Annotated in this window: 52 protein-coding genes and 2 pseudogenes (2 of these 54 cut by a window edge); 26 read left to right on the top strand and 28 right to left on the bottom strand. The window is 62.8% G+C overall.

Annotated elements, in window-relative coordinates; all coding sequences use genetic code 11:
• The 3 genes from JN279_RS37710 to JN279_RS37700 all read right to left on the bottom strand — a co-directional run.
• Positions 1 to 215: the start of a response regulator transcription factor gene (locus JN279_RS37710; RefSeq protein ID WP_096453453.1), read on the bottom strand. It extends 460 nt beyond the left edge of the window; the window shows 215 of its 675 coding nt (coding positions 1-215); its start codon is at positions 213 to 215; its stop codon lies beyond the left edge, outside the window.
• A 43-nt stretch (positions 216 to 258) separates the two neighbouring features.
• Positions 259 to 651 (bottom strand): hypothetical protein, encoded by a 393-nt coding sequence (locus JN279_RS37705; protein WP_096458502.1) that lies wholly within the window; start codon positions 649 to 651, stop codon positions 259 to 261.
• A 185-nt stretch (positions 652 to 836) separates the two neighbouring features.
• Positions 837 to 1,454 (bottom strand): outer membrane protein, encoded by a 618-nt coding sequence (locus tag JN279_RS37700; protein WP_096458505.1) that lies wholly within the window; start codon positions 1,452 to 1,454, stop codon positions 837 to 839.
• A gap of 476 nt (positions 1,455 to 1,930) precedes the next feature.
• Here JN279_RS37700 and JN279_RS37695 point away from each other — a divergent pair, with 476 nt between their 5' ends.
• A complete protein-coding gene (locus tag JN279_RS37695; RefSeq protein ID WP_095198509.1) occupies positions 1,931 to 2,194 on the top strand; it encodes a DUF6460 domain-containing protein in 264 nt (87 codons plus the stop codon).
• Between the two features lie 4 nt (positions 2,195 to 2,198).
• On the opposite strand, the gene JN279_RS37690 is transcribed toward JN279_RS37695, so the two are convergent.
• On the bottom strand, positions 2,199 to 3,101 hold the full coding sequence (locus JN279_RS37690) for a histone deacetylase family protein (protein WP_096453455.1): 903 nt from the start codon (positions 3,099 to 3,101) through the stop codon (positions 2,199 to 2,201).
• A gap of 132 nt (positions 3,102 to 3,233) precedes the next feature.
• On the opposite strand from JN279_RS37690, the gene JN279_RS37685 reads away from it, so the two are divergent.
• Entirely contained in the window at positions 3,234 to 4,574 is a 1,341-nt protein-coding gene (locus JN279_RS37685) for an MATE family efflux transporter (protein WP_096453457.1), read from the top strand.
• Here the strand turns inward: JN279_RS37685 and JN279_RS37680 are convergent.
• Entirely contained in the window at positions 4,567 to 5,646 is a 1,080-nt protein-coding gene (locus JN279_RS37680; RefSeq protein ID WP_202351668.1) for a quinone-dependent dihydroorotate dehydrogenase, read from the bottom strand. The two genes, JN279_RS37685 and JN279_RS37680, sit on opposite strands and share 8 nt — an antisense overlap.
• The gene (locus JN279_RS37675) at positions 5,643 to 5,993 is read right to left on the bottom strand and encodes a DUF952 domain-containing protein (RefSeq protein ID WP_096453461.1); all 351 of its coding nucleotides are present in this window, start codon (positions 5,991 to 5,993) and stop codon (positions 5,643 to 5,645) included. The genes JN279_RS37680 and JN279_RS37675 overlap by 4 nt, the downstream gene beginning before the upstream one ends.
• A gap of 107 nt (positions 5,994 to 6,100) precedes the next feature.
• Between JN279_RS37675 and JN279_RS37670 the strand changes: the two genes are divergently transcribed.
• Both JN279_RS37670 and JN279_RS37665 read left to right on the top strand, forming a co-directional pair.
• Entirely contained in the window at positions 6,101 to 6,535 is a 435-nt protein-coding gene (locus JN279_RS37670; protein WP_096458508.1) for a hypothetical protein, read from the top strand.
• Between the two features lie 182 nt (positions 6,536 to 6,717).
• Positions 6,718 to 7,377 (top strand): response regulator transcription factor, encoded by a 660-nt coding sequence (locus JN279_RS37665; protein ID WP_096453463.1) that lies wholly within the window; start codon positions 6,718 to 6,720, stop codon positions 7,375 to 7,377.
• Positions 7,378 to 7,394: 17 nt separating this feature from the next.
• On the opposite strand, the gene JN279_RS37660 is transcribed toward JN279_RS37665, so the two are convergent.
• Entirely contained in the window at positions 7,395 to 8,903 is a 1,509-nt protein-coding gene (locus JN279_RS37660; RefSeq protein ID WP_096453465.1) for an MFS transporter, read from the bottom strand.
• Positions 8,904 to 9,038: 135 nt separating this feature from the next.
• Here JN279_RS37660 and JN279_RS37655 point away from each other — a divergent pair, with 135 nt between their 5' ends.
• Complete coding sequence (locus JN279_RS37655; RefSeq protein ID WP_096453467.1) at positions 9,039 to 9,947, top strand: LysR family transcriptional regulator; 909 nt, start codon at positions 9,039 to 9,041, stop codon at positions 9,945 to 9,947.
• 42 nt (positions 9,948 to 9,989) lie between these two features.
• On the opposite strand, the gene JN279_RS37650 is transcribed toward JN279_RS37655, so the two are convergent.
• Together JN279_RS37650 and JN279_RS37645 are read right to left on the bottom strand one after the other, a co-directional pair.
• On the bottom strand, positions 9,990 to 11,261 hold the full coding sequence (locus tag JN279_RS37650) for an MDR family MFS transporter (RefSeq protein ID WP_244734339.1): 1,272 nt from the start codon (positions 11,259 to 11,261) through the stop codon (positions 9,990 to 9,992).
• Between the two features lie 140 nt (positions 11,262 to 11,401).
• A complete protein-coding gene (locus JN279_RS37645; protein WP_202351667.1) occupies positions 11,402 to 12,058 on the bottom strand; it encodes an O-methyltransferase in 657 nt (218 codons plus the stop codon).
• Positions 12,059 to 12,152: 94 nt separating this feature from the next.
• Here JN279_RS37645 and JN279_RS37640 point away from each other — a divergent pair, with 94 nt between their 5' ends.
• The gene (locus JN279_RS37640) at positions 12,153 to 12,788 is read left to right on the top strand and encodes a TetR family transcriptional regulator (protein WP_202353889.1); all 636 of its coding nucleotides are present in this window, start codon (positions 12,153 to 12,155) and stop codon (positions 12,786 to 12,788) included.
• Between the two features lie 32 nt (positions 12,789 to 12,820).
• Here JN279_RS37640 and JN279_RS37635 read toward each other — a convergent pair whose 3' ends face one another.
• Positions 12,821 to 16,330, bottom strand: coding sequence for a PAS domain-containing hybrid sensor histidine kinase/response regulator (locus tag JN279_RS37635; protein WP_202351666.1), 3,510 nt, complete (start codon positions 16,328 to 16,330; stop codon positions 12,821 to 12,823).
• Between the two features lie 262 nt (positions 16,331 to 16,592).
• Between JN279_RS37635 and mscL the strand changes: the two genes are divergently transcribed.
• Together mscL and JN279_RS37625 are read left to right on the top strand one after the other, a co-directional pair.
• Positions 16,593 to 17,012, top strand: a complete 420-nt coding sequence (gene mscL / locus JN279_RS37630) for a large conductance mechanosensitive channel protein MscL (protein WP_027047745.1) — start codon at positions 16,593 to 16,595, stop codon at positions 17,010 to 17,012.
• Positions 17,013 to 17,116: 104 nt separating this feature from the next.
• On the top strand, positions 17,117 to 18,283 hold the full coding sequence (locus JN279_RS37625) for a pyridoxal phosphate-dependent aminotransferase (protein ID WP_202351665.1): 1,167 nt from the start codon (positions 17,117 to 17,119) through the stop codon (positions 18,281 to 18,283).
• A 70-nt stretch (positions 18,284 to 18,353) separates the two neighbouring features.
• Here the strand turns inward: JN279_RS37625 and hemA are convergent, their stop codons facing one another.
• On the bottom strand, positions 18,354 to 19,631 hold the full coding sequence (gene hemA / locus JN279_RS37620) for a 5-aminolevulinate synthase (protein ID WP_202351664.1): 1,278 nt from the start codon (positions 19,629 to 19,631) through the stop codon (positions 18,354 to 18,356).
• A gap of 278 nt (positions 19,632 to 19,909) precedes the next feature.
• Between hemA and galE the strand changes: the two genes are divergently transcribed.
• The 3 genes from galE (at position 19,910) to JN279_RS37605 (ending at position 24,086) form a co-directional block, all read left to right on the top strand.
• Positions 19,910 to 20,905, top strand: coding sequence for a UDP-glucose 4-epimerase GalE (gene galE / locus JN279_RS37615; RefSeq protein ID WP_202351663.1), 996 nt, complete (start codon positions 19,910 to 19,912; stop codon positions 20,903 to 20,905).
• Positions 20,906 to 21,006: 101 nt separating this feature from the next.
• A complete protein-coding gene (locus JN279_RS37610) occupies positions 21,007 to 22,257 on the top strand; it encodes a D-amino acid dehydrogenase (protein ID WP_202351662.1) in 1,251 nt (416 codons plus the stop codon).
• A gap of 2 nt (positions 22,258 to 22,259) precedes the next feature.
• Positions 22,260 to 24,086, top strand: coding sequence for an alanine racemase (locus JN279_RS37605; RefSeq protein ID WP_202351661.1), 1,827 nt, complete (start codon positions 22,260 to 22,262; stop codon positions 24,084 to 24,086).
• Here the strand turns inward: JN279_RS37605 and JN279_RS37600 are convergent, their stop codons facing one another.
• The 7 genes from JN279_RS37600 to JN279_RS37570 all read right to left on the bottom strand — a co-directional run bounded on the left by JN279_RS37600 (position 24,087) and on the right by JN279_RS37570 (position 31,224).
• Positions 24,087 to 25,463, bottom strand: coding sequence for an FGGY-family carbohydrate kinase (locus JN279_RS37600; protein WP_202351660.1), 1,377 nt, complete (start codon positions 25,461 to 25,463; stop codon positions 24,087 to 24,089).
• Positions 25,460 to 25,777: an L-rhamnose mutarotase gene (rhaM, locus tag JN279_RS37595; protein ID WP_096453489.1), complete on the bottom strand. Its 318-nt coding sequence runs from the start codon at positions 25,775 to 25,777 to the stop codon at positions 25,460 to 25,462. Before rhaM ends, JN279_RS37600 begins: the two co-directional genes overlap by 4 nt.
• A complete protein-coding gene (locus tag JN279_RS37590) occupies positions 25,777 to 26,772 on the bottom strand; it encodes an ABC transporter permease (protein ID WP_096453491.1) in 996 nt (331 codons plus the stop codon). The genes rhaM and JN279_RS37590 overlap by 1 nt, the downstream gene beginning before the upstream one ends.
• Positions 26,769 to 27,746 carry an ABC transporter permease gene (locus JN279_RS37585; protein WP_096453493.1) on the bottom strand — a complete coding sequence of 326 codons (978 nt, stop codon included), beginning with the start codon at positions 27,744 to 27,746 and terminating at the stop codon, positions 26,769 to 26,771. Before JN279_RS37585 ends, JN279_RS37590 begins: the two co-directional genes overlap by 4 nt.
• Positions 27,743 to 29,284 (bottom strand): sugar ABC transporter ATP-binding protein, encoded by a 1,542-nt coding sequence (locus tag JN279_RS37580; RefSeq protein WP_096453495.1) that lies wholly within the window; start codon positions 29,282 to 29,284, stop codon positions 27,743 to 27,745. Before JN279_RS37580 ends, JN279_RS37585 begins: the two co-directional genes overlap by 4 nt.
• 85 nt (positions 29,285 to 29,369) lie before the next feature.
• Positions 29,370 to 30,365 (bottom strand): rhamnose ABC transporter substrate-binding protein, encoded by a 996-nt coding sequence (gene rhaS / locus JN279_RS37575; RefSeq protein ID WP_096453497.1) that lies wholly within the window; start codon positions 30,363 to 30,365, stop codon positions 29,370 to 29,372.
• 55 nt (positions 30,366 to 30,420) lie between these two features.
• Positions 30,421 to 31,224 carry a DeoR/GlpR family DNA-binding transcription regulator gene (locus JN279_RS37570; protein ID WP_096458511.1) on the bottom strand — a complete coding sequence of 268 codons (804 nt, stop codon included), beginning with the start codon at positions 31,222 to 31,224 and terminating at the stop codon, positions 30,421 to 30,423.
• A gap of 184 nt (positions 31,225 to 31,408) precedes the next feature.
• On the opposite strand from JN279_RS37570, the gene JN279_RS37565 reads away from it, so the two are divergent.
• From JN279_RS37565 to ggt, 3 genes are all read left to right on the top strand, one after another.
• Complete coding sequence (locus tag JN279_RS37565) at positions 31,409 to 33,511, top strand: bifunctional rhamnulose-1-phosphate aldolase/short-chain dehydrogenase (protein ID WP_096453499.1); 2,103 nt, start codon at positions 31,409 to 31,411, stop codon at positions 33,509 to 33,511.
• A gap of 95 nt (positions 33,512 to 33,606) precedes the next feature.
• Positions 33,607 to 34,899, top strand: a complete 1,293-nt coding sequence (gene rhaI / locus JN279_RS37560) for an L-rhamnose catabolism isomerase (protein WP_096453501.1) — start codon at positions 33,607 to 33,609, stop codon at positions 34,897 to 34,899.
• A gap of 99 nt (positions 34,900 to 34,998) precedes the next feature.
• Positions 34,999 to 36,738 (top strand): gamma-glutamyltransferase, encoded by a 1,740-nt coding sequence (gene ggt / locus JN279_RS37555; RefSeq protein ID WP_202351659.1) that lies wholly within the window; start codon positions 34,999 to 35,001, stop codon positions 36,736 to 36,738.
• A gap of 49 nt (positions 36,739 to 36,787) precedes the next feature.
• Here the strand turns inward: ggt and JN279_RS37550 are convergent, their stop codons facing one another.
• Positions 36,788 to 37,132, bottom strand: coding sequence for a hypothetical protein (locus JN279_RS37550; RefSeq protein WP_096453505.1), 345 nt, complete (start codon positions 37,130 to 37,132; stop codon positions 36,788 to 36,790).
• 510 nt (positions 37,133 to 37,642) lie between these two features.
• On the opposite strand from JN279_RS37550, the gene JN279_RS37545 reads away from it, so the two are divergent.
• From JN279_RS37545 to JN279_RS37535, 3 genes are read left to right on the top strand one after another with little or no spacing between them, the layout of a single operon-like run.
• A complete protein-coding gene (locus tag JN279_RS37545) occupies positions 37,643 to 38,467 on the top strand; it encodes an ABC transporter substrate-binding protein (protein ID WP_096458514.1) in 825 nt (274 codons plus the stop codon).
• Positions 38,460 to 40,508, top strand: a complete 2,049-nt coding sequence (gene fhuB, locus JN279_RS37540) for a Fe(3+)-hydroxamate ABC transporter permease FhuB (RefSeq protein ID WP_202351657.1) — start codon at positions 38,460 to 38,462, stop codon at positions 40,506 to 40,508. Before JN279_RS37545 ends, fhuB begins: the two co-directional genes overlap by 8 nt.
• Before the next feature lie 15 nt (positions 40,509 to 40,523).
• The gene (locus JN279_RS37535; RefSeq protein ID WP_202353888.1) at positions 40,524 to 41,429 is read left to right on the top strand and encodes an alpha/beta hydrolase; all 906 of its coding nucleotides are present in this window, start codon (positions 40,524 to 40,526) and stop codon (positions 41,427 to 41,429) included.
• Positions 41,430 to 41,450: 21 nt separating this feature from the next.
• Here JN279_RS37535 and JN279_RS37530 read toward each other — a convergent pair whose 3' ends face one another.
• Complete coding sequence (locus tag JN279_RS37530; RefSeq protein ID WP_202351656.1) at positions 41,451 to 41,870, bottom strand: hypothetical protein; 420 nt, start codon at positions 41,868 to 41,870, stop codon at positions 41,451 to 41,453.
• Between the two features lie 246 nt (positions 41,871 to 42,116).
• Here JN279_RS37530 and JN279_RS37525 point away from each other — a divergent pair.
• A pseudogene (locus JN279_RS37525) lies at positions 42,117 to 42,272 on the top strand (alpha/beta hydrolase); the annotation flags it as partial.
• Here JN279_RS37525 and JN279_RS37520 read toward each other — a convergent pair.
• Positions 42,269 to 43,378: a DUF4432 family protein gene (locus tag JN279_RS37520; RefSeq protein WP_202351655.1), complete on the bottom strand. Its 1,110-nt coding sequence runs from the start codon at positions 43,376 to 43,378 to the stop codon at positions 42,269 to 42,271. The pseudogene JN279_RS37525 and the gene JN279_RS37520 overlap by 4 nt on opposite strands.
• A 355-nt stretch (positions 43,379 to 43,733) precedes the next feature.
• Here JN279_RS37520 and JN279_RS37515 point away from each other — a divergent pair, with 355 nt between their 5' ends.
• On the top strand, positions 43,734 to 44,423 hold the full coding sequence (locus JN279_RS37515; protein ID WP_096453515.1) for a hypothetical protein: 690 nt from the start codon (positions 43,734 to 43,736) through the stop codon (positions 44,421 to 44,423).
• 89 nt (positions 44,424 to 44,512) lie between these two features.
• Here JN279_RS37515 and JN279_RS37510 read toward each other — a convergent pair whose 3' ends face one another.
• On the bottom strand, positions 44,513 to 44,953 hold the full coding sequence (locus JN279_RS37510; RefSeq protein WP_096453516.1) for a hypothetical protein: 441 nt from the start codon (positions 44,951 to 44,953) through the stop codon (positions 44,513 to 44,515).
• Between the two features lie 322 nt (positions 44,954 to 45,275).
• On the opposite strand from JN279_RS37510, the gene JN279_RS37505 reads away from it, so the two are divergent.
• From JN279_RS37505 to JN279_RS37475, 7 genes and pseudogenes are all read left to right on the top strand, one after another.
• Positions 45,276 to 45,998 carry a LuxR family transcriptional regulator gene (locus JN279_RS37505; RefSeq protein WP_096453519.1) on the top strand — a complete coding sequence of 241 codons (723 nt, stop codon included), beginning with the start codon at positions 45,276 to 45,278 and terminating at the stop codon, positions 45,996 to 45,998.
• 180 nt (positions 45,999 to 46,178) lie between these two features.
• Positions 46,179 to 46,835, top strand: coding sequence for an acyl-homoserine-lactone synthase (locus JN279_RS37500; protein WP_096453520.1), 657 nt, complete (start codon positions 46,179 to 46,181; stop codon positions 46,833 to 46,835).
• Between the two features lie 104 nt (positions 46,836 to 46,939).
• On the top strand, positions 46,940 to 47,557 hold the full coding sequence (locus tag JN279_RS37495) for a hypothetical protein (protein WP_096458517.1): 618 nt from the start codon (positions 46,940 to 46,942) through the stop codon (positions 47,555 to 47,557).
• Positions 47,558 to 48,145: 588 nt separating this feature from the next.
• Complete coding sequence (locus JN279_RS37490) at positions 48,146 to 48,544, top strand: hypothetical protein (protein ID WP_193363995.1); 399 nt, start codon at positions 48,146 to 48,148, stop codon at positions 48,542 to 48,544.
• A 335-nt stretch (positions 48,545 to 48,879) separates the two neighbouring features.
• Positions 48,880 to 49,122 (top strand): annotated as a pseudogene (locus JN279_RS37485) (GAF domain-containing protein); the annotation flags it as partial.
• Positions 49,123 to 49,722: 600 nt separating this feature from the next.
• Positions 49,723 to 50,832, top strand: a complete 1,110-nt coding sequence (gene hisC, locus JN279_RS37480; RefSeq protein ID WP_010913508.1) for a histidinol-phosphate transaminase — start codon at positions 49,723 to 49,725, stop codon at positions 50,830 to 50,832.
• Between the two features lie 126 nt (positions 50,833 to 50,958).
• Complete coding sequence (locus JN279_RS37475) at positions 50,959 to 51,981, top strand: LLM class flavin-dependent oxidoreductase (protein WP_096453534.1); 1,023 nt, start codon at positions 50,959 to 50,961, stop codon at positions 51,979 to 51,981.
• Between the two features lie 261 nt (positions 51,982 to 52,242).
• On the opposite strand, the gene JN279_RS37470 is transcribed toward JN279_RS37475, so the two are convergent.
• The 6 genes in view from JN279_RS37470 to thiC are tightly spaced (at most 1 nt apart) and all read right to left on the bottom strand, a layout consistent with a single transcriptional unit that may run on beyond the window.
• A complete protein-coding gene (locus JN279_RS37470) occupies positions 52,243 to 53,013 on the bottom strand; it encodes a hydroxymethylpyrimidine/phosphomethylpyrimidine kinase (RefSeq protein ID WP_010913510.1) in 771 nt (256 codons plus the stop codon).
• Positions 53,004 to 53,609 carry a thiamine phosphate synthase gene (locus JN279_RS37465; RefSeq protein WP_096453536.1) on the bottom strand — a complete coding sequence of 202 codons (606 nt, stop codon included), beginning with the start codon at positions 53,607 to 53,609 and terminating at the stop codon, positions 53,004 to 53,006. Before JN279_RS37465 ends, JN279_RS37470 begins: the two co-directional genes overlap by 10 nt.
• Positions 53,606 to 54,379 (bottom strand): thiazole synthase, encoded by a 774-nt coding sequence (locus JN279_RS37460; protein ID WP_202351654.1) that lies wholly within the window; start codon positions 54,377 to 54,379, stop codon positions 53,606 to 53,608. The genes JN279_RS37465 and JN279_RS37460 overlap by 4 nt, the downstream gene beginning before the upstream one ends.
• A gap of 1 nt (position 54,380) precedes the next feature.
• Positions 54,381 to 54,578: a sulfur carrier protein ThiS gene (gene thiS, locus JN279_RS37455; protein ID WP_202296417.1), complete on the bottom strand. Its 198-nt coding sequence runs from the start codon at positions 54,576 to 54,578 to the stop codon at positions 54,381 to 54,383.
• A complete protein-coding gene (gene thiO / locus JN279_RS37450) occupies positions 54,547 to 55,548 on the bottom strand; it encodes a glycine oxidase ThiO (protein ID WP_202324443.1) in 1,002 nt (333 codons plus the stop codon). The genes thiS and thiO overlap by 32 nt, the downstream gene beginning before the upstream one ends.
• Positions 55,545 to 56,981, bottom strand: the 3' portion of a protein-coding gene (thiC, locus tag JN279_RS37445) for a phosphomethylpyrimidine synthase ThiC (RefSeq protein ID WP_202351653.1). 399 nt of this gene lie beyond the right edge of the window; only the last 1,437 of its 1,836 coding nucleotides appear in the window; its start codon lies beyond the right edge, outside the window; the stop codon is at positions 55,545 to 55,547. Before thiC ends, thiO begins: the two co-directional genes overlap by 4 nt.

Raw genomic sequence — 56,981 nt, 5'->3', positions numbered from 1 at the left:
TCCAGATGCAAGGCACGCAGGCGCGGTATGAGGCTGAGGCCGTCGCCATCCGGCAGCCGGCGGTCCAGCACCACGGCGTCGTGATAGCCCAGACGCGCCACCGCCTCGGCATCGGCCAATGTCGCGGCATGGTCGACGATGATGTCCAGGCGCTCGAGCGCGGCCTTCAGCACGGAGGCCATTTCCGGTTCGTCCTCGATCAACAGGACGCGCATAAATATTCTCCTTTGTCCGCGGCCGGTCGGGGGCCGCGGCCATTCATTCGCATTCCAGCTTGGGCTGGCGGAAATTGGTGATGAACCAGCGGCCGCCGGAAGCGCGGGCGTAGAATGTGTAGAAGCATTCCTGACGCTCGATATAGCCGGGCGTCTCGGTCTCTTCATAGACGGTTCCGTGTTTTGTCTGGCGAACCTCGCCGCTCGATGTCCCGGAAACCGCTGACATCGACACCTTGCGCCACTGATAGGCGCGTTCGCCCTGGCCGAGATCGACGATCGCCGTTGGGGGACCATAATCCAGGACGACCGATTCGACCGGCTGTCCGACATAATTCTTCATGATGTCGGAGGCACAGCCCGCCAGCGCGAGCGCGATTGCGATGAAGACGATCTTCGGAGCCCGTATCAGGAGGCCGGCGCCACGCGTGGTCATATCGGAACAGATTCCCATCATGAAGATTACGCGGGACCTAGATCGCGAAGATTGCATCGACATTGCAACGGGCGCGGAAAGCAGGTCCGGTGCCGAAAAAAGCCGGCCATCCGGTGCCGGCGCGCATCGAAACACAGGGTTTACGCGATGACCCTGCGGCCACCGCGCAATCCAGTTCGCCCGTTCTAGAACCGGTAATTGATGCCGGCCTTCAGTTCATGGCTACCGATCGTCGTCTTGGAGGTGCCAAGAGCCGATGTCGTCTCGACGCCGGGGGTGCGGACATAGTCGTACTCGACCTTGGCGGACAGCCCGCCGGCAAAGCCCTGTTCGATGCCGGCGCCAAGGAGATAACCGACCTTCCATCCGTCGGCGTTGCTGACGTTGTCGCTCTTGTCGAATTTGGTCAGTGCAACACCGCCGGTTCCAAACAGCAGCGTCTGGTCGAAGCTCACGCCTGCCTTGGCCTTGGCGGCCCCGCGCCATTTCTCCTTGATCTTGCCGCCATGGACGTCGTGTTCGGCGCCGCCAAGATAGGAACCCTCAATCTCGGCGCCAAGAACGGCGGGACCCATTTGCTGGTTGTAGCCGGCCTGAACGCCGCCAGCGAAGCCGTTCCGATCAGCGAACGGATTGGGCATCTTCGTGAACGCCGTGCCGCCATGGACGCCGACATAGGCGCCGCTCCACTGGAAGGCGGGGGGATCATTGTAGGTCGGTGAAAGGTCGGCGGCCATCGCCGGCCCGAGAAGGCAGATGCCAAGGACACCGGCCGTCAGGACGATCTTTGCTTGAGAGGACACGAGCATTACTCCAACACAAACGCGCATCCGGCAAATCGGTACGCAGGTTAACTCCCGGGGAGCCTGACCGTTGGGGTGGTCGGGCTCCGATTTGGTGTCTTCCAGGGATGGCTGCACAGTCCTGAAACTGGCGTTCGCCAGCTGTGGTAGGGGGTCAGAGCGCCGCGCAACCAGTCACCTGAAAGACGCCGACTGTCTCGCAGGTGAAAATTGCACGCACATTGCGCAAAATTGAAAAATGACGATTTTGTGCTTTATTTTCAATAAATTAAAATGATCTTGTTTACCCATATTTAAGAATTCGGAACGTGTTCACCACTCGGTCAGATGCTCGAGCAATGCGGACCATGGCAGTCGGCAGGTAGCCGCGGCGTGTCAGGTTTCGCGCACAGACCGTGCTGGCTTGATGGATGGCCGTCAAGCACGTATCTCTGGGCCGTGCCCATGAGTCCGGGCATCTCAATTGGGAGACGGCCTTGTCCGCACTGACGCGCTTTCTCGGCGACTCGCCGCTCAGGGTGATCCTGAAGCTGCTGGTGGTGTCGTTCCTCGTCGGCCTTGTCATGAATGCCTTCGGCTGGTCGCCGATGGATGTGTTCTACAGCATCCAAAGGTTCTTCATCGACCTCTGGAACCTGGGCTTCCACGCCATCGACCGCTTCCTCGGCTATATCCTGCTCGGTGCCGCGATCGTCGTGCCGGCCTTCATCCTGCTCAGGATCGCCAACTATCGGAAGTGAACTGTCAGGTATAGCTGGAGGCGACCTCGAACAGGATGGCGTGCCGCTCCGCAAGGGCGGGCACGTCGGTGGAATAGCCGCCACCGATGACGCCGCAGACCGGAATACCAAGCGCACGAAAATGCCTGATGGCCATCTCATCGCGGGCGCGCAGGCCGTCATCGGAAAGCGCCAGCCTGCCGAGCCGGTCCTCGGCATGGACGTCGACACCCGCATTGTAGAAGACGATGTCCCAGCGCGCCCGTGCCGACAACTCCGGCAGGATGGCGGCCAGCCTTTCGAGATAGGCGGCATCGCCCGTGCCGTCGGGCAGCGCGATATCGAGGTCGGAGGCGATTTTGCGCACAGGGTAGTTGCGATCGCCGTGCATGGAGAAGGTGAACACGCGAGGCTTGTCGCGCAGAATATCCGCCGTGCCGTCGCCCTGATGCACGTCGAGATCGACGACCAGGATGTTTTGGGCGGCACCCTCTGCGAGCAACACCAGCGCGGCGACGGCGACGTCGTTGAAGGTGCAGAAGCCGGCACCTTGCGCGCGCCGCGCATGATGGCTGCCGCCGGCGGTGTTGCAGGCAATGCCGTGGCGCAAGGCAAGCCGCGCCGCCAGCACCGTGCCGCCGGCGGCAAGCTGCGCGCGCAGCGAAACGCGGGGGCCGACCGGAAAGCCGATCTCGCGTTCGATTTTTTCCGGCACCAAACAGCTGATGACCTGGTCGACATAGTCGCCCGCATGGGCAAGTTTCAGCCATGACGCCGGCGCGGGGTCCGCTGTGTTGAGCACCCCGGGACCGGCCAGGCCACGTGCGCGCAAGGCCTCCATCAGCAGCGGATACTTGCTCATCGGGAAGCGATGGTTGGTGGCGAAGCCGGCGTCGTAGTCGGGGTGGTGGACGATCTGCAGGGGCATGAACGGGATCCGGCGGCTTCGCGCCAGACCGGGATTTCGGTTGGCCGTCGCGGGAAGAGTGATTGCGCGGTGGCCGGAAAATGGGGCACATCGGCTCTTCGATCAAGCCGCAATCAGCAAGGCAGCAATCCTTTGGACAAGGGTGCAACCCCAGCCGACGCCAGATCTTTTATCGTCACCAACCGCTCGGTGCTCGCCATCGCGGTGCCGATGACGCTCGCCTATCTGACCACGCCGATGCTTGGCCTGGTCGACACGGCTGTTGTCGGACAGTTCGGCGACGCGGCTCTTCTCGGCGGCCTTGCGGCGGGCGCGCTTGTTTTCGACGTCGTCTTCACCAGCTTCAATTTCCTGCGTTCGGGCACCACCGGCCTCGTCGCCCAGGCTTTCGGGCGTGGCGACGCGCTCGAGGAACAGGCGGTGTTCTGGCGCGCCGTTCTGATCGCGGTCGTTGCCGGCATCGTGCTGGCGGCACTTTCGCCGCTGATCGCCATCGGCGGCCAGTGGTTCATGGGCGCTGAACCGCGCGTCAGCGAGGCGATGGGCGTCTACATCGGGATCAGGCTGCTTGCCGCACCGTTCTCGCTGATCAACTACGCCATTCTCGGCTATGTCCTGGGGCGTGGCGAGGGTGGGCTCGGCCTTGTGCTGCAACTGGTGTTGAACGGCATCAACATCGCGCTCTGCTTCCTGCTTGGCCTGGAACTTGGCTGGGGCGTTGCAGGCGTCGCTTGGGCAACCGTCACGGGCGAATTCCTGGCCATGCTGCTGGGTCTTGCCATCGTGGTCCGCCGCTTTCGCGCGAGCCCGCCCTTGCCGCGCCATCGGCTGCTCGACATGGCCGCCTTCCTGCGCATGCTGTCGCTCAACCGCGATATCATGATCCGCTCGTTCTCACTGCTTGCCGCCTTCGCGCTGTTCACCCGCCAGGGTGCGCAGTTCGGCACGGTGACGCTGGCTGCCAATGCGGTGTTGATGAACTTCTTCCTCGTCGCCGGCTATTTCCTCGACGGTTTTGCCACCGCCGCCGAACAGCTCGCCGGCCGTGCCGTCGGCGCGCGTGCCGAGCAGCCTTTCCGGCAGGCGGTGCGGTTGACCCTGTTCTGGGGTTTCGGACTGGCCGGCGCCGCGACCCTTGTGCTGCTCTCGGCCGGCGCCAATCTGGTCGCCACCGTCACGACATCGCAGGAGGTCCGCTCGGTCGCCGACATCTATCTGCCCTGGGCGGCGTTCACCGCGCTGAGCGGCGTGCTGGCGTTCCAGATGGACGGCGTCTTCATCGGCGCGACCTGGTCGCGCGACATGCGCAACATGATGTTGCTGTCCTTCATGGTCTTTGCCGTCGCTTTGCTGACGCTCGCGCCCGCCTTCGGCAATCACGGCCTGTGGGCGGCGCTGCACGTGTTCCTGCTGGCGCGCGGCCTCAGCCTGCTGGCGATCCTGCAGCTAAGGGTGCGCACGGCGTTCAGCTGAGTGGCTTGGACGCCCATCGATCGAGATGGCTGTCGCGCAGTTCGCGAATGGACTTCAGCCGCTCGGTTTCGGCAAATTGCGCCATCGCGGCGACGATCCGACCCGGAAGCGCCGGCCCGGCATAGATCATGCTGGTGTAGAGCTGCACCAGATCGGCCCCGGCGCGGATCTTCTCCAGTGCCGCATCGGCAGAATCGACGCCGCCGACCCCGACGATGGCGATATCCGAGCCAAGCAGCTTGCGCATCTTCGCCAGCACGATGGTCGAGCGTTCGAACAGCGGTTTTCCCGAAAGCCCACCGGTCTCGCCGGCGGCGCCAGTGCTGCGCAATGCCGGCCGCGAAATGGTGGTGTTGGAGACGATGATGCCGTCGATCCGTTTTTCAACGACCTCGGCGGCGATGTCCTCCAGTTCGGCTTCGACCAGATCCGGCGCAATCTTCAGGAAGACCGGCGGCTGGGCTGCGGCTGACGCGCGCGCGGCCATGACACGCGACAAAAGTTCGCCGAGCTGCTCGCGCGCCTGCATGTTGCGCAGGCCGGGCGTGTTGGGCGAGGAGATGTTGACCGTCAAATAGTTGGCATAGGCGGCAAAGCGCGCGACCCCGCGCTCATAGTCACTGACGCGATCGGTGCTGTCCTTGTTGGCGCCGATGTTGACGCCGACAATGCCGGGACGTCCCTGGCGCGCGGCAAGGCGCTTTTCGGCCGCTGCGTGGCCCTCATTGTTGAAGCCCAGCCGGTTGATCACTGCTTCGTCCGCCGTCAGTCGGAAAATGCGCGGCTTCGGATTGCCGGCCTGCGGCAGCGGCGTGACGGTGCCGACCTCGGCAAAGCCGAAGCCGAGGCCAAGCAGCGCGTCGGGCACCTCGGCGTTCTTGTCGTAGCCGGCCGCCATGCCGAGCGGGTTGGGGAAATCGAGGCCGCAAAGGCTGACCTTCAGCCTGATGTCGCGCACCGCCCGCGCGCCGACCGGCAATCCGCAACGCAGTGCGGCGATCGACATCCCATGCGCGGTTTCCGGATCGAATGTGAAAAGCAGTTTTTGGCCAAGCCGGTCGAACAGACTCATTCGGCCTCCAGCGGCGGGAACTGGTGCGCGCCGTCGGCGCCAAGCGGCAGCGGCTTGACCCACTTGACGGTGTTCAACTCCAGCACGTCGTAGAGATGCGGAAACAGTGCGCCGCCGCGCGAAACCTCGTATTTCAGGGCAGGCCCCAGGCTGGCCTCGTCGATGGCCACCAGCAGCAGGTCCGTCTGGCCGGCAAAATGCTTTGCCGCGGTTTCCCGGACCTGCGCTGCCGTGGAGAAATGGATGAAGCCGTCGGCGACGTCGATCGGCGCGCCGGTAAAGCGGCCGCCGGCTTCGGCCTCGCGCCAAAGCGCTTGCGGGGTTATCTTGTAGATAATCTGAGACATGGTTGCGCTATAGTCCGAACCAGTCGTGCGGGGAAGGCCACGCCAAGGGTCTTCCCCATTTCCGGCGCAAACATGCGATATTTCAGGCTTTGGCCATGGAGGACAACATGCGTCTGCAACACATCTTGATCCCCGCCGCGCTGGTTTCACTGGTCGCGGCCTCCGCCTCTTCGGAAGAAACCGACCGCTATCGACTGGAAAAATCCGCCAACGGCTATGTCCGCATGGACACGCAGACCGGCGCAATGTCGATCTGCGAGGAACGTTCGGGCCAGCTCGTCTGCAAGGTGGCGGCCGACGAACGCGCCGCTTTCCAGGACGAAATCGACCGCCTGCAAACCTCGATGAAGGCGATGGACGAGCGCGTCACCAAGCTTGAGAATTCGCTGTCCGCCCGGCTCGAATCGAAACTGCCGAGCGAGGAGGATTTCAACAAGACGATGAGCTACATGGAGCGCTTCCTGAAGGGCTTCATGGGCATCGTCAAGGATATGGACAAGGACAACGGTGGCGGCGCCCAGCTCAATTCGGAGAAGACCTGAGCTTCCTACAGCGCCGCGCGTCCTTTTGGACGCGCAAAGGACGCTGTAGTACTTTGATCTTGCGAAGTAGGGAAAACGCGGCGCGCTGGTTTTGCCGCTTGAAAACAGCGCGCCGCCCCTCATAATCGTCCGACTGGTCCCGAAAAGCTCAAAAATCATCGACGGGATTCGGGGAGGAACATTTGCCGCCAGGCTATTCTTTCGTCATCGCCGACGATCATCCGCTGTTTCGCGGTGCTCTGCGCGAAGCGCTTGCCGGCATCGGCAATGTCGCTGTCATTCACGAGGCTGGTGATTTCGAAAGCGCAAAGGCATTGGTCGTGGCCAATGAGGATGTCGATCTGGTACTGCTCGATTTGTCGATGCCGGGCGCCAGCGGCCTCTCCGGCCTGATTTCGCTGCGCGGTATCCATCCTGCGGTGCCGCTTATCGTGGTCTCGGCGCATGACGATCCGGCGACCATCAGGCGCGCGCTCGATCTTGGCGCCTCCGGCTTCATCTCCAAATCGGCCAGCATGGAGGAGATCCGCAACGCCGTGCAATCGGTGCTGGCCGGCGACATCGCCGCGCCCGTCGGTGTCGATCTCGGCGTCGAGCGCGATCCAGAGATATCGGACCTGATCAAGCGCCTGCAGGCGCTGACGCCGCAGCAGACCCGCGTGCTCGGTATGCTGGCCGAGGGTCTGCTCAACAAGCAGATCGCCTATGAGCTCGGCGTTTCCGAGGCGACCATCAAGGCGCACGTTTCTGCCATCCTGCAGAAGCTTGGCGTCGACAGCCGCACCCAGGCGGTGATCCTTTTGTCCAAGATCGGCAGCGACCCGTTGCAGACCAACAGCTGAGTGCCTGCGTCGTCCGCTCAATCGGAACACTCAACCTCTTTTCGCACAGGCCGGGCGTTGAAGCTCGCGAAGCTGATGGCGGCCATGATCCAGACGCCGATGCCGCCATAGAGCATCACCCAGCCAAAGCCGTTGCGCAAGGCATTGTGGACGACGGAATCGGCAAGATCGGTATTGGGGTTTCCTGCCGCGATGCCGTCGGCGAACAGACGCAGCTGGTTGGCGTCGAGGTCGGGCAGTGCAACGCTCAGATGCGCCAGCACGCCACTCGCCAGGATGAAGCCCATCACCGCTATGTTCACCGCCAGTGAAACCATGCGGGCGCTCATGTCGATGCCGGACGCCATGCCCGCCCGGTCGCTTGAAACGGAGCCCGTTGTCGTGTTGGTGACGGGCGTATTGGTGATGCCAAGACCGGTTCCAGCGATCAGGCAGCCGGGCAGCATCGTCAGCCAGTCTGGCCGCGCGGCGGCGCTGCCGAACTTCATCAGGATGAAACCGACGCCGATGATGACGAGCCCGGCCGGAATGATGACGCCGGGCTGGTAGCGCAGCGAAAGCCGCTCCGCCAAGGGCGGCATGGCGAGTGTCGGCAGCGTGTAGGCGAGCAGGGCAAGGCCGGTGGCGACGCTGTCATAGCCGAGCCCGGCATGGAACCAGATCGGCAGGTAGATCATGAACGGCCAATAGGAGAGGTTCATCGCCGCCGAGCCGACGATCGCGCCGGAAAACGGCCGGATCCGGAAGACCGAGAAGTCGAACATCGGCCGCTGGCTGATCCGCTCGGTGATGAGGAAGGCGATGAAGCTCGCAATCGAGATGCCGAGGATCGCCAGCGCCGCCGGACTGGCGAAACCGAGATCCGGTCCCTGCGTGATGTAGAAGACGAGACAGAAGACTGATGGCGACAGCGTCACGATGCCCGCCAGGTCGAGCTTGCCCGCCTGTGGGTCCTTCGATTCATGGACGCCGGTCAAAGCCAGTACGAAGGCCACGGCCGCTGCCGGCACGTGGATGAGGAACACCCATTCCCAGCTCGAGACCGCGACGATGCCACCGCCGATGATGGGTCCGAAGCCGAGGCCAACACCGAAGATGACGCCCCACCAGCCCCAGGCGACGGCGCGCTCGCGCCCTTCCCTGAATTCGGAAGACAGCACGGCGAGCTGGCAGATCAGCATCGCGCCGCCGCTCAAACCTTGCAGGAACCGGGCGACGATCAAGGTCGATACGTCGTCCGCCAGGCCGCAGATCAGCGACGTCAGACCGAAGACGGCGATGGAAACCAGGAAGACGCGCTTGCGTCCGTAGCGGTCGGCGATGGTGCCGACCGCCATCAGCACGGTCGTGACCGCGATCGTGTATGCGTTCATCACCCATTGCAATTGCCTGAAGTCGGCATGCAGCTCTTGCTCCAATGTCGGCAGGATGGTGGGAACGCTTGAAATCTCCAGCCCGAACATCAGGCATGCCAGGCATGCGGCAGACAGAACGACGATGCCGCGACGGGTCAGGGCAGTGGGCATGATCAAACCTTTCGACTTCTTGGGCAGGACGAGTCGGTATGACGGCCGCCCCGCTCAACCCAGACTAGGTCAGGCTTGATCATTTTAGAATTGCATGGTTGGCTATTTCAGAGACAACAATATGAGATAACTGACATGACGCTGGACGTAGATGCGGTGAAAGCTTTCGTCGCCGTCGCCGAGTTGCGCAGTTTTACACGCGCGGCCGAGGCGCTTGGCAGCACGCAAGGCGCAATCAGCGTCAAGCTGAAGCGGCTGGAGGATCGGGTGGGGCAGAAGCTGATCGAGCGGACGCCGCGACTGGTGCGCCTTTCAGCGCGTGGTGCGGTGTTCCTCGAACCGGCGCGCGATCTGCTCGCCGCGCACGACCGTGCCGTCGCCAGCCTCGCCGCTGTTCGCCGCCACTTTCGGCTGGGCATTGCCACCCATGTCGGCGGTGCCGAAGTGCCGACCTTGCTGGCGCGCCTCAATGCGCATGATCCCGCCTTGACCATCGAGGTGCGGCTCGACGATACGCGCGAGTTGATCGCTGCGTTCGATCGTGGCGACCTCGATGCCGCGATCGTCCGGCGCGAGGACGACCGCCGCGACGGCGAGGTGCTGGCGCCCGAACATTTCGGCTGGTACGCCACGCCGGATTTCGTCTACCGCGCCGGCGAGCCACTGCGGCTGGCGGCCTCCGCGCCTTCCTGCAGCATCCGCGACGTCATCACCGGCACGCTCGATGCGGTTGGAATACCGTGGACGCAGGTTTTCCTCGGCTGCGGCTCCTTCGCCGTTGCCGAGGCCGTTTCCGCCGGCCTCGCCGCCGGGGCCTTCTCGTCTCGCCTGGTTCCGCCCGGCACCATCGAGGTCAGCCGCAAATTCGGCCTGCCGCCGCTGCCAGCGTCGGAGATTATGCTCTTGTCCACGCTCTCGGACGCTCAATCGCGCGATGCGTTGCGCACCCTTGCCATGGCGTTTCGCGAGCATCGTCCATCGCCGGCAGCCAACGGCGCGAAGCCCCGGTTCCGCAATTCGCAGATGGTGGACAGCTCCGTCTGAGGCTGTCGACCCGCGTCTGCGCGATGACGCCGAACGAGTGTCTCAGCGATAGTTTTCGACGGCTGAGCCCAGTTGCGGCGTGGCATCCTCCTCGGTCGGCCGCGAAGGGTTCCGCGCCCCGCCGATGGCCGCGCCAAGGCCGAGCGATGCGACGGCCACCAGCGGAATGCCGGCGATCCAGGGCAGGCGCGGTGCCAGCGCGTAAAGCGCCGTGCCGATCGACGGTCCTAGCGAGTCCTTGAGGTCGACCGCAACCGACGAAGCCGCCATGTAGGAGGCGCGTCGTGCGGGCGGCGCCAACGCATTGACGGCGGTAGGCACCAGCGGCCCGACCAGCATCTGCGCGATCGAGCACAGGCTGACGGCTCCGATCAGCGTCAGCATTGCAGGCGAGGCGGCCAGCAGCGCGAAGGCGAGTATCGTCGCGAGGCCGGCACCGACCGTCAGCCACAGCGCCGACCGTGCCTCGATCAACCGGCTGACCAACATCTGCAGGCCGACCGTCAACGCGGCGGCATAGGCGAACAGTGCGCCGACGCCGGATGGCGTCAACGTCCCGGCATCCTGCGCGTAGAGCGGGATCACCGCCTCGATCCAGTTGCCGGCGACCTCGAAGAGCACGACCCAGAGCAGCAGCTTCGCCAGCCGGCCGTTGCGGAACGCCGGCAGCAGCGCGGACAGGCCCTCCTCTTCATCGTCCTCACCGTCGTGGCGGTCATCACCGGTGCCGACGCCGATCGTCTCACTCAGGGCGAAGAGCATCACGATGCCACCCAGCACAAGCGTGGTACCGCCGGCAAGAAACACGCTGCGCAGCGACACGAGCGCTAGCAAGGCGCCGCAGGCCGGTCCAAGGATCTGCCCAGTGCTTGAACTCACGCGCGCCAGGCTGAACCAGCGCGGATGCGTCGATGGCGGGGTCACGTCGGCGATCGCGGCCAGAATCGTCGGATGAAGCACCGATTCGCACATGCCGGTCAGAAGCAGCACGATTGCGGTGACGGTGACGCCATGCACGAAGAACAGGGCCAGGAAGCCGGCCCCGACGCCGAGCGACGAGGCTATCAGCACCGGTCGCCGGCCGACCCGGTCGGCGATGCCGCCGATCAGTGGTGCCGCCAGCAACTCGCCGCCGGCATAGCAGCCGAACAGCAGGCCGATCGCGCCGACGGGAATGCCCGCCTCGCTGCTCGCCCAGAGCGGAAAGAAAGGCATCAGTGCGCCATCGGCGAAACCTGCACAGAAGAAGAGCAGAAGCCCCAACAGGGCTGGGCGAGGGGCAGCGCGAAAGGAGGAAAGAAGCGTGTAGATCATGGCGTCACCTGCGCATGGAGGCCCGACCGTCGTCGACGGTCTGGAAGATTGCGCGTTGGTTGACGTAAACGCCTACGGTCGCCAGCAGCGACAGGGAGGTTTGAGCCGCATGGTTGAAACCCATGCGGCGATGGAAGCGTTCAGCCGAGCCGCACGGACAGTTCGACGTCCTCGCCAAACGGCGTGGACATGTAGCCCGATGCCGGCGAGCGTACCCGCTCCAGATATTCAGGCGAGAAGTCGGCATTGTCGGCGATGACCAGCGCGCCGGGCCTGAGCCGGCTCTCGACCAGGCTAAGGATCTCCGGATAGATCGCCTTGGCGCCATCGAGCAGCAAAAGGTCGATCGTCTCAGGCAGGTCGGCGCTCAGCGTCTCAAGCGCGTCTCCCTCGCGGATCTCCACCAGGTCGATGAGGCCGCCCTCGGTCAGATTGGCCTTGGCCCGCATCACCTTGGACGGTTCGAATTCGGTGGTGATCAGGCGGCCGCCGCCATTGTCCCTGAGCGCCGCCGCAAGATAGAGCGCCGAGATGCCGAACGAGGTGCCGAACTCGATGATGATGCGCGCGCCGCTGCTGCGCGCCAGCATGTAGAGCAGCGTGCCGGTCTCCGGCGAGATCGCCAGCCAGAGGTCCTTCAGCCGTCCGTAGAAATCGACATATTCGGTCTTGCTGTTGAGCAGGCGCGCCCGCTCCTCATGCGAGAGCGCGGCCACCGCCGGACTGGTCGCCGCATTGGCTTCCTTGAACAGGCGGGCGAGCAGGGGGCCCAGCGGGGCGTTGGTCAGCGTCGTCATGAAAACTCTCCGGTAGAAAATGACTGCGTTCTTGTGTCGGGCTGAAAATACGAATAATCCTTCAGGTTTCCAATTCGCATTGCCGAGCCGAGACATGACCGGACGCCCAAGCCATTCGATTTCCTCACGAAAACAGCCCAAACAGGCTCGCGCCGCGGACCTTGTTGAGGCGATTTTGCAGGCTGCTGTTCAGGTTTTGGCGAGCGAAGGCGCGCAGCGTTTCACCACCACGCGCGTGGCCGAAAAGGCCGGCGTCAGCGTCGGCTCGCTCTATCAGTATTTCCCCAACAAGGCCGCACTTCTGTTCAGGCTGCAGAGCGATGAATGGCGGCAGACGGGCGGCCTGCTGCGCGCCATACTCGAGGATGATCGGAAACCGCCGCTCGAACGGCTGCGTGCCCTTGTCCACGCCTTCATCCGCTCCGAATGCGAAGAGGCCGAGGTGCGCGTGGCGCTCAACGACGCCGCACCACTCTATCGCGACGCACCGGAGGCGCACGAGGCGAGAGCCTCGGGAGAGCGCACCGTCCAGACCTTTCTGCGGGAGGCATTGCCCGAGGCCCCGGAGGCCGTCCGCGCCCTGGCCGGCGATCTGATCAAAACGACACTCAGTGCGGTGGGGAAGGATTTTTCGGAAAGCCCGCGAACACCGGCCGAGATCGAAACCTATGCCGATGCGATGGCCGACATGTTCTGCGCCTATTTGGGAAGCCTGGGCCACAGGGGCTAATGTCGCCGGCTCCGTCCGGCCCGCCCTTTGGCTTACTCTGCCGCCGATGCCAGCGGCCTGACCCTGGCCATCATCGAGCGCAACACCGCCGGTTTCAACGGCTTGTTGATCACCGGAATATCGAGCCCGCTTGCTGTCGCCCGCACTTCGTTGGAACGGTCTGCAGTGACCAGCACTGCCGGCAGGTCGTCGCCATGGATGGCGCGCAACCTGGCAATGATATCGAGACCGGTTTCGCCGTCGAGATGATAGTCGGCAAGCACGATGTCCGGTCGGTGTGGCTCGGCGTTCTCCAGATCGCGTGAGCCGGACACCGTGTCGACCTTGCATCCCCAGCCTTCGAGCAGCGACCTCATCCCGTCGAGGATGCGGGCGTCGTTGTCGATGCAGAGCACATGCAGTCCGGCAAGCGAGGCCGCGGCCCGGGCGGGAGCCTTGCTTTCGACCTCGCGTCGCGGCTCCTGCACCGCGGCGACGGGCAGGATGACGGAAAAGCGCGTACCTCTGCCCGGATTGGAGAAAATACGGATTTCGAGCCTGAGCACCCGGGCGATGCGGTCGACGATGGAGAGGCCAAGACCAAGACCTTCGGCCTCGCGCGCGCCTTCATCCAACCGGGTGAACTCATGGAAGACGGTGTTCAGCTTGTCGCCGGCAATGCCGATGCCGGTGTCGATCACCTGGATTTCCGCCAGTTCGCCGCGCCGCCTGACGCCGACCAGGATGCGGCCGCGCCGTGTGTATTTGGTGGCGTTGGAAACGAGATTCTGGATCAGGCGGCGCAGCAGATTGCGGTCGGTCACCACCGTCAGAGACGACGGCATGATCGTCAGGCCGAGCTTTTTCTCCGCCGCCATTGGCCGAAAATCATTGCCGATCTGGCGCAGCAATCCGTCGAGGTTGAAAGCGGTGTCGTCCGGCTTCATCGCGCCGGCATCGAGGCGCGAGATGTCGAGCACGGCGCCCAAAATGGTCTCGACCGATTCCAGCGAGGACTCGATGTTGACCGCGGCCTTGCCGGCCGGCCCTTTGCCGGCCTTCTCGATCAGCGACGAGCAATAGAGCCGGGCGGCGTTCAGCGGCTGCAGGATGTCGTGGCCGGCAGCGGCGAGGAAGCGCGTCTTGCCGAGATTGGCCTCCTCGGCCAGCATCTGCGCCTGCGCCAGTTCCTCGTTGACCCGGGTCAACTCCTCATTGACCCTAGTCAGTTCGATAGTGCGGGTCTTGACCCGCTGTTCCAGCGATTCATTGGCGCGCTTCAGCGCCAGATCCTGCTCGACACGCCCCGAAATGTCGGTATAGGTGGCGACGATACCGCCATCCGGCATCTCGTTGGAGCGCAGCTCCAGGATGCGGCCGCTGGTCTTCATCTCCATCTGCCAGGGGCTGACAAAGCTGGTCAGCCGGTTGAGCATCGTCACGCGCTGGTCGGCGGGGATGTCGCCGCGCTCGGCGAGATGGCGCAGGATCTGGTCGAGCGAGACGCCGACCTGGCCCATCTCGTCGGGCAGGTCGAACAGCGTCCGGTACTGGCGGTTCCAGCAGATCAGGCGGAAATCCCGGTCGAAGACGGTGATGCCTTGCTCCATCTGGTCGAGCGCGATCTGTAGCAGGTCGCGATTGTGCTGCAGCGCCTCGGTGGCGTCGTCGAGCAGGCGGAAGGCATCCCGGGATTCGCGGTCATGGCGCCGAAACAGCAGCGACAGGATCAGCCGCGCCGAGGAGGAGCCGACGGCGCTGGCCAAAAGCTGCTCCGAAAAGCGGATGACGTCCATGCTCGCCTGCTCCTTGCCGTGCAGCGAGGTGCCGTTGGTCTTCTCGAACGACTGGAAGGAGCGCTCGGTGCGCTCGACGCCGAGGTAGCGGCCGATCGTGTCCTTGAGGTCGTTGACGGTGATGGCGGTGCGGAAGCGGCGCAGGCTCGGCATCGGGCCGGCGTCGCGCGGCACGAAGATCGACGCCTGGATGCGTTCCAGCGGCACCGACGCGCGCGACAGCGAGCCGAGGACGAAAAACAGCGTGTTGATCGACAGGCTCCACAACACGCCATGGTTCAGCGGTTCGGCCACGGTGCCGAACAGCGCCTGCGGCCGCAGCGCCTCGAAACCGAACAGCCCGTGCACGAGGATGTCGGTATCGGGCGCGACAAACGACGGCAGGAGCAACGTGTAGCCCCAGACGAGGATGCCGGCGACCATGCCGAGTGCGGCACCCCTGCCGTTGGCGCCGCGCCAGATCAGCCCGCCGATCAGCGCCGGCGCGAACTGCGCGATGGCCGCGAAGGACATCAGGCCGATCGACGACAGCCGCGCTGAGTTGGTGCTCTCGCGATAGTAGAGGAAGGCGATGAATAACAGGATGAAGATCGCCCCACGCCGCACATTGAGGATCAGCGTCGACCAATCCTCGTTCTCCGAGGTCGAGGTCTTGAGCAGGCGGCGCACGAACAGCGGAATGACGAGGTCGTTGGAGATCATGATCGACAGCGCCACGCTTTCGACGATGACCATCGCTGTTGCCGCCGACAGCCCGCCGATGAAGGCCGCCATGGCGAGCACGTCGTGGCCGCTGAACAGCGGCAGCGACAGCACGTAGAGATCGCTGCTGGTCCCGGTGCCGACCAGCGACAGGCCGGCAAAGGCGATCGGCAGCACGAACAGGTTGATCGCCACGAGGTAGAGCGGAAACACCCAGGTCGCGGTGCGCAATTCGGCCTCGCCGCGGTTTTCGACGATGGTGACGTAGAACTGCCGCGGCAGCATGATGATGGCAAAGCCGCTCAAGCCCGTCAGCACCAGCCAGGTGGCGAGCGAGGTGTTGTAGCCCATCGCTTGGCGCACCTGCGCATTCTCAGCCAGCTTTGCGAACATGTCGCCCGGGCCGCCGAAGATCAGGAAGGTGACCATCAGGCCGATCGCCAGGAAGGCGGCGAGCTTGACCAAGGTTTCGACCGCCACCGCCAGCACCAGCCCGTCCTGGTGCTCGGTGGCGTCGGCATGACGGGTGCCGAACAGCACGGCAAACAGCGCCAGCAGCATGGCGACGACCAGCGATATGTCGCTGACGAACGGGTCGAAGGAAGGCGGCGACCCCGTATAGTGCTCCACCATCAGGCTGACCGAACCGGAGATCGCCTTCAGCTGCAGCGCGATATAAGGCACCGCGCCGATGGTGGCGATCAGCGTGGCGATCGCCGCGACCGTGAAACTTTTACCGTAGCGCGCGCCGAGAAAGTCGGCGATCGAGGTGATCTTCTCGTTCTTGGCCAGCCGCACGATGCGGTTGAGCAGCGGAAAACCGAATACGAACACCAGCACCGGGCCGGTATAAATGCCGAGGAATTCGAGACCGCGTTCGGAGGAGAGACCGACCGAGCCGAAGAAGGTCCAGGACGTGCAATAGATGGCCAGGCTGAGCGCATAGATGAAAGGCCGCGCTCGGCTCGACCCGGATGTCGCCGAGCGGCGGTCGCCCAGGCTGGCGATTGCGAACAGCAGCGTCACATAGGCGATCGCGATGATGACAATGAACAAGCCCTGCACGCCTGGATTTTCCTCCTTTGCCGTCTTTCTATCCGGCTTGTCCGAACGCAATCACAGCTTGGCGCTGGAGTCCATTGCGGCTTTGGCAGCATGGTTGTGGTGCAAGATTCAGGAGGGAGGCCGAGGTGCCGTGACGGAAGGACAAAGCGGTTGCTTTCTCCTTTTTGCCCATGTTGCAACCGCAGGTTTTTGTTATGTTGCCGCCGGGTCGATGCCGCAAGGACGGAACGGCAGCGCGACCGGTCATGACAAGGAGGGTCGAATGCTGAAAGAATTCCAGGAATTCATTTCCAAGGGCAATGTGATGGACTTGGCTGTCGGCGTCATCATCGGCGCTGCGTTCGGCAAGATCGTCACTTCGCTGGTCGACGATGTCATCATGCCTTTCATTGGCGCGCTCGGAGGGGTCGATTTCAACAACTACTTCATTGGCCTGTCGCACAATGTCACGGCCACCAACCTGGAAGATGCGCGCAAGCAAGGTGCGGTCTTTGCTTACGGCAGCTTCATCACCGTGGCGCTGAACTTCCTGATCATAGCCTTTGTCATTTTCCTGATGGTCAAGGGGGTGAACAACCTGCGCCGGCGGCTCGAGCGCGAGAAGCCTGCTGCCCCAGCCGCACCGCCGCCCGCCGATGTCGCGCTGCTCACCGAAATCCGCGATCTGCTTGCGAAGCGATAATTCAGCCAGCCATTGCTGGACCAAAACCCCGGTCGTTCGCGGCTGGGGTTTTCTGTTTTCGCATCTGGTAAAGAGCGGCAACCCAAGGGAAAACGGATTTGTCCATGAGCCTGATCGACAGCTTTCGCGCCGAAGCCCGCGCCGCGCCGGAAAGCGGCATTGTCGCCGTCGTCAACTACGGCCGCCTGCGCGAGGGTCTGATCCCGCTCTGGGCCGGTGAGGGCGACCTGCCGACGCCCGCCTTCATCACCGATGCCGCGTCGAAGGCGCTGGCCGGCGGCGAGACGTTCTACACCTGGCAGCGGGGCATCCCTGACCTCAGGCAGGCGCTTGCCCGCTATTACGCCAGGCATTTCGGCAAGACCTTTCCGGAGGAGCAATTCATCGTCACCGGATCCGGCATGCATGCCATCCAGCTGGCGCTGACCGCTCTCGCTGGTGCCGGCGACGAGGCGATCTATCTGTCGCCGGCCTGGCCGAATTTCGACGCTGCCGCCGCCCTGTCAGGGGCCGTTCCGGTCGCGGTCACGCTCGATCATTCCGGCAATGGCTGGTCCTGCGACGTCGAGAAGATTGCCGCGGCGATCACCCCGCGCACCAGGGCGCTGTTCATCAACACGCCGTCGAACCCGACCGGCTGGACCGCCGATCACGAGACCTTGCAGGCGATCCTCGACCTTGCTCGCGCCAAAAATCTCTGGATCATCGCCGACGAGATCTATTCGCTGTTCCACTATGGCCATGGCCGCGCGCCGTCCTTCCTCGACATTGCGACGGCGGAAGACCGCATCCTGTTCGTCAACTCCTTTTCCAAGAACTGGGCGATGACCGGCTGGCGCGTCGGCTGGATCAAGACGCATCCGAGCCTGCAGCAGGTGTTCGAGAACCTGATCCAGTATTCGAACTCGGGCGTTGCCCAGTTCATGCAGCGTGGCGCGATCGCCGCGCTCGACGAGGGCGATGGTTTCGTCGTCGAACAGGTGGAGCGGGCAAGGAAGGCGCGCGACCTAGTCTGCGGCATTCTCGGCGCCACCGGTCGCGCTGGGTTCACCGTGCCGCAGGGCGCCTTCTATCTGTTCGTCACCGTCGACGGCATTACCGATTCCCGTGCCGCCGCCTTTGACATCGTCGACAAGGCCAATGTCGGCCTGGCGCCGGGCACCGCCTTCGGTCCCGGCGGCGAAGCCTTCCTCAGGCTTTGCTTCCACCGCCGCCTCGACCAGGTCGAGGAAGCCGCGCACCGGCTGGCGAAGTGGATGAAGACGATTTGAGCCGCTGAAGTCCGAATTGAAACCGCGCCGGCGAGCCAGAAGGCCGTCGAAGTAGAATTTCAAAATGGCTTCAGCCGCCTGACTTGGGCACCAGCAGGGGGACGATCCGATCGCTCTTCGCCACGGCAGGCCGTCCTGCCGAGCCGTAGGGAATGCCGAGTGCATCCCAGGTCTCAACCAGCGCGTCCTGCAGTCCCGCGATCAGCGCGTCGGAATGGAACGGCGTCGGCGTGATGCGCAGGCGTTCGGTGCCGCGCGGCACGGTCGGGTAGTTGATCGGCTGGATGTAGATGCCATGTACGCCGAGCAGGCGGTCGCTGGCCATCTTGCAGAGTTCCGGATCGCCAACCAGCACCGGCACGATGTGGGTCGGAGAGTCCATCACCGGCAGGCCGGCCGTTGACAGGATCTGCTTGGTCCGCGCTGCCTGCTGCTGCTGGGCGTCACGCTCGGCCTGCGAGCGCTTGAGATGGCGGATCGAGGTGGTGGCCGCGGCGGCGATCGCCGGCGGCAGCGCCGTGGTGAAGATGAAGCCCGGCGCATAGGAGCGCACCGCGTCAATGACGGCACTGGTGCCGGTGATGTAGCCGCCCAGCGTGCCGAACGCCTTGGCGAGCGTGCCTTCGATGATGTCGATACGGTCGGCCAGGCCCTCGCGCTCGGTGATGCCGCCGCCGCGCGGTCCGTACATGCCCACCGCATGGACCTCGTCGATATAGGTCATGGCATTGTAGCGCTCGGCGAGTTCGACGATCTCCCGGATCGGCGCGATGTCGCCGTCCATCGAATAGACGCTTTCGAAGACGATCAGCTTGGCGCGCTCGCGTCCCGCCGCCTGCAGCAGGCTTTCCAGATGCGCGACGTCATTGTGCCGGAAGATCTTCTTCTCGGCGCCCGAGCGCCGCACGCCTTCGATCATCGAGGCGTGGTTCAGCTCGTCCGAGATGATCAGGCAATTGGGCAGAAGCCGAGCGATGGTCGAGATCGAGGCTTCGTTGGAGACGAAGCCGGAGGTGAAGACCAGGGCGGCGTCCTTGCCGTGCAGGTCGGCAAGCTCATGCTCAAGCTCGACCAGCGGGTTGGAGGTGCCGGAAATGTTGCGGGTGCCGCCGGCGCCAGACCCCATCTTGCCGGCCGCTTCCTGGAACGCGGCGATGACATCGGGGTGCTGGCCCATGCCGAGATAGTCGTTGGAGCACCAGACGGTGATTTCCTCGGCGCGGCCGTTGGAGCGCCATATGGCGCGCGGAAACTTGCCCGCGATACGCTCGAGGTCGGCGAAGACACGATAGCGCCGCTCCGCATGGAGCTGGTCGATCGCTTCTTCGAAGAACCGCTGGTAGTTCATGTCGGCTTCCCAATTTTGCGCGGGATCATAATCATTGGCCTATTGGTCGTCCACCGGGCCGTTTTGGTCAAAATGCCACGCCCCGCACCTGTTCCTAACGCTGGCCGATCGTGGCCTATTCCCATTCCACGACACGCTCTGTGGATCACTTTTGTTTCAGCATGATGCCACATTTGGTGAACGCCGGTTACCGAGGGTTCTAATGGCCATGCGGCAGGCTTTCCAGTAGAGCGGGGTTTGAGACAGTTTCCGATAAATCTTGAGATGCGAGGACGCTGATGACGGTTTTGGTGACAGGTGGTGCCGGCTATATCGGCAGCCACATGGTCTGGGAATTGCTGGATGCCGGCGAAAGCGTGGTCGTGCTCGACCGGCTTTCCACCGGCTTCGAATGGGCGGTGGCGCCGGAGGCAAAGCTGGTGGTCGGCGATGTCGCCGACAAGGAATTGGTCGGTTCGATCATCAGGGACAACCATGTCGATGCGATCATCCATTTCGCCGGTTCGATCGTGGTGCCGGAATCGGTCGCCGACCCGCTCGCCTATTACGAAAACAACACCTCGAAGACGCGCACGCTGATCGAAACCGCGGTGCGCGAGGGCGTGCCGCATTTCATCTTTTCCTCGACCGCCGCCGTCTATGGCGGCGCCGGGCTGGAGCCGGTGCGCGAGGATGCCCGCCTGGCACCGGAATCGCCCTATGGCCTGTCCAAGCTGATGAGCGAGTGGATGTTGCGCGATGCCGGCCTCGCGCACGATATCCGCTACACTGCGTTGCGCTATTTCAACGTCGCCGGCGCCGACCCCAAGGGCCGCACCGGCCAGTCGACCCCGGGCGCCACCCATCTGATCAAGGTCGCCTGCGAGACCGCGCTCGGCAAGCGCCCGTTCATGCAGGTGTTCGGCACCGACTACCCGACGCCGGACGGCACCTGCATGCGCGACTACATCCATGTCAGCGATCTGGCGGCGGCGCATCGCCTGGCCCTGCAACGGCTGCGCGCCGGGGGACAAAGCCTCGTCGCCAATTGCGGCTACAGCCATGGCTATTCGGTGCTCGAGGTGATCGACAGTGTGCGGCGCGCCTTCGGCCACGATTTCGAGGTGAAGATGGGTGACCGGCGTCCCGGTGACGCCGCTGCCGTGGTCGCCAATTCGGACCTTGCCCGGGAGGAACTCGGCTGGACGCCGCAACGTGACGACCTCGACCAGATCGTTGCTGATGCGCTTGCCTGGGAACGCATCCTGACCAGCAAGAACTCCGCGCGCGGCTGAGCCAAGACACCAAGGGCTCGCAAGCCGCGCGGTGACGCGCTATGGAAGCAGTCGCGACGCAGCGTGGAGGCGCTGCGCCACGACGAGCTTTGGGGGATGGCATGAAAATAACGGTGCTCGGGGCCGGCGTTGTCGGTACGGCGGCCGCCTATTACCTGGCGGCCGACGGTCACGAGGTCACCGTGATCGAGCGGCATCCAGCGCCGGCGCGTGGCACCAGCCAGTCCAATGCAGGCCTGGTTTCTCCGGGCGATGCCACCGCCTGGGCCTCTCCAGCGGCGCTGAAGACGTTCCTGCGCGCGCTCTGGAACCATGATCTCGGCATCAAGGTGCGGCTGCGCTTCGATCCCTATTTCCTCGCCTGGAGCCTGCGTTTCCTGCGCCAGTGCACGGTGGCCCGGCTGCGCGCCAACAGTGAGGTCAAATTGCGCCTGGCGCTCTATTCGCGCGAGTGCATCAACGCCATCTCCGCCGACACCGGCATCCACTATGACGAGCGCAAGAAAGGCATTCTCTATTTCTTCCGCTCGCAGCACAGCCTCGACACCGGCACCGACAATTACCGCTATCTGGCCGGGCATGGCCTGCCGATCGAGATCGTCGGCCGCGACCGGCTGGTCGAGCTGGAACCAGGCCTTGCCGGGGTTAAGGAGAAGATCGCCGGCGGCGTCTATTCGCCGATCGACCAGACCGGCGATTCCAGAATGTTCGTCGACAATCTCGCCGCCTATGCCAGCGAAAAGCTTGGCGTCAAATTCCTGTTCGACACCACGGTCGAAGGCCTCGATATCGACGGCGACCGCGTGCGCGCGGTGATGACCTCGGCTGGTCCGATTGCAGGCGACGCCGTGGTCATTTCGATGGGGCCGGAAAGCGGCCTGCTTGGCCGCCGTTACGGCATCGACCTGCCGGTCTATCCGGTGAAGGGCTACACCGCGACGATTCCGCTGGAGGACGAGAGCAAAGGGCCGACCATGGGCGGCGCCGACGAGGACCAGCTGATGGCCTATTCCAGGCTGGGTAACCGATTGCGGCTGGCGTCGACCGCCGAATTCACCGGCTTCGACCGAACCCACAAGCCCAGCGACTTCGCCACCATGTTCAGGACCGGAAAGGATCTGTTCCCCGGCGCCTTCGACGAGAAGAAAGCTGTACTGTGGGCAGGCCTGCGGCCAATGATGCCGAACTCGGTGCCGGTCATCGGCCAGGCGCGCTACAAAAACCTCTATCTCGACACCGGCCACGGCCATGTCGGCTGGACCATGGCTTGCGGCTCCGGAAAATTTCTGGCCGACCTCGTTGCCGGCCGCAAGCCCGAGATCGACCCGCAGGGGTTGGTCTACAGGGGATAAAAATGTCGGGACCGCAAGTCGCCATCGACCTTGGCCGCATCGAGCGCAACGCCCGCACCATCGTCGACCGCTGTGCGCTATCGGGTATCAAGGTGTTCGGTGTCACCAAAGGCACGTGCGGCATGCCGCAAGTGGCGCGCGCCATGCTGCGCGGCGGCGTTGTTGGCATTGCCGAATCGCGGTTCGAAAACATCCGCCGGCTGCGCGACAGCGGCATCAATGCGCCGATCATGCTGCTGCGCAGTCCACCCATGGCACGCATCGAGGAGGTGGTGCGCACCGTCGACATTAGCCTGCAGTCGGAACTCGCCACCATCCGCGAAATCTCGCGCATCGCCGAGCGCATGGGCCGCGTCCACGACATCATGCTGATGATCGACCTCGGCGACCTCCGCGAAGGCATCTGGCCGAGCGACCTGATCCCCACGGTCGAGCGGATCCTTGAGTTCAAGGGCGTGCGCATCGCCGGCATCGGCACCAATCTCGGCTGCTTCGGCGCCATCATGCCGACGCCGGAGAATCTCGGCCAGCTCGTCGCCCATGCCTACAAGACCGAGCGGCTGTCCGGCAAAAGCCTCGACTGGATCTCGGGCGGCGCCTCGTCATCTCTGACGCTGCTGCTCGAAGGCAAGCTGCCTGCCGGCATCAACAATCTCAGGGTCGGCGAAGCCATCCTGCAAGGCGGCGTCGAGACCTTCCGCGATGTGCCGTGGCCGCAACTCGAGCCGGATGCCTGCCGCCTGACCAGCGACATCATCGAGGTCAAGCTCAAGCCGTCGCGGCCGATCGGCGAGTCCGGCTACGACGCCTTCGGCAACCAGCCGGTCTTCCCCGACGAGGGCGACAGGCTGCGTGCCATCGCCAATATCGGCCGCGAGGACGTGCTGGTCGAAGGGCTGACGCCGATCGCCAAGGGGATAAGGGTGCTCGGTGCCTCCAGCGACCATCTGCTGCTCGATGTGCAGGACGCCGAACCGCGGCCCACTGTCGGCGACCGCGTCGCCTTCCGCATGAGCTATGGTGCCATGCTGCTGGCGATGACGTCGGAGTATGTCGAGAAGGCGCCGATGCATGACGTCGCCGACTTTTCCGGCCGCAAGATGGTGTCGATCTCGGCCGAACAGGAGGCCGCCGGCATCCTCGCTCGCGAGGGAACCGGCGCGCGGCTGGAGGCGATGAATTTCGACGTCGTCGAACTGGCGGACATCGAGCGGCCACCCTCCGGGCTGATCCGACTGAGTGTTGGCACCGACCGCCGTATCGCCCACAAGGCGCTGACCGCAACGGCGCGCGCAACGCACTCCTTCGGCCTGATCTGGATCGATTCCATCGCCGCCCTGATGCCCGAGGATGAGGACGGCATCGACCTGCCGGAGGGCTCGGTTCTGGCGCGAACGCTCGGTCTCGACCATAAGGCCGGCGCGCTGCAGCCGCAGCTGTCGCCGGAAAATGTCGTCATCGTCGGCCTGCGCCACGCCGATCCGGCCGAGGCGCGGGTGCTGAAGGATTCGCGGGTGTCCGCCTTCACCATGACCGACATCGACGCCATGGGCATGCGCGACCTGATGCACGAGGCGATCCGCATAGCCACATCGGGCACGCAAGGTTTTCATGTCAGCTATTCGCCGACGGCCACCGAATTCGCCGGCTGGGCGGCCGGCTCCGGCGGGCTGACGGTGCGCGAGACGCATCAGGCGATGGAGGCGATCGCGCTCTCCGGTGGCTTGCTGTCCATGGATGTTTCTGGCCTGGTCGCGGATCTGGAGCCTCGGATCGGCACCGACACGGTCAACTTTGTCATGTCTGCCTTCGGCAAGCGGATCCTGTGATCAGCCCCGTGCTTCGACCGCCGTGCGCCAGGCGCTGACATAGTCCGCCCAGGCCGGGTCGGTTGGCGGCTCTGTTCTTTCGCCCTTGCCGTGCGTCGTTACCTGATCCGATGCCAGCAATGCCGCGCCAATGCTGGTGCCGGTGGCGGCCTCCGATGCGATGACGCTGCGTGCGGTTGCTGCTGCCAGCATGCGGACGAACAGCCGGTTGCGGGCGAACGGTCCTTCGACGGTGGTTGGGCCGTCGGCGCCGATCAGCTCGAGGCAGGTCGCCGTCATCAGCGCCAGATAGAAGGAGATGGCGGCGAAGCGCTGGCCGTTGCTGATGCCATCGGCATTGAGCCATGTTGCGGCCTGGTGTGGGAACGGCCCTGACCCTTGCTGGGTCGAAGGCAGCAGCAACGTCTTTCGCCCCAGCACGGCACCGATATCGTCTTCGGTCCAGTTCTCCGGCTGCCCTTCCGTCAGCAGCGAAAACTCGCGTCCACCCATGAAACGGGCCGAGGGGACGGGGTCGCCCAGCGCATTGACATTGACCAGCGTATCGCGCGCCGGATCGAGGTCGACCATCTTGCCGCCCACGGCCATCGACACCACCCAGGTCCCGGTCGAAACGATCGAGAAGGGCGGTGTGTCGGAGAGAAGATGCGGCAGCAGCGAGGCGTTGGAATCGTGCAGGCCGCAGAGGACGGGCGTTTGCGGATCAAGCCCCGTCCGCCTGGCGATCTCCGGCAAGATCGGCCCGAGACAGTCATTCGCCGGCCGCATCGGCACCATCAGCCGGTCCCATCCCATTGCGTCCACCAGTGACGAATAGTCGTACCACCAAGGGTTCCACAGGTCAGTGTGGCAGCCGAGCGATGTTATCTCGTTGGCTGCGACGCCGGTCAGGCGCAGCGCCCAATATTGCGGATACATCAGCATCGCCGTGGCCCTGGCGAACTCCGCCGGAAAGCACTTCTGTTGCCAGAAGACCTGCGCGCCGAGATTGAGGCCGAGCGGCAGACGCGGCGTGCCGGTTTCAGTGAAGGGCGGACGGATCGCGTCATACTCCGCAGTCAACCTGTCGGGGCCGTCGAACTCATAGTCGAGGACAGGCAAAACGAGTTCACCCGAAGCGTCGACCAGCGCGCCCGTCGCGCCGTGGGTGGTGATCGAAATGGCGTCGATGCGCTGTTCGCCGTTGAGGCTGGCCAGGCTGTCTAGGATGAACGTCCACAGCGCCTCGACATCGTGATGCGGGTAGGGCGCCCGGCGCAGCGGCGCATTGGCCATGCGGCGCAGCGCCACCTCGCTCAGCGTAACGAGATCGACCAGCGCCACCTTGGCGTTGGTCTTGCCGATGTCGATGACGGCGATGTGGCGCAGAGCACTCATGCCATATGGAACATTGTTTCCAGGGGCACTGCCACCGGCTCGTTGTCCGGCTTCGTCTCCATGAGGTCGGCCATATGGGCCCACCAGCGCTGCATCACCGGATGCCTGGGCAGGTCGGCCATGCCATGGTCGTCGCGCCGCCACAGCACGCCGAACAGGATGTTGGTTTCCTCATCGAGATGGATGGAATAATCCGAAACGCCGGCCTGCTTGAGCAGCGCGACCAGCGCCGGCCAGATCTCGTCGTGGCGCTTCTTGTACTCGGCCCTCATGCCGGGCTTGAGCTTCATCTTGAACGCGTATTTCTCCGGCATCACCTGTTACCACGCAGCCGCCGCCAGACGATCGGCAGGGCGATGACGATGATCAGCAGCAGGCCAATGAAGATCGACATGACGATGCCGGGCACGTTGAGCAGGCCGAGCCCGAAGGTCACCAGCCCCATGATGAAGGCGGCGAGCACGACGCCGACAATGCTGCCGGCGCCGCCCAGAATGCTGACGCCGCCGAGCACCACCATGGTGATGACTTCGAGCTCATAACCCTGCGCGATCGACGGCCTTGTCGAACCGAGCCGCGACGTGATCAGCACCGAGGCGATGCCCGACATCAGCCCGGTCAGGCAGAACAGGATGAATTTGATGCGGCCGACGCGCACGCCGGAAAACTGCGCCGCGACCGGATTGTTGCCGATGGCAAAGACGCGGCGGCCGAAACTCGTCCGGTGCAGCAGGAACCAGTAGACGATTGCTGCGATGAGGAAGAGCACCAGTTCGAACGACACCACCCACCAGACATAACCCTGGCCGAAGAAGGCAAAGCTTTCCGGATAGCCCTTGTAGGCCTGGTCGCCGAGGATGATGAAGGCGATACCGCGAAACAGGCTCATCGTGCCGATGGTGACGACGATCGACGGCAGCCCAAGCCTTGTCACCAAGAGCCCGTTGAAGGCGCCGCAGCCGAGCCCGACGACGATGCCGATCGCCACCAGCACCGGCGTGCCGGCGCCGGCCTGCACCGCCATGCCCATCATCGTCGAGGTGAGTGCGATGATGGCGGCGACCGAGAGGTCGATCTCGCCCGAAATGATCAGCAGCGCCATGGCAAAGGCGATCAGGCCCTTCTCGGTGAAATTGTAGGTCAGGTCCGACAGCGAATAGGGGTCGAGGAAATAGGGCGAGGCAAAGCTGTTGATGGCGAAGATGGCGACGGCCACCACGACCAGCAGCGCTTCCCAGGAAAAGATCGCTGAAGAGAGCGGCTTGTCGAGCCGGTCGGGAATATGGCGCGGGGCAGGGATGTCGGTCATGCCGCCTCCATTTTTCTCAGGATGATGCGGCCCTGCTGGCGTTCGCCGCGTGCGTTGAGCACGACGGCCAGGATGATGGCGCTGCCCGAAATCGCCATCTGCCAGAACGGCGAGATGTTGATGACCGGCAGCGCATTGGAGATGATGCCGAGGAACAGCGCGCCGAGCACCGCGCCACCGACCGAGCCGATGCCGCCGGCGATCGAGATGCCGCCGATGACGCAAGCGGCGATGATGTTGAGTTCATAGCCGTTGGCGACCTCGACCGAGGCGATCACATAGCGCGAGATCCAGAGATAGCCGGCCAGCCCACCGATCATGCCGGAGATGCAGAAGACGATGAATTTCGTCCGGCCGACATCGATGCCGGTATAGACCGATGCCGTCGGATTGACGCCGATCGCATAGATCGAGCGGCCAAGCGCCGTGCGCGTCATGAGGATGAAGAACAGCCCGATGACCAGGATGGCGATCCACGACAGCACCGGAATGCCAAGGAAGGCGGCGCGCTGGAAGCCGATGAAATCCGGGCTCATCTTGTCGGCATTGACCCAGGCGCCGCCGGACAGCACGAAGGTGGCGCCGCGATAGATGGTGAGTGTGCCCAGCGTCACCACGATCGAAGGGATGTTCAGCCGCCACACCAGCAGGCCGTTGATGGCCCCAAGCACCAGCCCGACGATGAGCGCGATGACGATCAGCAGCGGGATCGGGATCGCCGGATGCGCGGCATTCAGCATCGCCACCACCATGCCGGTGAAGCACAGGTTCGAGGCCATCGACAGGTCGATCGAGCGGGTCAGGATGACGACCATCTGTCCCAGCGCCAGGATCATCAGGATCGAGGTGTCGTTGAACACCTGGCGCAGATTGCCGGGGTCGGCAAAGGCTGGGAAACGTGTCGAGATCAGGCCGATCAGCACAATGATGGCCGCGGCCAGCCAGATCTCCCGGTATTTCAGAAAAGCCTTCATGCCGCGATCCCCGCTGCCGTCCGGACCAGCGTCTCGGCGTCCAGCCCCTTATTGTCATAGACCGCCGCGACAAGGCCTTCGCGCATGACGACGACGCGGTCGGACATGCCGAGAATCTCGGGTAGTTCCGACGACACCATGATCACAGACAGGCCCTGCGCGACGAGCTCGGCCATGAAGCCGTGCACGGCGGCCTTGGAACCAATGTCGATGCCCTTGGTCGGCTCGTCGAGGATGATCACCTTGGGCGCGGTCGCCAGCCATTTGGCGATGACGATTTTCTGCTGGTTACCGCCCGACAGCGTGCCGACATCCTGGCTGAGCGAGGAGGCGCGCAGATCCAGCCGCTCGGTGTAGGAGCGGGCAAGCGCGAACTCTTCCGACAGTCGCAGCAGGCCTGACTTGGAGGTGCGCTTGAGCGACGGCAGCGAGACGTTCTGGAAGATCGGCAGGCCGATCACCACGCCTTGCTTGCCGCGTTCCTCGGGCACGTAGACGATGCCGGCCTCGATCGAATCCGCCGCCGATTTCGGCGCGATCGCCTTGCCGTCCAGCGTGATCGTGCCGCCTGACGTGCGGGTGATGCCTGAAATCGCTTGCATAACCTCGCTGCGCCCGGCGCCGACCAGACCGTAGAAGCCGAGGATCTCGCCCTTGTGCAACTCGAAGCCGATGTCGTTGAACTCGGTCGGGTGCGACAGGCCGGCGACGGAGAGCACCGGCGCGCCGATCTCGGCCTTGCGCTGCGGAAAGATATGATCGACGGAGCGGCCGACCATCATGCGCACGATCTGGCTCTGGCTGGCGTCCTTGATCAGGCCTTCGCCAACCATCTCGCCATCGCGGAACACCGTGTAGCGGTCGGCGATCCGATAGATCTCGTCGAACTTGTGGCTGATGAACAGGATCGCCTTGCCCTCGCTCTTGAGGAATTCGATCAGCAGGAAGAGCTCCTCGATCTCCTTCATCGATAGGGCGGCGGTCGGCTCGTCCATGATGACGATCTGGGCGTCGATCGACATGGCGCGGGCAACGGCGACCAGATGCTTGTTGGCGATGCCGAGGTCCTTCAACCGCGCATCGGCGTCGATGTGGCCGGCATGCATAGTGTCGAGCACTTCGCGCGCATTTTTGCGCATGGTGCGCCAGTCGATGGTGCCGAAACGCGATCGCGGCGCATGGCCGAGAAAGATGTTTTCGGCGACGCTCAGATCGTCGAACAGCACGGTTTCCTGATGGATGGCGGTGACGCCATGGCCGAAGGCGGCATGCGCGCTGGGCAGAGTGACGGCCTGGCCGTCAATGCCGATCGTGCCGGCGTCTGGTTGGTAGATGCCGGTCATGATCTTGACCAGCGTCGACTTGCCGGCGCCGTTCTCGCCGATCAGTGCCGTCACCTGGCCGGGATAGAGCGACAGGCTGACATTGTGCAGCGCGCGCACGCCGGGAAAGCTTTTTGAGATGCCGGACAGCGTCAGGCGTGGCGTGGAGGCCAAAGGCCCTTCCTTCACCGTGCCGTTGTGGGCTGTCGTGTCCATGGTCGTATCAAGCCCTGAAAGAAAGGTCCGTTTAAAGGCGCGGCGGGACGTGAGCCCCGCCGCGACAGCTTGAGAGGGTCCGAGATCAATAGATCTTGGAGAACTTCTCGATGTTGGTCTTGTCGAACTGGAAGGGCGGAGCCATCGCAGCCGAGTTCGAGTCGTCGAGCGTGACCTTGCCGACACGGCCGATCGACAGCGTGGCGCCTGGCTTGGCCTCTTCCTTCTTCACCGCCAGATCATGGGCGAGGTAGACGGCCGAGTAGCCGAGGTCGATCGGGTTCCAAAGAGCCACGGCCTGTGAAGCGCCGTTGTCGATGAACTTCTTGAACTCGGACGGTAGCGCGAGACCGGTGACATTGACCTTGCCGATCAGCTTCTCGTCGGTGACGACCTGGGCGGCGGCAACGACGCCGACGGTGGTCGGCGCGATGATCGCCTTGAGGTTCGGATAGGACTTCAGCAGGCCCTTGGCTTCGTCGGTGCTCTTGGCCGAGTCGTCATCGCCATAGACGGTGGCGACGAGCTTGATCTTGGGGAACTTCTCCGGCAGGATTTTCTTGGCCGCGTCGATCCAGGCATTCTGGTTGGTCGCGGTCGAGGAGGCCGACAGGATGGCGACGTCGCCGCCTTCCGGCAGATAGTCGGCGGCAAGCTTGATGATGGTCTCGCCGATCAGGCCGGTGTCGGACGGGTTGAGGTGAAGCTGGCGGCCTTCCTTGGCGACGCCCGAATCCCAGGAGATGACGGTGATGCCGCGCTCCATGGCCTTCTTCAGCACCGGCACCAGCGCGTCGGCGTCATTGGCCGAAATGGCGATGGCGTTGACCTTCTGCGCGATCAGCGAGTTGACCACTTCGATCTGCGCTTCGGCGGTCGCCTTGGTCGGGCCGGTGTAGATGATGTCGACATCGCCGAGTTCCTTGGCCGCCTCTTCGGCGCCCTTGTTGGCGGCATCGAAGAAGCCGTTGCCGAGCGACTTCACCACCAGTGCGATCTTGACGTTTTCGGCATAGGCTGCGTTCACGAACATGGCGGCGGAAAACGCCGCTGTAACCATCAATTTCTTCAGAAAGCTCATCGAATATCCTCCCTTGAGCGTTGCATTCCATCGTCGCTGCGGGCGTGAGGGTGTCTCAGGCCTGCAGTGAAGATTCTTCCTTTGCCGACTTGCGGGCGACGATCAGCGTCACGCCTGCGGTCTCCAACATCTTGGCTTCACGATCGTCGATACCGTCATCGGTGATGACGGTGGCGATGCGCGACAGTCCGCACAGGATCAGGCTGGAGCGCTTGCGGAATTTCGAGGAGTCGACCAGCACCACCAGCTCGTCGGCCTGGTCGATCAGTTTCTGCTCCGCCTGGATCAGCAGCGGGTCGCCTTCCATCAGGCCGAGCGGCCCCAGCCCTTGCGCGCCCATGAACATGCGGCGCGCGTAGAAATTGCGCGTCACGTCATTGTCGAAGGGCGACAGGATGATGTTCTGCTCGCGATAGATCGTGCCGCCCGACAGCATCACCGTGTTCTTGGAGTGCTTGAGCAGATGCTCGGCGATCGGGAATGAATTGGTGAAGATCGGCATGCGGCGGCCGGTCAGGAAATGCACCATCTGAAAGGTGGTGGTGCCGCCATTGATGATGATCGGCTCGCCATCCCCGCACAATTCGACAGCCTCGCGGGCGATCGCCCGCTTTTGCGAAGCGTTGATCGTTTCGTTGACGGAAAAGGGCCGGCCGGCCAGGCCGATGAATTGCGGTGGCGAGATCGCCTCGGCGCCGCCGCGCACCCGGCGCAGGCGCTTTTGCACATGAAGAGCCGCGATGTCGCGCCGGATCGTCGCCTCGGACGACTCCGTCAGGTCGACCATCTCCTGCACCGTCACCACAGGCTTTTCCTGGACGGCGGACAGAATGATCCTGTGGCGCTCTTTTTCGTGCATGGTTCCTCCCTGCCTGGCCATCTAGGCACTCAAAACGAGCAGTGTCAATCATTTCCGATCATATAATTTCATTGTGCAGTGCAATATGATTGATGTTGATCGTTTGTGATTGACAAGCGGGCTGCTTGCGTAGACATTCCCGGCAAAATGGACCGCGGCTTTTTGCGTCCCAGGGAGGATAACTATGCTCGACAAGCGCTCCGGCTCGCGCCTTGCCAATCTGTGGGATGATGCGAAAGCCAAGGGGATGAGCGACCCCGAGCTTCTGGTCTATCGTTCCAACACACTCGGCTCCGACAAGCGCGTCACCAATTATGGCGGCGGCAACACCTCCTCCAAGATCCAGCAGAAGGATCCGCTCAGCGGCGAGACCGTCGAAGTGCTCTGGGTCAAGGGCTCCGGTGGCGACAGCGCGTCGATCAAGCTCGATGGCTTCGCCACGCTCTACATGGACAAATTGCGCGCGCTGAAAGGCCTTTATCGCGGCGTCGAGCATGAGGACGAGATGGTGGGATACCTGCCCCACTGCACGTTCAACCTCAATCCGCGCGCGGCCTCGATCGACACGCCGCTGCACGCCTATGTGCCGAAGCCTTTCGTCGACCACATGCATCCCGATGCCATCATCGCGATTGCCGCGGCGAAGGATTCCAAAGCGCTGACCAAGGAGATTTTCGGCGACGCCATCGGCTGGCTGCCGTGGAAGCGTCCGGGCTTCGAGCTTGGCCTGTGGCTGGAGAAGTTCTGCACGGAAAATCCCGCCGCCAAGGGTGTCATCCTGGAAAGCCATGGCCTGTTCACCTGGGGCGACACGCCCAAGGAATGCTACGAGACGACGATTTCGGTGATCAACCAGGCGATCGAGTGGTTCGAGCGCCGTGCCGAGGGCCTGGCGATCTTCGGCGGCGAAGTGGTCAAGTCGCTCGATGCCAAGGAGCGCCGTGCCATCGCGGCGAAACTGATGCCGAAAATTCGCGGCCTGATCTCGGAAAAGAGCCACAAGCTCGGCCATTTCGACGATTCCGCCGCCGTGCTCGAATTCGTCAACTCCAGAGATTTGCGGCCGCTGGCGGCACTCGGCACCTCATGCCCCGACCATTTCCTGCGCACCAAGATCCGGCCGCTGGTCATTGAGTTCGATCCGGCAAAGCCTGATGTCGATGCGGTGATCGCCCGCCTCGCCGACGACATCGCCGAATACCGTGTCGGCTACCAGGCCTATTACGACAGCTGCAAGCATCCGGACTCGCCGGCCATTCGCGATCCCAATGCCGTGGTCTATCTGATGCCCGGCGTCGGCATGTTCACCTTCGCCGGCGACAAGGCGACGGCGCGCATCTCGGGCGAATTCTACGTCAACGCCATCAACGTCATGCGCGGCGCCTCGACTGTCTCGTCCTATGTCGGCCTGCCGGCGCAGGAAGCCTTCGACATCGAATACTGGCTGCTCGAGGATCTCAAATTGCAGCGCATGCCGAAGCCGAAGTCGCTTGCCGGCCAGATCGCGCTGGTCACCGGCGGCGCCGGCGGCATCGGCCGCGCGACGGCCAACCGGTTGCTGCGCGAAGGCGCCTGCGTCGTGCTGGCTGACATCGATGAAACAGCGCTCGCCAGCGCCAATGAGGAGCTGGCCAAGGCCTATGGCAAGGATTTTGTCCGCCCCGTGGTCATCAACGTCACCTCGGAAGACCAGGTCATCGCCGGCTTTGCCGAGACGGCGGTCGAGTTCGGCGGCATCGACATTCTGGTGTCGAATGCCGGTCTCGCTTCCTCGGCGCCGATCGAGGAGACGTCGCTGGCGCTGTGGAACAAGAACATGGATATCCTGTCCACGGGCTATTTCCTGGTCTCGCGGGAAGCATTTCGGCTGTTCAGGGTCCAAAAAATCGGCGGCAATGTCGTCTTCGTCGCCTCCAAGAACGGCCTTGCCGCTTCGCCCAACGCCGCAGCCTATTGCACCGCCAAGGCCGCCGAAATCCATCTGGCGCGATGCCTTGCGCTAGAGGGCGCGGAAGCGCAGATCAGGGTCAATGTCGTCAATCCGGACGCGGTGCTGCGCGGTTCGAAAATCTGGACCGGCGAGTGGAAGGAACAGCGCGCCGCCGCCTACAAGATGTCCACGGACGATCTGGAAGAACATTACCGCTCGCGCTCGATGCTGAAGCGCTCGGTCTTCCCGGAAGACATCGCCGAGGCGATCTATTTCTTCGCCTCCGACATGTCGGCCAAATCGACCGGCAACATCATCAACGTCGACGCCGGCAACGCGCAGAGCTTTACGCGATAGCCGCTTCGCCCTTCTCCCCGTCACTATACGGGGAGAAGGTGCCGGCAGGCGGATGAGGGGCAGCGCTGCCCGAACATATTGGGAGGAATAGCAGTTTGTCCGAAACCATCATCTCGGCCGACCTCGTCGCCAGCCACAACACCGCGCGTAAGCCCGACCTCGAGCGCGACTACGCCTCGCTCGGCGAGCGCCTCGACCGCCGGGGCATCGCCATCGACGCTATCCGCGGCAAGGTGGAAAAATTCGCGGTTGCCATACCGTCCTGGGGCGTCGGCACCGGCGGCACGCGCTTTGCCCGCTTTCCCGGCGCCGGCGAGCCGCGCGACATCTTCGACAAGATCGAGGACTGCGCTGTCATCAGCCAGTTGACGCAGGCGACGCCGACCGTTTCCTTGCACATTCCGTGGGACAAGGCCGATCCGAACCGGCTCAAACAGGCGGCCTCGCGCTTCGGCCTCGGCTTCGATGCCATGAACTCCAACACCTTCTCCGACGCCAAGGACCAGAAGCTCTCCTACAAATTCGGCTCGCTCTCGCATGCCGATGCCGGCACGCGGCGTCAGGCGGTCGAACACAATCTCGAATGCATCGAGATCGGCAAGACGCTCGGCTCCAAGGCATTGACGGTGTGGATCGGCGACGGCTCGAACTTTCCCGGCCAGGTCAATTTCGCCAAGGCGTTCGAGCGCTATCTCGACGCCATGAAGCAAGTCTATGCCGGGCTGCCCGCTGACTGGAAGCTGTTCACCGAACATAAGATGTACGAACCGGCCTTCTATTCCACGGTCGTACAGGACTGGGGCACCAACTACCTCATCGCCAAGGAATTGGGCGACAAGGCCTTCTGCCTCGTCGACCTCGGCCACCACGCGCCCAACGTCAACATCGAGATGATCGTGTCGCGGCTGATCCAGTTCAAGAAACTCGGCGGCTTCCACTTCAACGATTCGAAATATGGCGATGACGACCTCGACGCCGGCTCGATCGATCCCTACCGGCTGTTCCTGGTCTTCAACGAACTGGTCGATGCCGAACTGTCCGGCGCCGAGGGTTTCGATCCCGCTCACATGCTCGACCAGAGCCACAACGTCACCGATCCGATCGAAAGCCTGATGCTGTCGGCGGTCGAGGTGCAGCGCGCCCATGCGCAGGCGCTGCTGGTCGACCGCAAGGCGCTGGAAGGTTTTCAGGAGGCCAACGACGCGCTGATGGCGACGCAAACCCTGAAGGCGGCCTACCGCACCGATGTCGAGCCGATCCTGGCCATGGCGCGGCTGAACGCCGGCGGCGCCATCGATCCGGTCGCCGCCTACCGCGCGGCGGGCTACCGGGCCAAGGTCGCGGCCGAGCGGCCGGCGGTTGCCGGTGGCTCGGGCGGAATTGTCTGACACGCCTGACATCTGAATTGATGCGTCTGGCCCACCGTTGCTGGTGGACTCGGCCACTGCAACGGGTTCTTCTAGGCATCCGCGCCAGGAGAACCCGCCATGCACGTCACCCGTCGGACACTGATCGCCGCCAGTCTTTCCATCACCTTCGCCCTCGCGCCGTTGACCAGCGTCTTCGCCGCGTCGCCCGCGCCGGCCAAGGGCGAGCACGGCATGGTGGTCACGGCCCAGCATCTGGCCTCGGAAGTCGGCGTCGAGGTGCTGAAGAAGGGCGGCAATGCCGTCGATGCGGCGGTCGCCGTCGGCTACGCGCTGGCCGTCGTCTACCCCAATGCCGGCAATATCGGCGGCGGCGGCTTCATGACCATCCGTTTCGCCGATGGCAAATCGACCTTCCTCGATTTCCGCGAGCGCGCGCCGCTGGCGGCAACCAAAACCATGTATCTCGACAAGGACGGCAATCCGGTGAAGGGCGCCAGCCTCGACGGCTATCTCGCCGTCGGCGTGCCGGGCTCGGTCGCCGGTCTCGAAATGGCGCGCGAGAAATACGGCACGCTGTCCAGGCAGGATCTGATGGCGCCGGCGATCACCTATGCCAAGGACGGGTTCATCCTCACTCAGGGCGATGCCGCCTCATTCGCCGGCAGCGCTGAAAGGTTGGCGAAGGACCCGGCGGCGGCTGCCGCCTTCCTGAAACCCGACGGCAAGCCCTACGGCATCGGCCAGAAGCTGGTTCAACCTGACCTTGCCGCGTCGCTCTCGGCGATTTCCGAAAAAGGCCCCGATGCCTTCTACAAAGGCGCCATCGCCGACGCCATCGTCAAGGCGAGCGGCGCCAAGGGCGGCATTCTGGCCAAACAGGATTTCGAGCAATATGCGGTGCGCGAACTGAAACCCGTCACCTGCTCCTATCGCGGCTACGAGATCACCTCCTCACCGCCGCCGAGCTCCGGCGGTGTCATCATCTGCGAAATCCTCAACGTGCTCGAAGGCTATCCGTTGTCTTATCTCGGTACTGGCTCGGCCGAGACGGTGCATGTCATGGTCGAGGCGATGCGCCATGCCTATGTCGATCGCAACTCGGCGCTCGGCGATCCCGATTTCGTCGACAATCCGGTCTCGAAACTGCTGGACAAGGCCTATGCCAAGGATATCCGCGACAAGATCGATCCGTTCCGGGCCGGCGTATCGCAGGACCTGATGCCGAAGGGTTTTGGCGAGTCGAAGGAAACGACGCATTATTCGATCATCGACAAGGACGGCAATGCGGTCGCGGTGACCTATACGCTGAACGGCTCCTTCGGCGCCGGCGTCGTTGCCGACGGCACCGGCATCCTGCTCAACAACGAAATGGACGATTTCACCCAGAAGCCCGGCGTGCCCAACCTCTATGGCCTGGTCCAGGGCGAGGCCAACGCCATCCAGCCGAAGAAGACACCGCTCTCATCGATGAGCCCGACCATCGTCGCCAAGGACGGCAAGCCGTTCATGGTTATCGGCAGCCCGGGCGGCTCGCGCATCATCACCATCACGCTGGAAGCGATCGTCAACGTCATCGACCACGGCATGAACATCCAGGAAGCGATCGACGCGCCGCGCATCCATCATCAATGGTTGCCCGACACGGTTTATGTCGAGCCGTTCGGCCTGTCGCCGGACACCGAGAAATTGCTGGCCGGGATGGGCTACCATCTCGATCTCGGCGGGCAGACCTGGGGGCAGGCGGCCGGCATCTTGGTCGGCGGCAAGAGTCTGGCGGAAATCGAGAAGGGCGGCGGCGCGCGCTACAATGGCGCCATCGACAGCCGCGCCGCCTCAGGCGAGGCGGTCGGATACTGATCCCAGGTGGATTCTCGGATAGCGCCGGCTCACGGTAGGGCCGGGGTCATCAGGTAACCAGCGTGACGGTCGATGCGATCAGCATCAGCGCGGCGATGCCGACGAACAGCGCGTAGATGCGCGGCCGGTCGAGCAGAAGCGCGTTTCCGGAGATCCAGGCCGAGGTGGCGCCGCCGAGCGCGAAGAGGAAGCCGTTGCGATGGCCAAAGGTCATCGATGCGGCCATCAGTCCGCCAATGATTAGAGCGCCGAACACGATGATCACGGCGACCGCGTACTTCTCGAAATCGTTGCCGCCGCCCATGGCTGGCCCGATCGCATTCAGATTGGACAGGTCGTCTGGATCGAAAGGGTTCGTCGACCCGTATTCGTCTTGACCGATCGATTCTCGCATCACTCATTCTCCGCTGACCGGCAACAAACCATCAACACTTGCCGAGTGCAACCCGATCGCACGCCCCTCTCCGTGTTGGCCGTCATCTTCAACACGTTCCGGCGGCGCTTGTCACCGCTTTTTCGGGGCACCCGGCTCGAATGCAACACCCGCCCGCGCTCTGACGGCACGCCGTGATCTCATTTCCATATAGGCCCCGTTCTCGGGGAAAAGATGATGCCGCCGATCAATTCGACGCCCGCATGCGCCACGCGGCTGCGGCGGGGAGTCGCAGCATCCAGGCATGCGACAGCGAGATTGTTGATATCCGGTTGCATCTTAAATGTTGACTATGAAAATCATGTTTTATAGTCAACCGACATGGGCCGCTCGAGGCCGTCGTCCGCAAACAGGCACGCCACGTTGGAAACAGACCAGGAAGCCCGGCCCGGAGGGACAGCCAAACCCGCGCGCGGCTGCATAAGCCGACGCGGCACTTTTGCGCTGTTCGCATTGCCCTTGGCCGTACTCATGCCGCGGGCGGCCGCGGCGAAGCCTTTGCGCATCGTCTGCCTGGACGACGGGCTGGCGGAGACCTTGCTGATGCTCGGCGTTACGCCAATCGCCGTCGCCGACCATGAAGTCTGGGAGAAGTGGGTGGTCGAGCCGCCACTGCCGCCTGAAGTTGCCGATATCGGCACGATCCTGGAGCCCAATCTCGAATTCCTGCAGCAGCTTCGCCCCGACATCATCCTCTCCACTCCCTATCTCGACGGCATCAAGCCGCTGCTCGAACGCGTCGCGCCGGTGACGACGATCGGCATCTACACGCCGGACGGCCAGCCCTATCGGCGTGCAATCGAGGCGACCCGGCAACTCGCGGCACTGGTCGGCAAGGAAAGCGAAGGCGAAGCGCTGATCGCGGCGACGGAAGCCTGTTTCGCCGATGTCAGGCAGAGGCTGGAACCGCTTTCGGCGCGGCCGATCTACGCCGTCAGCTTTCTCGATCCCCGCAATGTGCGCGTCTATGGCGAGAAAAGCCTGTTTCAGGCGGTGTTCGACCGCATCGGCATCCGCAACGCCTGGACCGGCGAGACAAATTACTGGGGATTTTCGACCGTCGGCATCGACGGCCTGGCGACGTCGAGTGACGCGCGCCTTGCCTATCTCGAGCCCCTGCCGGAAGGGGCGGGCGGCACGCTGACCGAAAGCCCGGTCTGGAACGCCATGCCTTTCGTGCGCAACCGCTCGATCATGCGCCTTGCCCCAGCGTTGATGTTTGGCGCGCTGCCTTCGGCGAGCCGCTTTGCCCGGCTGCTGGCCGCGGCGCTGACGGCGGAGCGCGCCGGTGGCTGAGCAGCAAGCAATCTTGTCCGGCGACACCAGCCTCGTTCCCGGTCGTGGGGCGACGGCTCGCCTATCAGACAAATATCCCCTGGGCGCGATTCTGCTTTGCGTCGTGCTTCTTGGCGCTGCAGCCGTAGCGACCCTCTCGAACCTCGTCGTGCAATTGCCGCCGGCGCTCTGGCTCGATGCGCTCGCCAGCCCCGATATCGACGACATGCGGCAGGTGCTCGTCCACTATGCCTTCCTGCCCAGGCTCGCCGTCAGCCTTCTCTGCGGCGCGGCCCTCGGATTGGCCGGGACGGTGCTGCAACAGGTCCTGCGCAACCCGCTCGCCTCGCCCGAAACCATCGGCGTCTCGGCCGGCGCCCATCTGGCGCTGGCGCTGGCGACGCTGCTTGCGCCGTCGCTGCTTGCCTACGGCCGCGAATGGGTGGCGCTTGCCGGCGCCTTCACCGCCGTTGCCGCGGTCTTCGCGCTGTCCTGGCACAAGGGCCTGTCGCCGCTCTCGGTCGTGCTCGCCGGGCTCGTCGTCAGCCTCTATGCCGGCGCCATTGGTGCCGCCCTGGTGGTGCTGCGGCATGAATGGCTGGCGAGCCTATTCATCTGGGGCGCCGGCTCGCTCGGCCAGCAGGACTGGTCGAAGACGCTGTGGCTCTTGCCGCGCCTGGGCGGTGCCGCGCTGCTGATCGGGCTGATGGTGCGGCCGTTGACCTTGCTTGGCCTCGACGATGAAGGCGCGCGCAGCCTGGGCGTCCCGCTCGGCGCCTATCGCTTCGCCGGACTGGCGGCGGCGGTCGCGCTCATCGCCTTTGTCGTCGCCGCCGTCGGCGTCATCGGTTTTGTCGGCCTCGCCGCCGCGACCCTTGCCCGCATCGGCGGCGCCCGGCGGCTCGGCCAGCAACTGGTGATGGCGTCGCTCATCGGCGCCGCCTTGCTGTGGGCTGCCGACCAGGGCGTGCAGATCGCGACCGGCCCGCAAGGTGACCTGCTGCCGACCGGCGCCATGACCGCGCTTCTCGGCGCGCCGCTGCTGCTGTGGCTGCTGCCGCGCCTGGCGCTCGGGCTGGAAACGCCGGCGCTCGGTTCGGAGCGCCTGCCGCGCGCTCGCCACTCCGCCCTCGTGCTGGCGGTTATCGGCGGCGTCCTGCTTCTGCTGCTCGGGCTGGCCCTGCTTTATGCGCCGGGGCCGCATGGCTGGGCATTCGCGTTTGGCGACCAGTTGCAACCCTTGTTGTCCTGGCGGCTGCCCCGAGTGTCCGCCGCGCTGGCCGCCGGCGCCATGCTGGCGCTGGCTGGCCTGATGATGCAGCGTCTCACCGGCAATCCGATGGCCAGCCCAGAAGTGCTTGGCATCAGCGCCGGCGCCGCGCTCGGCATGATGGTGGCGCTGTTTTCGCTGTCAGATGCCGGCCGCCCAGTGCAGACCGCCGCCGCCACCATCGGTGCCTTCGCTGCCCTCTTGGTCACGCTGGCGATCGGCCGCCGCGCCGCCTACGCGCCGGAGCGGCTGCTGCTTGCCGGCGTCGCTCTGACCGCCCTGTTCGACGCGCTGATCCTGGTGCTCACCGCCACCGGTGACCCGCGCGCCATGCTTTTGCTCAACTGGCTCACCGGCTCGACCTATGGCGTCGACGCGAACTCGGCGCTTTTGACCTCGACGATCGCCTTTTGCCTGTTCCTGGCAGCGCCACTGTTCATGCGCTGGCTGGACATGCTGCCGCTCGGATCCGCCACGGTGCAAAGCCTCGGCGTCAACCTCAGGGCGACGCGGCTTCTGGTGCTTCTGATGGTGGCAGCGCTCACTGCCGCGTCGACGCTGGTTGTCGGGCCGTTGACCTTCATCGGCCTGATGGCGCCGCACCTGGCGCGGCGCCTTGGCCTGTCGCGCGCGCTGCCGCAAGCCGTCGGCGCGGTGCTCGTCGGCGCGCTGATCATGGTCTGCGCCGACTGGGTCGGCCGCACCGCCATCTTTCCGCGCCAGATCCCGGCCGGCCTCGTCGCCACGCTGATCGGCGGCCCGGTGCTGATGTGGCTGTTGCGCCGCCGCTGATTTTGTCCCTGTGAGATATTCGTGTCCAAGTCGACGCCAGCCTCGATCGCCGACACCACCGTCCACGATCTCCTGTCCAGCGCGGGCGGCGACCCCTGGCGGGTCTTCATCCATGTGCCGTCCGGGCCGGCGCCCGAGGCCGGCTGGCCGGTGCTCTACTTGACCGACGGCAACGCCGTCATCGGCACGGCGGTCGACGCCATGCGTGCGCAGGCCTTCTATCCCTTGGGCACCAATGTCGGCTGGGGCGTCATTGTCGCCATCGGCTATCCCGTCGACGGCGCTTATGACCCACTGCGCCGCTCCTGGGACCTCGGCCCGCCGCCGGGCAAGACCTATCCGCCCTTCTATGAGGGCACATCAGAAGTCAGGACCGGCGGGGCAGGGCAATTCCTGGCCTTCATCGAGGATGAGCTGAAGCCGTGGGTCGCCAGTCGGACCAGGATCGACGAGGCGCGCCAGGCGCTTTACGGCCATTCCTTCGGCGGCCTGTTCGCACTCTACGCGTTGTTCACCCGCCCGCTTTCGTTCCGCACCTTTATCGCCGCCAGCCCCGCCATTTATTGGGAAGACCGCGCCATCGACCGCTTTCTCGAAGGCTTCGAGGCGGCCGTCCCCGATGGCCTGACGGCCGATGTGATCCTGTCGGCCGGCGAGTACGAGACCGAGAAGCTGGCGCCGTTCCAAATCGGCGCGGAGGACGAGGAAAAGCGCCTGCAGCAGAAGAAGCTGACACGCACAGGTGATTTCGCGCGGGCAATGGCCGAGCGCCTCGACGCTCTGCCTGGGATCCGCGCGAGCTTCGAGCTGCATGCCGGCGAAAACCACATGTCGATCCTGCCGGTGACGGTCAACCGTGCGGTGCAGGCTGCCTTCGCGGTGAGGGAAAGGAATACCGTCCTTGAACGCCTGCCTCGGTAAGACGGTAGGCACCGCGCGCCGTCATTCCTGTGAAGGGGGGGCGCTCAATCGACGATAGGGGACGCCATCGAAGCTTGCCGTCACAAAATCCGTGACGGACATCTTGCGCTTGCGTCCGTCGCTGCAGGCGTAAACCGGCCAACCGGCATCGCTGCATTCGCTGGCAGCGCAGATACGCGCCAGGCAGTTACCGATAGTCAATCGGAAGCCGCCCTTGCCGACGAAGCCTTGCAACAAGCTGCCGTCCGCCGCGCGCCATGTCCGCGCACGGAATTCCGCCCGCAAAAGCGATGGTTCGAGAGAGACCGCAAGATTGGTTTCGCCGGGACGCCCTGTGAGCTGCAGACGGAAGCGCGCCATTGCAGTCGCGTATGCGGTCACAAGATCTGGTTCGTGAAAATAGGCGATCGGCAGGTTGGAGCGGTCAAGCAGATGAGACATGCGCTCGCCTGCCTCTACCGGCCTCAGCAAGACAACAAAGGTAAGAAAGGCGAAGCAAGCTCGCGACATTTTCCAGCAGCCACATCGATCTCGGCCTGCCGGTTTTGCCCCGGTTGCCCGTCCAGTAACATCCCGCCAATCGTCGCCCTGCGCAAGCCGCTTGCTGGGGCAGTCCATAAGGCGGCCGCGTGTGCAATTCGCAAGGCCACCGAGGTTAAAGCGCTTGGAGTCGAAGAGTTGACCCGCCTCGGCGAATTTGCGCGGGCGATAGCCGAGCGCCTCGATAGACTGCCTGGCGTGCGCGCGAGTTTCGAACTGCATGCCGGCGAGAACCACATGTCGATCCTGCCGGTGACGGTCAACCGCGCTGTGCAGGCGGCGTTCGCGGTGAGAGGCCGCTAGGCGCCCGCGGCCTTGATCCTCAAAATCATGTCTTCCTGTTTTGCGGCCATGTCCGCGTCCATCGCGCCAAAGCGAAGGGTGCAGCGGAACATCCCTTCCGGAGCGATGCGAACGAGGCGGCCTCTTTCCTCGGCCGCGCGATAGCCATCGGGTTCGGCAGTTGCCGGCAGCACAAGGCCGAGCGCGTCCTGGTCGCGGCCGCGCGTGATCCAGCGCACGGCATAATTCAGTTCATCAGGGCAAAAGCTGACGAAATCCGCTGTCTGGTCAGGGTGGACCTGCAATGCGTGCGCCCAGCCCTCTGCATCCGCCCTTGCCTTCATTGTCAACACGAGTTCGGGGTCGATCGGCTCGCCCTTGGTCAGCAGACGATGCCGCGAGGGATCGGCGACTATGGCATCGCGGTAGGCAAGGTAGCTTTCGCTCGGCGCGAAAAAGGGCGGAAGCACCTGGCGCACGATGATGTCGGCGCGGTCGTCGACCACGCTGTCGACCAGACGACCGTCATCTACCGGTCTGAAATTGATGTGCGCCAGATACATCAAATTCATGGGCGAGCGCTTCAGGTTGGTGATGGCGATGTCGACGGCAACGCCGGTGGCGTCGCGCTGCAGCCGCACGGTCGGTTGCGTCACATAGTCGTGGCTGAAGGCGACAGTCTGGCGGCAGCGCCCGGTCAGGGCCATGAACGGCCCTTCGGCATTGTCCCCGATGATCAGCTGGACATCCCCATAGGGTGCATTGGGCAGGTCGCCATGCAACGGATGGCGGTCGTCCGGACCCGGATTGCCCATAGCGGTCGCGCCACAGTGAATGAAGAATGCGCCGTAGTTGGAGAGATAGTCCCGGGTCGCAACCGGCTCGTCGAACATCGAGCGCATGGTCAGCGAGCGGTTGAGGAACGTTGCGTCCCAAATCTGCTGCCCCTGGAACGGCAGCATGACGATTTCGCCCTTCGCGTTGCTGATGCGAAGACCGGCAACGCCGGATCGATAGCGAAAGGCGGTGGCGACAAGCCCGCGATATCGCGCCACGGTGGTTTCCAGCGGACCAAACTGTTCGGGCACGAGATCGACGAAGACATGATCGGAATATTCGTAATGCATTGTTTCGACCTCTATCTGCCGCAAGCGCGCATGCCGATAGTCGCAGGAAGTGCCTGGAAATCAACGGCGGTGAGCCTCGGATGCTCCGCCATACCGGCTGACGCTCTCGACCGGGCGGCCCGGCAGTTTGGAGATCGCCGGACAATTTCCTCGAATGTTGGGTGCTGGCCCGAGCTTGGCGAATTCCACCGGACACTGGTCCTAAATGTCAGTCGGTACCCGTCAAAGTCGGTAGACTTCTCCCGGTTCGCCAGCTAGGCAGATCGATATCAAAAGAGGGCAGACTCGGGGATCATCCAAAGTGAAAATCAGATACGTCGCCGGCATAAGCTGGCCACGCAGTGGACATCACCTGATGCATCGGCTCGCCCTGAGCTATTTCGGCAACGATTTCAATTACTGCCTGTTTTATCCCACTGATAATCCTGATTGTTGCCGCACCTTTCCGTGCATCCGGCCGGGGGTCAAATTCTCGAAGAACCACGATTTCGATCTATCGGGCCGGATCCTGCCGGATGTTCCTTATCTGGTCCAGCATCGGTCGTTCATGCCTGGAACCGTATCGGACTTTGAACTGTATCTCCTCGATGGCGGCGCGGACACCAAGGAAAGCTTTAGAGAATTCGCACTCATCCGAACCGATGGATGGGCTGCCTTCATGGCAAAGTGGGTGGACAACCGGATTAAATTCGAGCGTCTGTTGGTGGGGTACGAAGATTTTGTGTCCGACCCGCAAGGGACCATGAAGAGGGTCATCCCGTTCTTTGCGCCAGGAGAGAAACCCGATGAAGAACGCCTGGCGCGCATTGTGAAGAACGAAACCCACGTCGCCGTCACCAAGCAAGGCGGCGAGGAGTGGACGGCCAATGCCGGTGTCAAGGCGTTCCGGAAAGTCGAGGCCTTTCGGTTCTATGACGCTGGATTGTTCCGGGAGTTGGAACTCATTGCGCAAGAGAAGCGCCGCGGGATTACCAAAGAAGCCGCACAGCGCCCCTCGAGTGGCCGCTTCAGGCTGCCGCTGATGAAAGCCATCTTCGGACGCTAGGCGGCGCCCGCAAAACCGGGGCGGCTCCTCGACGCCTCCGCGACAGCTTCAAACCAAACGACGGCGCAGACATCAGGTCACCCGCGGCTCTATGCAGCAGAAGCCGGCGGCAGTTCGAACAATTTGGCGCCGTTCTCCTGGCCGCGCTCGACATAGCCGATAATGCCGAACCATCTGGCGACGTCAGGCCCCTGCAGCCAGCTGCGCGAATGGATAGGCAGATTGCCGGCGAGCGCCTGGATGTGCCTGATATGCCGCTTGCAGAAGCGCACGGTCGAGGCCCGGAAGAAATCCTCTTGCGCGGCAAACAGCGTATCGGCGGCATCGCTGTTCTCATGCCAGGCGATGATGGCCACCGCCTTTTCACCCTCGACCAGCGCGTGCGCCCGGCCTTCCTTCAAATTCATCATCAGATTGTCGTAGGCGATCTTGCTGTCCTTGCCGGCCGCCGCATACTCGTCCGACATCCGCTTGGACAGGCCATGAAACACATCCTCGAGATCCCCGAGCGTCGCTGCACGTGCTCTCATTTCACCTCCTGCAGCCCCATGGGAAGTTTGCCCTAGGGATGAGGGGGCGCCAAGCAAATTGAATCCGGATAGGGGCGGATGAGAGCAAATTGATTTCCGACAGCAAGTCGCGGTGGAGCTGTATGCGGCAGATCGCCAACGACCTCCAGCCCCCACTTCGCCCCGGAGCGGCAAAATCCGCCGCAATCACCGCAAATTCATCAAGAAACGCCAATCAGTCCCTCCTTGGCCGCTGGCAAAACACCGGTCCCTATATTAGGATATTACGACTTGCTGAATTGGCTAATACTTGTGTCGCAGCATAGAGGCGGGGGTCTCTGGCATGATCGATTCAGACGTGTTCGATTTTGTCGAACGCTGCAGGAGGCATACAGCAACCGGGCCGCTGCTGGGCGACCTGCTTGAGACTGTCAGGAATCTTGGCTTCGAGCACCTTATCCTAAGTGGCGTTCCCCTTGGCGGGCAAAAGCTGGCGCCGATGGTTGAGTTGAACGGCTGGCCTGCGGGTTGGTTCGAGCGCTATGTCGCGGCCGAGCATGCCGCTGTCGACGGCGTTTGCATTTACTCTGCCAAGACGCTGAAGCCTTTTTTCTGGGCCGATGTTCCCGCGAAATGGTCTGATACGGAAGGCTCTAGACGCGTTGCGGGCGAAGCGACGGAATTTGGTATCTTGAGTGGTTTTGCGGTGCCGATGCTCAGCGTCCACCATTGGCAGTCCGTCCTGTCCTTCGCCTCCTCGCAAAAGAGTTGCAGCCTGTCGCCACGCCAGCAGGTGCAACTGGTCACCATGGCGGTCTATGCCGGCATGTCGATCCAGGCCCTGTCGAATGACGATGGCAGCGACGAAGGCCCGCTGACCGATAGGGAAAAGGAAGTGCTTTTATGGGCCGCGGCCGGCAAAACCTCATCTGAAACGTCCCAAATTCTCGGCCTGACCGAGCGCACGGTCAAATGGCATTCGACAAGGGCACGCGAGGCGTTTGGCGTGGCGACGACCACCCAGGCTGTCGTCGAAGCCGTGCGCAGGCGACTGATCCACCCTTAATGCATGTCGCCCAAAAATGACCTCGGTTTTGGGAGAACGACATGCCAAGAACCTAAAGCGCGTCGCATGAATCCGTTTTCAACGCGACGCGCTTTAGCTGCGTCAACTGTCCGATCGGACAGGTGACGGACTTTAGGGCGGCTGCAACTATTCCTCCGAGATCGATCGGGGGATCGCGCAATGATAAAAGTCCATGTCGTCAATGCGCTGAACAAGCATCTCTACGAAAACGAATTCGACGAGTTTCTGCGCCGTCGGCACGACTTTTTCGTGCATCAAAAACGCTGGCGCCCTCCAAGTCCAGACGGTCGCGAGCTGGACCAGTTCGATACGGATATGGCGACGTATCTGCTCGGTATCGAAGACGGTCGCGTGGTGACCTCGGCTCGACTAATCCCAACGAGCGAGCCGCACATGGTCTCGGAGGTTTTTTCTCACATGTGCGAAAAATCGGGCGTGCCCAGACGTCCTGATTGGGCGGAATGGACGCGCACATTCGTCGTTCCCGACAAACGTTCGACCGGGCTGCGGGGGACACTGACGCAGCTGTGTTGCGCGGTGATGGAATACGCGCTCGACGAGGGCCTTACCGCGGTGGGCGGCGTCCAGGAAACCTATTTCATGCCGCATCATGGCGCGCTGAAGTGGCGAGCCGAACCCATGGGCATGGCCAGGGAACAGAACGGCGAGTGGTACATCGTCGCATACATTCATGTGAATGAGGCGGCGCTGGCCAGTGTCCGCAAGATCCTTGGCATTGATTATTCGCTGCTCGTGCGCCGAGGAACGCAGTTGCCCTTTATCCAGTGGCCCGAGACCCGCTTGGATGTCGCCTGACGATGCCCTTGTTTCAGGGCCGAGAGCAGGGATCGGCATCTCATAAGAACGTCGAGGGCAGAGGATCGAAACTGTAGCGACAGGCCATGGAGGGGGGCAAGGACATGACGATCAACAGAAAATTCTTTTTTGACCACGCACGACTCGGACTCTTTGATGGAAAAATGTCGAGTTCGCAGGTGGGTGGGATCACTGTGATTCTCGACAAATGGGAACAGGAGATGCCTACGGCAGATGATCGTTGGCTGGCCTACATGTTCGCCACGGCACATCACGAAACCGGACGAACAATGCAACCCGTAAGAGAAACGTTTGCGAGCACTGATGCTCAAGCGATCAAGATTCTCGATAAGGCATTCGCTGCTGGAAAGCTGCCTTGGGTGTCAAGTCCCTATTGGCGGCCGGATGCTCAAGGTATCTCGTGGCTCGGACGGGGTCTTGTTCAACTGACGCATAAGGCCAACTACGTCAAAATGGCGGCCCTTACAGATCCCAATTTAGCCACGAATCCTAGTCTCGCGATGAATATGACGACTGCGGCCGACATCATGTTCCAAGGCATGATTAGAGGCTCTTTCACGGGGAAAAAGTTGGGTGATTTCTTTTCTGGCGCCAAAGAACAGTGGCGCGAGGCCAGAAAAATCATAAACGGGCTTGAGAAAGCGGATCTTGTCGCAAGCTACGGAAAACAATATTACGCCTGCATAAGCTATACGGTGTAAAGGCGGCGCAAGGATGCTATCGTCGCCTTCTTAGAAGGCGGGAGGCAAGGTAGACAAGGCTGAGTGCTTGGAGCCATGAGTTCCCTGGCCAGAGCAAACCGATCATAGCTGCCAATTCTGCCTGACCGTCGTGACTTGCCTCGGAGACTCTTTTTCGACCTGACTTTAACCCCTCGTCCCGGGACGTTGCGTTCGCGCTCTTTGACACATGTTCCACGTCAAGCGCATCTGGCGAGCTTCAGGAACTATGATTTGGAATACTTCGATGATGAGACATGCAGGTTCGAGCCCACTCCAAACCCCTTCGGGCCAAAAGTGTTACCCATGTCTCCGGTATGAATCCTAACCTATGTGTCCGGAATGGACCTAAAGTGATGGTGCCAGAGGCGGAATCCAAGTAGAGAAAATTTGAGTTCGTTTTCAATCGCCTCGGCATGGAGCAATAGGAGCGCGGACCAACAAAAATACCAACAAAATATTTCTGTGGATTGGTTCGGTCCCCGAATAATGCCCCATCCATCCATGACACTGCATCAAGGTCGCGGTGCCGTTTCCTCCTATGGCGGGACGAGGTCGGGGGGCCGCCGCTTGGATGTTTTCCACGGTCGCAAAACGGCCCGGCAAGGGGCGGTCTTCGTCGGCAGCCACCGCTTGCAGGGGCACGAGCTCCGCGAAATCGGCTTTCGCTCCTATTTCCGTGACAACGCGCCGAGTTTGGAGGTGCTCGATACGCTCGTGACCCTCGAGAAGCGGCAGATCACATACGAGACCACGCTGGATCTCATGCACGGCAACCTGAGCTCGTCGGCTTCTGTATGGTCGGCGGGGGCAGGGGGCCATCAGGAGCTCCGCGAGGTGCGCAAAGCTCAAGACGCTGTCGCGATTGTGAATGAAATCACGCCGGAGTCGCAGTCGGCCCTCGTAGATGGCATCGTCGCGATGGCGGTCGCCACGCCACTGCGCCCAGCTTTGCCAGGAGCTGATTAGGCTGATGGCCCGGGCCATCAGCACCGGCACCGCGGCGACGCCGGGGCAGACATTCTGCCGTTCGATATCATCTACCGGAGCTATATGAAACTGATGGAATTCTATCATGAGCGCAGAGTTTCCTTTCGCGAATGAAAGAAAGCTCGATTGACTCTCCCGCCCCATTCCCGTCTCGTGAATCAACGTGCGGTTGCGGCGTGCAGAAGCCAGTCGACGGTCGCGATTCATGAAAGGAAACTCCATGGCAAGGCATCGCACCGCTGTGCACTCGACCACGTTGCAGCGTCCCGACTTACGGCTAAGGCGTTTTTCGCGCTTGCCCGTGACCAGTCAAAATCCGCAACCAAGCGGTGGACCCGGCTTTCAACGCCGCCGACAAGGACGTGCTCGGGGCGTCCGACAGCATGAAAGTCTCGTTCATCGGCGTACCCGTTCGCGTCGATGCGAACGTCGTGGGCACGCCGACCATCGACCGCATCTTGGACAACAAATCAAGTTCCCTCCTCGATTACGACCTGCGCCTCCTCACCACAATCGCCAATCTGGTTGGGCAGACCGTGAAGCTGCATCGCATGTTCCTGGCAGCGGGAGCGTCAATCGGCAGAATGCCACGGACAGTGTTTTTTCGCGGCGCCGTGGAAGAGCGGACCGGGCAACAAGGTGCCGCAACTGGGCCGATGATGCCAGACAGGCCGGCCACGCGGCCGACTGAGGCTGCTCCTTGGGCCACCGCTACGGTCCCGTCCGTCGTCAGCGACCAGGCACCGCTGGCGCCTCCCAGCGCAGCCTCTTTAAAGGTACGAGTATGTCAAATCGCGAGCGTGTCATCGCGGCCGTGAAGAGATGGTTCGGTGCAGACAAAGGCGGCGCCTCCTTGGACTGACGCCGCGCCAGATTGGATACACGCTGAGGAAATACGGCATCAGATCAAGCGTCCTTGAAAGGCTGACCGAGGCAAATATCAGGGACAAATCAAGCGTTGGTGGTTGGCGGAGCCTTGGCCCGATGACGAGTGGATGCGGACTGAGCGTCGGGCCAATCCGACCCGGGAGGACAGCCCGCCCGACCTCGCGGGGTCAATGTGCTGACAACGGCGGTGTGAATGCACTGTTGGTCGGCCATGTGCTCAGACCATCAGTTCATCCCGGATTCCCTCTGCGACTGAAACGGAGAAAAACATGTCCGATGCAAAACTTCAGAGTGTGCTGTCGTCTCTTTCGCAAGTGGCGAGACAGTTAGATGCTCTGCCATCCGATACACCAGCGCCGGATTCAAGTTGGGTAAAACTAAACACGAATGAGAACCCCTTCCCGCTTCCGGAAATCATAATGCAAAGTGCGATTGCAGCTCTCGAACGGCAGTATCTATATCCAGAAGACGATAACATCAGCTTGAGAGAAGCAGCCGCGAATGCCTACAGCGTCTCCATGGATCAGGTGATCGCCGGCAACGGATCGTCTGAACTGCTTGGACTTGTCTACAGAGCATTCCTTACCCCGGGGGATAGCGTGGCGATGATGTCGCCAGGTTTTTCGTTCAACCGCAAACTTGCAACGTTGCAGGGTGCTCAATTTGTCGAAATCGAATTTAGCAAAGATCATTCCTTGCCGATGGAGCAATTGCTCTTCGGTCCTGCAAAGGACGCCAAGTTCATTCTGCTAGCCAATCCGAACAATCCGACTGGAACGTTCGTTCCGGTGGCCGATATCGAACGCCTGGTAGCGAAATCGGACCGCTTGATCGTGCTGGATGAGGCCTACGTCGACTTTGCACCCGAGAATGGTCTACGCCTCATCAATCGCTATTCGAACCTTCTGGTCTTAAGGACATTTTCGAAAAGCTATGCTGCCGCCGGCGTTCGCGTCGGTTTCGGTTTCGGTCATCCTGAAATTATCGGCAGGCTACGCAACATCCAGAACGTCTTCAACATGAATGTGATCGGGCAGGCGGTTGGTATCAGCGTCCTTGCGCACCGCGCCGCCTATGCAGACAACCACAGACACATCAGGCATGAACGACGGCGAGTGACGCTCGCGCTGTCGCAACTTGGATTTTCCGTAATCCCTTCCCACGCAAACTTCTTGCTTGCCCGCGTGCCAACGGCACAGGACGGCTCATGGTGGCAATCAGCCTTCGCAAGGCAAAAAATACTTGTTGCCGTCTTTCCAGATAAAGGTTTGGAAAATTACATCCGCGTCAGCATCGGTACAAAAGAGCAAATGGATGCGTTTCTTCGTGCCGCTAGTCGTATTAGCAGAATATTGAATATGTCAACACCCCCGCGTTAGGTTGCTAAGGCTCTGCTTTAGCATTTCGCAGCCAATAATCCGAGCGATTACACGAGCGAGAAATCTTTAAATTGCTTGGAATACGCAAGCAACCGGACTTTCTGCGTCAAAAATGGAGACAATATCATGGATAAGGCCTTTCCTTCAGGCCTAGCTGTCGGCATCTTCGATCATCTGGACGAGGACGGCCCCGATATCGCCCGACAGTACGAAGATCGCCTGATGTTAGCGGAGGCGTGCGATCACCTTGGGTTCTATGCATATCATCTCGCAGAGCACCATTGTACCCCACATGGGAGAGGTCCCTCACCGAATCTGTTCTTGTCGAGCGTAGCCCAGCGAACCCGGCGCCTTCGTGTCGGCCCGTTGGTAATGCTGCTTGCCCTCTATCATCCGCTACGTGCGTTCGAAGAGATCTGTATGCTGGACCAATTGAGCGGTGGCAGGCTCGAACTTGGGATAGGGCGCGGCTCGCTCCCGATCGAATTGGGTTACTTCGGGATTGGCTCGGACGCGGCGCCAAACCACTATGCGGAAGCCAGCGAAATTCTTATCAATGCGCTGAAGGGCGGCACGCTATCCTATCAAGGTCGCCATTTTGAGTTGAACAGCGTTCCGCTGACGCTAAGAACTCATCAGCGTCCACATCCGCCGACTTGGATCGCCACCAATCGACCGGAATCGGCAGTCTGGGCCGCTGCGAATGGCGTGAACATCGCGTGCGTGGGACCTTCCTCTTCCGTTCGAAGAATCACTGATGCCTTCCGTCGAGAGCACACCAGTGAGGCGGACGACCAAACGCCATTTCTTGGATTGCTCCGAATGGTCGTGATTGGGCGTTCTGAAACAGATGCACGTTCACTCGCCGCACCTGCTTACGAACGGTGGCTCAAGAGCTTTAAATTCCTTTATGATCTTAATGGCATGCCGACTCCACCAAACCTGCCGCTGACCTTCGATGCAGCAATCGAGAAGGAATTGTGCGTAGTAGGAACGGCAGCTTCTGCGGGACAAGCTCTTCTTGAACAGCTGGAAGCGGCAGGTGCAAACTACCTCCTTTGTCAACCGGCGTTTGGGAATCTGTCGTTAGATGCTTCCCTATATACCGCAACGGCGATTCAATCCGCAATTATGGCTCGAGTTGGCTAACCCCGGTTCGAACGTTCGCTCACCCAACAACGTGCCAAGCGGCATGCGGTCGCTAGCGACGACTAGATGCGGGTTTCGGATGACCCATCAACCGGTTGGCACAGAGACATGCGGCTTCCTCCTCAAAGCGGCGTGTTGTTGATAGGCGAAAGCGACCGTGTATGCCGCATTCTCACCCCTCGGATAGGGCCTTCATGTCCTAGGAGTAGACCCACGATCGCCTGCCAGACTTGATCGGAGCGTTGGATACGTTCGGCCCGATCAGCTTTTCGGCCCGAGGTCCTTCGATCCGGCAAGCGCATCGAAAACATATTGCTTGCCTTGGCGCACGCTCGCTTCCAGCGACGCTCCAAGAGCAAGCGAGGCGGCGACTGCGCTGGCCATCATGCAACCCGTTCCGCGCATCCCTCGCGGCAAGCGGGGCGCCTCGAACCGAACTGCAGGTTGGTTCGGCTGCAAAAGCACGTCGACGCAACGGGTTCCTTGTGCATGGCCGCCCTTGACGAGTACAGCGGTCCTCACCGTCCTCGATAGCTCTTCAGCCTGACGACAAGCCCCTTCTTCGTCCGCGGCCGGTGACGAGCCGGTAAACGCAGCCAGCTCGACCAGGTTAGGCGTTACAAGCCGGCAGATCGGCATCAGATCGTGGCGCAGCATATTAATGGCATCGTCCGCCAGCAGATTGCGTCCCGAGGTAGAGGCCAGGACCGGGTCGAGTACCACAGGCACTTGGCGGTTGACCAAAACAGCGCCGACTGCCTCAACAGCCGCCGATGTCCCAATCATGCCTATCTTGACGGCCGCGACAGCGTTGGCAGCGAACGCGGCGCGCATCTGAGCGGCGACAAGCTCCGACGGCACAAGCTTGACGTGCTCGACAGCCGAGTGCGTCTGGACTGTCACGGCGGTGATGGCAAGACAACTTCGCACCCCGAAGGCGGAAACCGTTTCTATATCGCGGGCAATTCCAGCTCCACCGCTGGAGTCCGACCCGCCAACGACAAGCACATGCGGTTCTCGCCTCAGCGCCATCGCTCCGTCTTTTCGATCCATTCTCGTGTGCGCGCTTCGGGATCGGCATTCAGCGTGATGTCGGTCACGACGGCCGCGCTGTCCACGCCAGCCGCAAAGACACCGTCGAGCCGGTCAGGATTGAGGCCTCCAATGGCGACCAATGGGACAGGTGCGACCCGGCGCTTCCACTCGCGGATTCGTTCGAGCCCTTGCGGCGCCCATTTCATCTTCTTCAGGATGGTTGGGTAGATGGGACCGAGCGCGATGTAGTCGGGCTCGGCAAACAAGGCCGTCTCCAGTTCGACATGATCATGCGTGCTCAGCCCGAGCCTGACGCCGGCTGCCCGTATCCGCGCGCGGTCGGCGGTCTGCAAATCCTCCTGGCCGAGATGGACGAAGTTGCAGCCTTCCTCGATTGCCAGGCGCCAATGGTCATTGACGATGAGCTGGCTTTGGTGCTCGGCGCACAAGGCCGTTGCCTTCCGGATTTCCGCGCGCAACCCGGCCTCATCCTTGGTCTTGATACGCAGCTGCACCAGCTTGACGCCGAGCGGCAGCAGCCGTTCGATCCAGGCTGCGCTGTCGACGATTAGGTAGAACGGATCGAGCTTCATGAGAAAACCGCCCTGCCGAATATCGGCGTCGACGGCACGGCGACCTCGCGTGGCTCGAGCAATCCTGAACTGAAGGCTTCGCGACCGGCATCGACCGCCTTGCCGAACGCACGCGCCATGCCGACCGGATCGGCCGCCCTGGCGACCGCCGTGTTCAGGAGCACGGCGTCGAAACCGAGCTCCATGACCGTTGCGGCGTGTGACGGTCGCCCGAGGCCTGCATCCACGATCAGCGGGACGTCAGGGAAATGTCCGCGCATCGAGCGCAACGCGGTGATGTTGATCGGGCCGAGGGCGGAACCGATCGGAGCGCACCACGGCATCAGGACCTTGCAGCCCGCATCAAGCAGCCGTTCGGCGACGACAAGGTCATCGGTGGTGTAGGGGAAGACCGCAAAGCCGTCCTCGCACAGGATGCGGGCGGCATCCACCAGGCCGAACACGTCTGGCTGCAGCGTGTCGTGGTTGCCGATCACTTCGAGCTTGATCCAGCTCGTACCGAAGACCTCGCGCGCCATGTTCGCAGTGGTGACCGCTTCCTTGACGGAGTGGCAGCCGGCAGTGTTGGGCAGGATTCTGACGCCCAGCGAGCGGATCAACGACCAGAATTTCTCGCCGGCCCTGCCACCTGCCATCTCACGGCGCAGCGAGACGGTCACCACCGACGTGCCCGATGCCTTGACCGCATCGGCAAGGATGGCCGGCGAAGGATATTGCGCGGTGCCGAGAAGCAGGCGGGAAGGAAGCGTCGTCCCGAGAAGCTCGAACATGCTAGCCTCCCTGCATGGGCGAGAGGATTTCGATCCGGTCGCCGTCGCTCAACTGGAATTCCGCCCGGTTGGCTTTGTGCACGAGGTCGCTGTTGACGGCAGTGGCGAGCCAATCGCCTTCATAGTCGAGCGCGGCAAGCAGCTCCGCCAGCGTGGTGGCGGCAACCTCACGCGCTTCGCCGTTGACCATCAGTTTCATGAGTAGGTTCCTTGGTTCCGTCTTGATTGAAAACCAGGTCGGCAGCTTGGCGCGCCATGGCGGGGGCGAGGAGAAAACCGTGACGATAGAGCCCATTGATCGCGACGGTGTCTCCGCTCGCTTCGACGCGGGGCAGGTTGTCGGGAAAGGCCGGACGAACGCCGACACCGGTTTCAACGATCTCGGCCTCGCCAAAGGCCGGATGGAGGGCATAGGCCGCGCCCAAAAGCTCCATCATTGAACGAGCCGTGACAGGTCCAGTGGACTGGCTCTCGATCATCGTCGCGCCGATCATGAAACGGTGGTCGGTGCGTGGCACCATATAGAGCGGAAAGCGCGGATGAAGCAGCCGGACCGGGCGCGACAGCGAGACATCAGGCGTACGCAGGATCAGCATCTCGCCACGAACGCCACGCAGCCTTCCATCGACGGCGGACATTCCCGTGCAGTCGATTTGACGACCGAACCCGGAAACAGCCGGGGCATCGGCGCAGAAGTGGAATTCGACTCCCATCGCCGCCAGCCTGTCATGAAGTGCCGCCATCGCCTGGCGCGGGTCGAGATGGGCTTCGTCGGAGAAGAGCAGTCCGCGGCGGAAGCGGCCGGCGAGGTCGGGCTCGAGCAACGCGATTTCATCCTCATCGACGCGCCGATGACCCGACGTGCGGCTGGCGAACCGGTCGAGTTCGCCCGCATCGCGCGGCGCGGCCACGACCAGTGTTCCGGCCCGCGTCACCTGCCCGGGCGTTGCCGCCTCCCACCAGTCGGCGGCATCGCGTCCGAGATCCAGCACCGGTTGCTCGGCGCTTTCGCGCTCGCACCATGGCGCCAGCATGCCGCCGGCGAACCACGACGCATTGCCGCCGAGGCCATGTCTTGTCTCAGCAACTGTCACCGCCGCGCCGCGCGTGGCGAGTTCGAAGGCTGCGGTGAGACCGGCGACGCCGGCCCCTTTGACCAGCACCCTCATGACCGCTCATGCGCCTCCGGCACCAGCGGTGTGCCGGTCTCGTCCGCCGGCACGTAGAGATCGCCGCCCTCGCGGTATTTCGCCGCCATCGCCGCCATGCCCTCCTTCTGCGCTTCGGCACGAATGTCGTGGGAAATCCGCATCGAGCAGAATTTCGGCCCGCACATCGAGCAGAAATGCGCCAGCTTGTGCGCTTCCTTGGGCAAGGTCTGGTCGTGGAAGGACCGCGCTGTTTCGGGATCGAGCGACAGGTTGAACTGGTCCTCCCAGCGGAACTCGAAGCGCGCGCGGGAAAGGGCGTCATCCCTGACTTTCGCCGCCGGATGCCCCTTCCCCAGGTCGGCGGCGTGTGCTGCGATCTTGTAGGTGATCACGCCAATCTTGACGTCGTTGCGATCGGGAAGGCCGAGATGTTCCTTCGGTGTGACGTAGCAGAGCATGGCGGTGCCGAACCAGCCGATCATGGCGGCGCCGATACCTGAGGTGATGTGGTCGTAACCCGGCGCGATGTCGGTCGTCAGCGGTCCAAGCGTATAGAAAGGCGCCTCGCCGCAGACGGCGAGTTGCTTGTCCATGTTCTCCTTGATCTTGTGCATCGGCACGTGGCCGGGCCCCTCGATCATCACCTGGCAATCCTTGGCCCAGGCGATCTTCGTCAGCTCGCCGAGCGTTTCCAGCTCGGCGAATTGCGCCGCGTCGTTGGCGTCGGCGATCGAGCCGGGACGAAGGCCGTCGCCGAGCGAAAAGGACACGTCATAGGCGCGGCAGATGTCGCAGATTTCGGCGAAATGCTCGTAAAGGAAGCTCTCCTGGTGATGGTGCAGGCACCATTTGGCCATGATCGACCCGCCGCGCGACACGATACCCGTGACCCGGTCGACCGTCAGCGGGATGTAGTGCAGCCGCACGCCTGCGTGGATGGTGAAATAGTCGACGCCCTGTTCGGCCTGTTCGATCAGCGTGTCGCGGTAGACCTCCCAGCTCAGATCCTCGGCGATGCCGTTGACCTTTTCGAGCGCCTGATAGAGAGGCACCGTGCCGATCGGCACCGGCGCATTGCGCACGATCCATTCGCGGATGTTGTGGATGTTGCGGCCGGTCGAGAGGTCCATCACCGTATCGGCGCCCCAGCGGATCGCCCAGACCATCTTTTCGACCTCCTCGGCCATCGAGGAGGTGACCGCCGAATTTCCGATATTGGCGTTGATCTTCACCAGGAAATTGCGGCCGATGATCATCGGCTCGCTCTCGGGATGATTGATGTTGGCGGGAATGATCGCGCGTCCGCGCGCCACCTCGTCGCGCACGAACTCCGGCGTGACGAAGTCGGGGATCGCCGCGCCGAAGGCTTCGCCGTCGCGCTCAAGCTTGCCGCGCAGGATCTCGCGGCCGAGGTTCTCGCGGATGGCGACGAACTCCATTTCAGGCGTGAT

This window comes from Mesorhizobium sp. 113-1-2 (assembly GCF_016756475.1).
Lineage (GTDB): Bacteria > Pseudomonadota > Alphaproteobacteria > Rhizobiales > Rhizobiaceae > Mesorhizobium > Mesorhizobium loti_C.
This window is presented reverse-complemented; position numbering and strand designations above follow the sequence as displayed.

Coding starts and splice junctions, on each gene's coding strand:
- JN279_RS37590 (WP_096453491.1), bottom strand. CDS start 26,772: ATGACCGACATCCCTGCCCCGCGCCATATTCCCGACCGGCTCGACAAG.
- JN279_RS37550 (WP_096453505.1), bottom strand. CDS start 37,132: ATGCGAGAATCGATCGGTCAAGACGAATACGGGTCGACGAACCCTTTC.
- hemA (WP_202351664.1), bottom strand. CDS start 19,631: ATGAACTACCAGCGGTTCTTCGAAGAAGCGATCGACCAGCTCCATGCG.
- JN279_RS37640 (WP_202353889.1), top strand. CDS start 12,153: ATGACCGGACGCCCAAGCCATTCGATTTCCTCACGAAAACAGCCCAAA.
- JN279_RS37585 (WP_096453493.1), bottom strand. CDS start 27,746: ATGAAGGCTTTTCTGAAATACCGGGAGATCTGGCTGGCCGCGGCCATC.
- JN279_RS37565 (WP_096453499.1), top strand. CDS start 31,409: ATGCTCGACAAGCGCTCCGGCTCGCGCCTTGCCAATCTGTGGGATGAT.
- JN279_RS37690 (WP_096453455.1), bottom strand. CDS start 3,101: ATGCCCCTGCAGATCGTCCACCACCCCGACTACGACGCCGGCTTCGCC.
- rhaS (WP_096453497.1), bottom strand. CDS start 30,365: ATGAGCTTTCTGAAGAAATTGATGGTTACAGCGGCGTTTTCCGCCGCC.
- JN279_RS37650 (WP_244734339.1), bottom strand. CDS start 11,261: ATGATCTACACGCTTCTTTCCTCCTTTCGCGCTGCCCCTCGCCCAGCC.
- thiS (WP_202296417.1), bottom strand. CDS start 54,578: ATGAAACTGATGGTCAACGGCGAAGCGCGTGAGGTTGCCGCCACCACG.
- hisC (WP_010913508.1), top strand. CDS start 49,723: ATGTCCGATGCAAAACTTCAGAGTGTGCTGTCGTCTCTTTCGCAAGTG.
- JN279_RS37470 (WP_010913510.1), bottom strand. CDS start 53,013: ATGGCGCTGAGGCGAGAACCGCATGTGCTTGTCGTTGGCGGGTCGGAC.
- mscL (WP_027047745.1), top strand. CDS start 16,593: ATGCTGAAAGAATTCCAGGAATTCATTTCCAAGGGCAATGTGATGGAC.
- ggt (WP_202351659.1), top strand. CDS start 34,999: ATGCACGTCACCCGTCGGACACTGATCGCCGCCAGTCTTTCCATCACC.
- JN279_RS37515 (WP_096453515.1), top strand. CDS start 43,734: ATGCATCGGCTCGCCCTGAGCTATTTCGGCAACGATTTCAATTACTGC.
- JN279_RS37495 (WP_096458517.1), top strand. CDS start 46,940: ATGACGATCAACAGAAAATTCTTTTTTGACCACGCACGACTCGGACTC.
- thiO (WP_202324443.1), bottom strand. CDS start 55,548: ATGAGGGTGCTGGTCAAAGGGGCCGGCGTCGCCGGTCTCACCGCAGCC.
- JN279_RS37655 (WP_096453467.1), top strand. CDS start 9,039: ATGACGCTGGACGTAGATGCGGTGAAAGCTTTCGTCGCCGTCGCCGAG.
- JN279_RS37570 (WP_096458511.1), bottom strand. CDS start 31,224: ATGCACGAAAAAGAGCGCCACAGGATCATTCTGTCCGCCGTCCAGGAA.
- JN279_RS37670 (WP_096458508.1), top strand. CDS start 6,101: ATGCGTCTGCAACACATCTTGATCCCCGCCGCGCTGGTTTCACTGGTC.
- JN279_RS37605 (WP_202351661.1), top strand. CDS start 22,260: ATGTCGGGACCGCAAGTCGCCATCGACCTTGGCCGCATCGAGCGCAAC.
- JN279_RS37600 (WP_202351660.1), bottom strand. CDS start 25,463: ATGAGTGCTCTGCGCCACATCGCCGTCATCGACATCGGCAAGACCAAC.
- JN279_RS37475 (WP_096453534.1), top strand. CDS start 50,959: ATGGATAAGGCCTTTCCTTCAGGCCTAGCTGTCGGCATCTTCGATCAT.
- JN279_RS37610 (WP_202351662.1), top strand. CDS start 21,007: ATGAAAATAACGGTGCTCGGGGCCGGCGTTGTCGGTACGGCGGCCGCC.
- rhaM (WP_096453489.1), bottom strand. CDS start 25,777: ATGCCGGAGAAATACGCGTTCAAGATGAAGCTCAAGCCCGGCATGAGG.
- JN279_RS37465 (WP_096453536.1), bottom strand. CDS start 53,609: ATGAAGCTCGATCCGTTCTACCTAATCGTCGACAGCGCAGCCTGGATC.
- JN279_RS37625 (WP_202351665.1), top strand. CDS start 17,117: ATGAGCCTGATCGACAGCTTTCGCGCCGAAGCCCGCGCCGCGCCGGAA.
- JN279_RS37520 (WP_202351655.1), bottom strand. CDS start 43,378: ATGCATTACGAATATTCCGATCATGTCTTCGTCGATCTCGTGCCCGAA.
- JN279_RS37545 (WP_096458514.1), top strand. CDS start 37,643: ATGCCGCGGGCGGCCGCGGCGAAGCCTTTGCGCATCGTCTGCCTGGAC.
- JN279_RS37510 (WP_096453516.1), bottom strand. CDS start 44,953: ATGAGAGCACGTGCAGCGACGCTCGGGGATCTCGAGGATGTGTTTCAT.
- JN279_RS37460 (WP_202351654.1), bottom strand. CDS start 54,379: ATGTTCGAGCTTCTCGGGACGACGCTTCCTTCCCGCCTGCTTCTCGGC.
- galE (WP_202351663.1), top strand. CDS start 19,910: ATGACGGTTTTGGTGACAGGTGGTGCCGGCTATATCGGCAGCCACATG.
- JN279_RS37680 (WP_202351668.1), bottom strand. CDS start 5,646: ATGAGTCTGTTCGACCGGCTTGGCCAAAAACTGCTTTTCACATTCGAT.
- JN279_RS37500 (WP_096453520.1), top strand. CDS start 46,179: ATGATAAAAGTCCATGTCGTCAATGCGCTGAACAAGCATCTCTACGAA.
- JN279_RS37705 (WP_096458502.1), bottom strand. CDS start 651: ATGACCACGCGTGGCGCCGGCCTCCTGATACGGGCTCCGAAGATCGTC.
- JN279_RS37530 (WP_202351656.1), bottom strand. CDS start 41,870: ATGTCTCATCTGCTTGACCGCTCCAACCTGCCGATCGCCTATTTTCAC.
- JN279_RS37675 (WP_096453461.1), bottom strand. CDS start 5,993: ATGTCTCAGATTATCTACAAGATAACCCCGCAAGCGCTTTGGCGCGAG.
- JN279_RS37645 (WP_202351667.1), bottom strand. CDS start 12,058: ATGACGACGCTGACCAACGCCCCGCTGGGCCCCCTGCTCGCCCGCCTG.
- JN279_RS37660 (WP_096453465.1), bottom strand. CDS start 8,903: ATGCCCACTGCCCTGACCCGTCGCGGCATCGTCGTTCTGTCTGCCGCA.
- JN279_RS37580 (WP_096453495.1), bottom strand. CDS start 29,284: ATGGACACGACAGCCCACAACGGCACGGTGAAGGAAGGGCCTTTGGCC.
- JN279_RS37505 (WP_096453519.1), top strand. CDS start 45,276: ATGATCGATTCAGACGTGTTCGATTTTGTCGAACGCTGCAGGAGGCAT.